We start from the raw sequence: 56,797 nt of genomic DNA on the forward strand, positions 1-56,797 counted from the left end.
CGAGGTCCGCGAGGCCACCGCCGCCCCGGCGCCGGCCGAGACCGGCCGCCCGGTCGCGAACTTCCCGGTGGCCATCCAGACCGGCATCTCCGCCGAGATGATCAAGCGGATCGCCGCCTCGCAGGTCAACCTGCCGGACTGGCTGACCGTCCACCCGCGTCTGCTGCCGCAGCTGCAGCGCCGCGCCGCCTCGGTCGAGGACAACACCATCGACTGGGCGACCGGCGAGGCGCTCGCCATCGGCTCGCTGCTGATGGAGGGCCACCCGGTCCGCCTGGCCGGCCAGGACTCCCGCCGCGGCACCTTCGGTCAGCGCCACGCGGTGCTGATCGACCGGAACACCGGCGAGGACTACACCCCGCTGATGTACCTGACCGAGGACCAGGCCCGCTTCACCGTCTACGACTCGCTGCTCAGCGAGTACGCGGCGATGGGCTTCGAGTACGGCTACTCGCTGACCCGCCCGAACGCGCTGGTCATGTGGGAGGCGCAGTTCGGCGACTTCGTCAACGGCGCGCAGACCATGGTCGACGAGTACATCGCGTCCGCCGAGCAGAAGTGGGGCCAGCACTCCGGCGTCACCCTGCTGCTGCCGCACGGCATGGAGGGCCAGGGCCCGGACCACTCGTCCGCCCGCCCGGAGCGCTTCCTGGCGCTGTGCGCGCAGGACAACATGACGGTCGCCATGCCGACCCTGCCGTCGAACTACTTCCACCTGCTGCGCTGGCAGGCGCACAACCCGCACCACAAGCCGCTGGTCGTCTTCACCCCGAAGTCGATGCTGCGTCTGAAGGCCGCGGCGTCCTCGGCGTCCGAGTTCATGAGCGGCTCGTTCCGCCCGGTGATCGGCGACAGCACGGTGGACCCGGCGCAGGTGCGCAAGGTGGTCATCACCTCCGGCAAGTTCTACTACGACCTGGAGGCGGCCCGGACCGACCGCGGCATCACCGACACCGCGATCGTCCGCGTCGAGCGCCTGTACCCGCTGCCGATCGCGGAGCTCCAGGAGGAGCTGGCCCGCTACGGCGAGGGTGTCCAGTTCGTCTGGGCGCAGGAGGAGCCGGCCAACCAGGGTGCCTGGCCGTTCATCGCGATGAACCTGGTCGATCACCTGCAGGTCGTCATCGGCCGCTCGGCCAACGGTGGCGCCCGTCTGCGCCGCGTCGCCCGCACGGCCTCCTCGGCCCCCGCGGTCGGCTCGGCCAAGCGGCACGCCGCCGAGCAGGCGGCCCTGATCGACGAGGTGTTCGCGCTCTGACGCGCTGACGCCCGCCAAGGCCCTGTCGGCCCCCGTCCCCGGTCTCCGGGGGCGGGGGTCGCGGCGTTTCCGGACTTCGTCAACGCCCTTGCCCCGCAAGGGGGCTGACGGATCGGTAGGTTGTCCCTGGTCGTTTTTCCACCACCGGGCCGCAGGGTCTCCAGTCGGGGCGCGGCCGGGCCGGGTTCACTCGCACCGAGGGGGATTCGCCGCATGACATCCGACCGTCCGCCGCACTCCGTCCCGCCTCCGCCGGTCTTCCAGCCACTGCATCCGGACGATCCGCGCGAGGTCGGCGGCTACCGGCTGTTCGCCCGGCTGGGCTCGGGCGGCATGGGCCGGGTCTATCTGTCGTACACGCCGGGCGGGCGGCCGGTGGCGCTGAAGGTGGTCCGCCCGGAGTTCGCCGAGGACGGCGAGTTCCGGCGCCGGTTCGCGCAGGAGGTGCGCAGCGCGCAGCGGATCCACGGGCTGTACACCGCGCAGGTGATCGACTCGGGCGGCCTGGACACCGGCGCGCCGTGGCTGGTCACCTCGTACGTGCCGGGGCCGTCGCTGCAGCAGGTGGTGCGCGAGCACGGGGCGCTGCCGGTGCGCACGGTGCTGCTCCTGGTGGGCGGCATCGCGGAGGCGCTGCAGGCGATCCACAGCGTCCAGGTGGTGGCCCGGCGCGACGACGCCCACCACCGCCTCCTCCAACGGCGCGCTCCCACCCGCGCCGTCGAGCCCCGCGCCGTCGAGCCCCCCGCCGTCGGGCCCCGCGCCGAGCGTCTCCGACTCGCCCAGGGCGCCCGCGTCGGCGGGCGGCAGCTACCTCGCGGTGTACGAGAACCGGGAGCTGGCCTCGCCCGGCGCGGCGTACGGCTTCGACCTGCCGAACGGCCGGGTGGCACCGAGCGGGACGCCGGCCACGTTCGTGGACCCGACGTCGGACGGACTGTCGCTGGACACCGACTACGACCTGTACATCGGCAGGTCGGACCCGCTCACCCCGCAGCAGTGCTCGGACGCCATCGACCGGAGCCCCGGCGCCCACCTGAGGTGGGAGGACCTGCCGGTCGGGCGGCTGTTCTGCGTCCGCAGCCGTAAGGACCGCAGCGTCGCGGTGGTCCGGATCGTCAGCCACGAAGCGGGCTCCGACGCCGTCCGGATCTCGCTCGGCTACTACCGGTACGACGGCTGATCGGGGCGCACTATCCTGGGCGGCGGCGTACCAGAACCACCCACCGGAGCGAGTAACCGTGTACTTCACCGACCGCGGCATCGAGGAGCTGGAGAGCCGGCGTGGCGAGGAGGAGGTCACTTTCGAGTGGCTGGCCGAGCGCCTGCGCGAGTTCGTGGACCTGAACCCGGACTTCGAGGTGCCGGTGGAGCGGCTGGCCACCTGGCTGGCCCGGCTGGACGACGAGGACGAGGACTGACGCACCGTCACCAGTGCGGCCCGGTAGGCGTTTCCGCCTCCCGGGCCGCCGCCGTTCCAGGGGTCGCCCTCGGGGTGGGGTCGGGGTCGGCCGGGGGTGCGGTCCGGGTCCGGTTCGGGGTCGGATCTCCTTGACTTCCGCCCGACGCGATATATCGTAAATATCAACGACAACGCGATACATCGCGTATGGGAGGACGGGGAGCCGGACATGTTCCAGCGGACGGTAGACAGCAGCGAGACCATCACCTTCGACGAGACCGTGCACATCCTGCACGTCCGGGCCGTCGACGGCACCGTGAACGTGGTCCCCACCGAGGGACCGGCCCGCCTCGAAGTGGCCGCCCTGGAAGGTGAGCCGCTCCAGGTGACCCTGCTCGACGGAGTGCTCACCGTCAGCTACAAGGACCTCAGCTGGGCCGAGTTCGGCGAGGCCGCGAAGTCCGTGCAGACCGTCAAGTCCTACTTCTCCGGCCTGCGCCGCAAGCGCCGGGTCGAGGTCACGGTGGCCGTCCCGGCCGCCGCCGCGGTCAAGGTCGGCACGGTCTCCGCGCACGCCACCGTCTCCGGCATCGCCGGCGAGGTCGGCGTGCACGGCGCCAGCGGCGACACCACGCTGGCCGGGCTGACCGGCCTGGTCTCCGCCAACACCGTCTCCGGCGACGTGGACGCCGAGGGCCTGTCCGGCGAGCTGAAGGTCAACACGGTCTCCGGCGCGGTCACCCTGGTGGCCGGCAGCGCCACCCGGATCCGCGCCCACTCGGTGTCCGGCGCGGTCACCCTCGACCTGGACGCCGCCACCCCCACCGACATCAGCGTGACCACCGTCTCCGGCCCGGTCGGCGTCCGGCTGCCCTCCTTCGCCGACGCCAAGGTCGAGGCCGGCACCACCAGCGGCACCCTCTCCAGCGCCTTCGACGAGCTCAGCGTCGGCGGCGGCTGGGGCTCCAAGAAGCTCTCCGGTCAGCTCGGCTCCGGCGCCGGCCGCCTCCAGGTGACCACCGTCACCGGCGCGGTCACCGTCCAGCGCCGCCCCGACGCGGAGGAGGACCGGCCGGTCAAGGAACTGCCCGCCGGCCCGCTCGACCTGACCAAGGAGGCCTGAAATGACCCCGGTGTTCGGCCACGGCCGGCTCCGCCTGTACCTGCTGAAGCTGCTCGACGAGAGCCCCCGGCACGGGTACGAGGTGATCCGCCTGCTGGAGGAGCGCTTCCACGGCCTGTACGCGCCCTCCGCGGGCACCGTCTACCCCCGGCTCGCCAAGCTGGAGGCCGAGGGCCTGGTCAGCCACACCACCGAGGGCGGCCGCAAGGTCTACCGGCTGACGGACACCGGGCGCACCGAACTCGCCTCCCGCCAGGACGAGTTGGCGGCCCTGGAGGCGGAGATCCACGACTCGGTCGGCCAGCTGGCCGGTGCCATCCGGCAGGACGTCCGGGACAGCGCCAAGGACCTGCGCGCCGAACTGTGGCAGCAGGCCAAGGACACCCCGGCCGCCGCCGGCGACCCGTTCGCCGGGCCCTGGCAGAACAAGGAGTCCTGGCAGCGGGCCAAGGAGCAGTTCGCCCAGCTCAAGGCCGAGGCCAAGGAACAGGCCCGGCGCGCCAAGGAGCAGGAGAAGGCGGCCCGGCAGCAGGCCAAGGCCGCCGAGGCGGAGGCCAAGCGGCTGCGCGAGCAGTCCAAGGCCGCCCGCACCGCCGCCCAGCAGGAGGCACTGCGGCTCAAGCGCCGGATCGAGGAGCAGGTCCGCGAGCACACCTCGCACGGCGACTGGTCCACCGGCCTCGCCGAGGGCCTCGCCGAACTCACCCGCGGCCTCGGCTCCCTGGCCGACGCCGCCCGCTGGGGCTCCCACGACACCCCGGCCGCCGAAGAGCCCGTCCGGATCGACCTCGACAAGGACCACGCCCCCGCCGATCTGCCGGACTGGGCCCGCACCGACCCGTCCGGCGACCCGGCCCGCGAACTGGAGCGCCTGCTCGACCGGTTCCGCGACCACGTCCGCGACACCGCCCGCGACCGCGGCGCGGACGCCGCCGGCCTGGCCCGCGCCCAGCAGGCACTGGCCGCCGCCGCCCGCGCCCTGCACGACCGCTGAGGCCCGAAGAGCCCCCCGACATGGGAACACCTCCCAGCCCCCCTCGGGGCTGGGGGAGGGTCGGGGGGCTCTTCGTCTTTCACCGGCTCAGGGCGTCAGCACCAGCTTGCCGAACACCTGACCGCGCTCCAGCTGCTCGAACGCCTCCCGGGCCTGTGCCAGCGGCCGCACCGAGTCGATCACCGGCCGCACCCCGGAGTTCGCGCACAGCGCCAGCAGGCCGGCCAGCTCCTCCTTGGAACCCATGGTCGAACCGACCACCTTCAGCTCCAGGAAGAAGATCCGGTTCAGCTCGGCGGCCTTCGGGCTCGGCCCACTGGTCGCCCCCGAGATCACGATGGTGCCGCCCGGACGCAGCGACTTCACCGAGTGCGACCAGGTCGCCGCCCCCACCGTCTCCATCACCGCGTCCACCCGCTCCGGCAGCCGGGCGCCGCTCTCGAACGCGGCATCCGCGCCCAACCCGACCGCCCGGGCCCGCTTGGCCTCGTCCCGGCCGGTCACCCAGACCCGCAGCCCCGCCGCCTTCGCCAGCACCACCAGCGCCGTCGACACCCCGCCACCGGCCCCCTGCACCAGCACCGTGTCACCCGGCTTCACACCCGCGTTGGTGAACAGCATCCGGTACGCCGTCAGCCACGCGGTCGGCAGGCACGCCGCCTCCTCGAAGCTCAGCTCCTTCGGCTTCGGCAACAGGTTCCACGTCGGCACCGCGACGCGCTGCGCGAACGTCCCCTGGTACCGCTCGGTGAGGATCGACCGCGGCTCGTCCGGCCCCACCCCGTGGCCGCTCTGCCCGATCACCGAGTGGATCACCACCTCGTTGCCGTGCTCGTCCACGCCCGCCGCGTCGCACCCGAGAATCATCGGCAACCGCCCCGCCGGCAGCCCCACCCCCCGCAACGACCACAAATCATGGTGGTTCAACGTGGCGGCCTTCACCGTCACCACGCTCCACCCCGGCCGCACCTCGGGCTCGGGCAACTCCCCCAGCTCCAGCGCGCTCAACGGATCGTCAGGACTGATACGGGCGGCATAGGCAGCAAACATGCCCGGACCATAGCCGGGCTCCGCACGGATGTTAACCACGGCTCACTGTGAGACGACGCATATTGCGAACGCAGGCGGACGCGAAACCGGGGGCGCGGGGAACTGCGCGAGGCGGAAGGCGCCCACCGCAAGATCGCGACGCAGGACAGTGACCTGCACCTGATCGCGACCTTGCGGACGGGTGCGTGGGGTCTCCCCGCGCCCCTGTTTTCAGACTCGCGCGAGACCCTCCGCCTTCGCCGCCTCCGCGACCGCGCGGGTGACCGCCGGGGCGACGCGCTCGTCGAAGGGGGACGGGATGACCTTCTGCGGGGTCAGCTCGTCCGCGACGACGCCCGCCAGGGCCTTCGCGGCGGCGAGCTTCATGCCCTCGGAGATCCGGCTGGCCCGGACCGACAGTGCGCCGGCGAAGATGCCGGGGAAGGCCAGCACGTTGTTGATCTGGTTCGGGAAGTCGGAGCGCCCGGTGGCGACGACGGCCGCGTAGCGGTGCGCGACCTCGGGGTGGATCTCCGGGGTGGGGTTGGCCATCGCGAAGATGAAGCAGCCGGGCGCCATGGTGGCGACGGCCTCCTCGGGCACGGTGCCGCCGGAGACGCCGATGAAGACGTCCGCGCCGTTCAGGGCGTCCGCGAGGCTGCCCTTCAGGCCGGTCCGGTTGGTGAGCGCGGCGATCTCCGCCTTGGCGTCGGTCAGGTCGCCGCGGCCGTCGTACACCACGCCGCGGCGGTCGCAGACGGCGACGTCGCCGATGCCGGCGGCGACCAGCATCTTGGCGATCGCGATGCCGGCCGCGCCGGCGCCGGAGATGACGGCCCGCAGGTCGCCGATCTTGCGGTCGGTGACCTTGGCGGCGTTCCACAGGGCGGCGGTGCTGACGATCGCGGTGCCGTGCTGGTCGTCGTGGAAGACCGGGATGTCGAGCCGCTCCTGGAGCTGCTTCTCGATCTCGAAGCAGCGGGGGGCGGAGATGTCTTCGAGGTTGACGCCGCCGAAGGACGGGGCCATCCGGACCACGGTCTCGACGATCTCGTCGACCTCGGTGCAGGCCAGCGCGATCGGCACCGCGTCCACGCCGCCGAACTGCTTGAACAGGATGGCCTTGCCCTCCATGACGGGCAGCGAGGCCTCGGGGCCGATGTCGCCGAGGCCCAGCACCGCGGTGCCGTCGGTGACGACGGCGACGGTGTTGGCCTTCCAGGTGTAGTCGTTGACCAGCTCGGGCTTCTCCGCGATCGCGGTGCAGACCCGGGCGACGCCGGGGGTGTAGGCGAGGGACAGGTCGTCCGCGTCGCGCACCGGAACGGTGGCCCGGATCTCCATCTTGCCGCCGCGGTGCAGCGCGAAGACGGCGTCGACCGGGTCGTCCGTGCTCTGGGTGTCGGTGATGATCTCCGCTGCCACAATGACCTCTTCGTCATAGGCGAAGGCGCTTCCGACGGACTTCGACCCGTTCGCGCGCCGATGCGCGAAGACGGGCACGCCGTCGATGGCGTACCCGTGGCCGGGTCGGGGCGCTGCCGTCGGGCGGGCGCCCTCGGGTGAGGGTTTCGGTGTTCTGCGCTTTTTCGTCGGGACGCCGGCTTCGCACCATGCACCGGGTCCGTCTTGTTCCGCGTGGCCCCCGAAGCGAGGGGTCCGCAGGCACTCGCAGGAGTGAACGCAGACACGTAAGGGAGCTGGTGCCTCGGATACGGAGCCGGTGACGGCTTCCGTTCCTGCGCACCCCGGCCCTGTGGCGAACCGTCGGTCTGAGTTCTGCGTCGGGGGTCACCCGATAGCAGATTCTGACACACCCGCCACCGGGATCGTCGGGGTGGGATGGCAGTATCCGGTGTTCGACCACCGTTGTCCGGACGTTCCCACGCCTTTTCGCTCCGCGCCCGGACACCCGCCCACGCCCGGTCGCGCACACCCGCGCACCGGCACCGGCCCGCACCACCTCTCCACAGGAGGACCCCTCATGTCTCTCGCCACCAACCCCTCCGCTCCCGCCGCGAGACAGAACGCCAGACGGGACACAAGACAGCGCCTCGGTCTCGTCGCAGTGGCCGGTTCCCTGCTGCTGGCGGCCTGCAGCAGCACGTCCTCCTCCGGGGGTTCGGCGGCCCCGGATCTGCACGGGCAGCTGCCCGACCCGGTACGCAGTGCGGGGGTGCTGCGGGTCGGCACCGACCTGGGCTACGCGCCGATCGGGTTCAAGAACGCCGAGGGCCAGCCGGACGGTCTGGACGTGGACCTGGCGAACGCGCTGGGCCGGGTCCTGGGCGTGCGGGTGGAGTTCGACCAGGTGCCGTTCGAGCGCCTGTTCCTGGGCCTGCAGGGCCGCGAGTTCGACGTGGTGATGTCGGGCGTGACGGACAACCTGCAGCGCCGGGACGGCACCGACGCCAAGGGCATGAAGATGAACTCCGGCGTGGACTTCGTGGACTACTTCGTCACCGGCACCTCGATCGTGGTGGCCAAGGGCAACCCGCAGAAGATCGCCACGCTGGACGACCTGTGCGGGCGGACGGTGGCGCTCCAGCGCGGCACCGTGCAGGCGGTGCTGGCCGAGCGTCAGGTCACGGTGTGCGAGAAGTCGCGCAAGAAGCTGACGGTGCAGCAGACCGACACCGACGACCAGGCGCTGGCGCTGGTGGCGCAGGGCAAGGCGGCCGCCGACCTGAGCGACACCCCGGCGGCGGCGTACGCGGCGCAGAAGGGGCGCGGGGGCGCGCAGTTCCAGGTCGCGGGCGAGCAGATGCAACCGGGGCCGTACGGGATCGTGCTGTCCAAGGAGGACACCGTGCTGCGGGACACCCTGGCGAAGGCACTCGATCGGGTGATCCGCAGTGGTGAGTACGAGAAGATCCTGGCGAAGTGGGGTCTGGCCGCGGGAGCGGCGCAGAACGCGGTGGTGAACGGCGGCTTCTAGGGCCGCGGGTGGGACGGGGCCCGGGCCGGTGGCGGTCCTGGGCCCCGCTGGCTCCCAGGTGCATACTTATGCACAATGTGACATGGCCAGGCGAATAGTCCGAATAGCGGACACATGGTGGTCCTGTTATCCGATTTTGATCTGATCCGGGGCCTGATCAGGCCTTCACGGTGGCAGGATTCCCCACACATCGGATCCACGTGTCACCTCGGCGGAGGGTGGCGAGCACTGACCCCGCTGTACCCGCACCGCATCCCCCCAGGCGGCGCAGACCCCGTCCGACTCCCCAGGAGGATCCCCCTCATGACCCGTACCCCGCGCACCCGGCTGATCGCCGCGGCCGCCGTCCTCGCGACCGGTTCCCTTCTCCTGACCGCCTGCGGCAGCGCCACCAGCGACTCCGGCTCCGGCGGCGCCGCCGGCCCCGCGGCCATACCGGCCCAGGTCATCCCGGCAGCCTCCGCCGACCCGGCGCTGGCCGCCCTCCTCCCGGCCGAGGTCAAGGCCTCCGGCAAGCTCGTGGTCGCCGCGGACGCCTCCTACGCGCCCAACGAGTTCAAGGACGACAAGGGCAACATCGTCGGCATGGACATCGACCTCGCGGTCGCCATCGCCCAGAAGCTCGGCCTGACCGCGGACGTCCAGAACGCCGAGTTCACCGCGATCATCCCGGGCATCTCCTCGAACAAGTACCAGCTCGGCATGAGCTCCTTCACCGACACGAAGGAGCGCGAGAAGACCGTCGACATGGTCACCTACTTCACCGCCGGCTCGGCCGCCGCCGTGAAGAAGGGCAACCCGAACAAGATCGACCCGAAGGACCTGTGCGGCAAGAAGGTCGCGGTGCAGACCGGCACCACCCAGGCCGACGAGGTCAAGGACACCCTGAACCCTGACTGTGCCAAGGCCGGCAAGCCCGCCATCCCGAACGACGGCGACAAGTTCGTCCTCCAGACGGACGTCACCCAGGCCCTGATGGCCGGCCGCGACCAGGTCATGCTGGCCGACTCCCCGGTCGTCGACTACGCGCTGAAGCAGACCGGCGGCCAGCTGGAGAAGGTCGGCGACACCTACGACTCCGCCCCGTACGGCGTGATCGTCAACAAGGGCAGCGAGCTGACCAAGGCTGTCCAGGGCGCGATCACCGCGCTGATCGCCGACGGTACCTACAAGGCCGTCCTCGACAAGTGGGGCGTCGCCGCCGGCGCCGTCACCACCTCCGAGATCAACGCCGCCAAGAGCTGACCCTCCGCCCGCCCGAACCCCTGACGAGGTATCACGTGAACAAGACCGACCAGGGGTCGGTGACATCGGGACAGCACCAGGCCATCAAGGCCGTCCCGGTCCGCCACCCCGGACGCTGGGTCGGAGTAGCCGTCATCGCCGTTCTCGCGGCCATGCTGCTCCACGCCCTGCTCACCAACGAGGCGATCAAGTGGGACATCGTCCGCGCCACCCTCACTGATCCCACCGTCGTCCACGGCATCTGGGTGACCCTGGAGCTGACCGTCCTGTCCATGCTGATGGGCGTGGTCGGCGGCGTGCTGCTGGCCGTCATGCGGCTCTCCTCGAACCCGGTGCTCTCCGGAACCGCCTGGGTGTACATCTGGATCTTCCGCGGCACCCCGGTGCTCGTGCAGCTGGTGTTCTGGAACAGCATCGGCGCGCTCTGGCCGACCCTGTCGATCGGCATCCCGTTCGGCCCGTCGTTCTGGTCCGAGAGCTCGAACACCCTGATCCCGGTGTTCACCGCCGCCCTGCTCGGCCTCGGCCTGAACGAGGCCGCGTACATGGCGGAGATCGTCCGGGCCGGCATCCAGTCGGTGGACGAGGGGCAGACCGAGGCGGCGCACGCGCTCGGCATGTCCAAGGTCGCCACCATGCGCCGGATCGTGCTGCCGCAGGCGATGCGGGTGATCATCCCGCCGACCGGCAACGAGACCATCTCGATGCTGAAGACCACCTCGCTGGTCCAGGTGATCGCGCTGGTCGAGCTGTTCACCGCCGGCCACGACATCTACGCCCGCACCTTCCAGACCATCCCGGTGCTGATCGCCGTCTCCATGTACTACTTGCTGATGACCTCGATCCTGACGGTCATCCAGTACTACATCGAGCGGCACTACGCCCGGGGCGCCAACCGGACACTGCCGCCCACCCCGATCCAGCGCCTGCAGGCCCTGTTCGCGGGCAAGTCCGCGCCGAAGGCCGCCCCCGCGGACGCCGAGGTGCCGGGCGGAGGGAGCCACGCATGACCGACCTGACCAAGCCGCAGACCATCGACCAGCCGATGGTCAAGGCCGAAGGCGTGCACAAGTCGTACGGCCAGATCGAGGTGCTCAAGGGCATCGACCTGGAGGTCAAGCAGAACGAGGTGTTCTGCCTGGTCGGCCCGTCCGGCTCCGGCAAGTCCACCTTCCTGCGCTGCATCAACCACCTGGAGCAGATCAACGCCGGCCGGCTGTACGTCGACGGCGAACTGGTCGGCTACCGGCAGCGCGGCGACCGGCTGTACGAACTGAAGGACCGCGAGGTCGCGCTGAAGCGCCAGGACATCGGCATGGTGTTCCAGCGGTTCAACCTGTTCCCGCACATGACCGCGCTGGAGAACGTCATAGAGGCGCCGGTGCAGGTCAAGAAGGAGAACCGGGCGGCCGCCAAGGAACGGGCGATGGTCCTGCTGGAGCGGGTCGGGCTGGCCAACAAGGCCGGCAACTACCCCACCCAGCTCTCCGGCGGCCAGCAGCAGCGGGTCGCGATCGCCCGGGCACTGGCCATGCAGCCCAAGCTGATGCTGTTCGACGAGCCCACCTCGGCGCTCGACCCCGAACTGGTCGGCGAGGTGCTGGACGTCATGCGCGGCCTGGCCGAGGAAGGCATGACGATGATCGTGGTCACCCACGAGATGGGCTTCGCCCGCGAGGTCGGCGACGCCCTGGTGTTCATGGACGGCGGCGTGGTGGTCGAGTCCGGCCACCCGCGCGAGGTACTCACCAACCCGCAGCACGAGCGCACCCGGGCGTTCCTGTCCAAGGTGCTCTGACCCGCGAGAAACCAGGGGCGCGGGGAGACGCGCGAGCGGTGGGCTGCACCACCAGGGAGTGCACAACCAGGGGCGCGGGGAGACTTGCGCGAGCGGTGGGCTGCACCACCAGGGGCGCGGGGAACTGCGCGAGCAAGGAGCGCACGTCCGCAAGGTCGCGATGCAGGAGCAGGTCATCGTCCTGCGTCGCGATCTTGCGGTTGGGTGCCTTCCGCTGCGCGCAGTTCCCCGCGCCCCTGTTTCGCACCCACCGTTCGCGCAAGTCTCCCCGCGCCCCTGTTTTCGCGCCCGCCAGCTCTCGCGCCCACTCGCTCGTGCCAGTCTCTGTAATACCCTGGAGTCCTTGAGCCCGTTACACCCCGCCCGGAAGGACCCCCGTGGATCTCGCCTCGTACGCCGACTTCGCCGTTCGGCTGGTCAACAGCGAGGAGCCGGACCGCGGCACCGACGCCCTCACTTCGGTGGACGCCGTGCGGGCCCTGTTCGGCACCACCTCCGCCCGGGCCTCCGCGCTCGCCGACGAGTCCGACCTGCCCCGGCTGCGCGCCGTCCGCACCCGGCTGCGCGGCGTCTTCGAGGCCGCCGCCGAGGGCGAGGACGTCCGCGCCGTCGACCTGCTGAACAGTCTGATGGTGGAGTACCCCGTCAGCCCGCTGGTCTCCGGCCACGACGACCTGGACGACACCGGCCGCCCCAACTGGCATCTGCACCTGGCCGACAACGCGCCCACCGCGGCCGCCAACTACGCCGCCGTCGCCTGCATGGGGCTGGCCATCCAGCTCACCGAACTCGGGGTCGACCGGCTCGGCATCTGTCAGGCCTCGCCCTGCCGCAACGCCTACCTGGACACCTCCACCAACCGCTCCCGCCGCTACTGCTCGGACCGCTGCGCCACCCGCGCCAACGTGGCCGCCTACCGGGCCCGCAAGCGGCAGGAGGCGCAGCGCGCGCTGGCGGCCACCTCCGACTGATCCGCCGTCAGAGCTCCGTCTCCAGGGGCGCGCTGACGCCCAGCCGCTCGGCCAGCCACGCCGGGCGGCCGCGCAGCGCGCGCTCCAGGCCGCGTCCAGGTGCCAGCCAGGCCGGCCGGGGCGCCAGTCGCAGCAGCACCCGGCCGAGCACCAACTCGTCCGGCACCGCGCCGTATTCGCGACTGTCGGTGCGCACCAGCGGGTTGTCGGAGAGCATCCACCAGCCGCCCGGCCGGCGGCCCACCGCCCGCTTCACCACCAGCAGGTTCTGTTGCAGCGGATGCCGGAACAGCGCGATCGCGCCCGGCCGCAGTGGCGCGCCGTAGCGCACCAGCACCCGGTCGCCGTCGGACAGCAGCCGCCGCATCGACGGTCCGGCGATGTCGGCCACGCCGAACGGTGTCCCATATCGCACGATTTCTTACTCCTTCTTTTGCCCTAGGCCCCCGGGGCGACGGCGAATTCGGCTCGCCGTGAGGGTAATGTCGGGCCCGGGAAGACGATCTAAGGAAGGACCCCCATGTTCTCTCGTCTGTTTGCTCCGCGGGTCACCGCCCACGCGCACTGCGACCTGCCCTGCGGCGTGTACGACCCCGCCCAGGCCCGCATCGAGGCCGAGTCCGTGAAGGCCACTCAGGAGAAGTACCAGGCCAACGAGGACCCGCACTTCCGTGCGCGTGCGATCGTCATCAAGGAGGAGCGCGCCGAGCTGGTCAAGCACCACCTCTCGGTGCTGCACACCGACTACTTCAAGGCCCCGCACTTCGAGGCCTACCCGGGCCTGCACGACCTGTTCAACCGTGCCGGCAAGGCCGCTTCGGCCGCCAAGGCGTCCACCGACCCGGCCACCGGCCAGGCCCTGCTGGACCTGATCGCCGAGATCGACGCGATCTTCTGGGAGACCAAGAAGGCCTGACGCCACGTCAGTTGCTTCTGCCGGAACCCGGCCGCCACCGCCCCTCCCCGGGGCCCCGGCGGCCGGGTTCCGGCGTTCCGGGGTTTCCGCACCCCTGCCGGAGGCCGTCCGGCCCGGGTTTTCCCGGGTTTCTCCCGGGCATACAGCAATTTCCCGGCGGATGGGGCTTTCCGGAAGGAGGGGGGAGGTGAGTACGCTCGATCGTATGATCCGCACCGCGACTCCCGCCGACGTCCCCGTCATCCACGCCATGATCCGCGAGCTCGCCGACTACGAGAAGGCCCTGCACGAGGCCCGGGCCACCGAGGAGCAGCTGCACGACGCGCTGTTCGGCGAGCACCCGGCGCTGTTCGGCCTGATCGCCGAGGACGAGTCGGGCGTGCCGGCCGGTTTCGCGCTGTGGTTCCGCAACTTCTCGACCTGGCGCGGCACTCATGGCATTTATCTGGAAGATCTGTACGTCTCCCCCGACAAGCGCGGTGGGGGCCACGGCAAGGCGCTGCTCACCGAGTTGGCCCGGATCTGCGTGGAGCGCGGCTACCACCGGATGGAGTGGTCGGTGCTGGACTGGAACGAGCCGTCGATCGGCTTCTACAAGTCGCTGGGCGCGGTCCCGATGGACGAGTGGACGGTCTTCCGGCTCACCGACGACGCGCTCACCGAGCTCGGCTCCACGCCCCGCTGAGCGCAGACCGTTTCGAACACCGGTCCCTCGTTCCCGTGACGGTGGACGGAGATCACGACAGACCGGCCCCGGGCGCGGTAACGTCTCGGGGCACAAGGCAGTTGAACCGATGCCAGTGGTGGTGCCGGGGCCTCCGGACCCCCAAGCACCGAGCGTCACCCAGGAGGTGAGGGTGTCCCAGATCGACGGCGAGCCCGGAGTGAAGGACTTCGTTGAGGTCCGCCTGCCCGCGGCGGGCGCCTACCTCTCGGTGCTGCGGACGGCCACGGCCGGCCTCGCGGCGCGGCTGGACTTCACCTTGGACGAGATCGAGGATCTCCGCATCGCGGTGGACGAGGCGTGCGCGATCCTGCTCCAACAGGCCGTTCCGGGCTCGATCCTGAGCTGCGAGTTCCGTCTGGTCGGCGATGCGCTGCGGGTCACCGTGTCCGCACCGACCACCGACGGCCGTGCCCCGGAGCGGGACACCTTCGCCTGGACGGTGCTCTCGGCGCTGGCCGGCGAGGTGGACTCCGCGGTGGCCGCGGACAACACCGTCTCCATCAGCCTGCACAAGAAGCGCGGCGGGTCGCCGGGCCAGCCGTAGGTAGTGACGTGTTCTCGGAACGGAACGGGTGATCGCCGTGAGTGATCTGAACCGCACAGTTGCCGTCGTACCTCCGCAGGCAAGCGTTGCCCGCACCGCCTCCCCTGACGAAGCCCTCCCGAAGGACCCCAGCCGGATGAGCCAGCCGACCGACCCGAAGCCCGAGCGGCCCGCGGCCGAGCCCGAGGAGGAGGGCGGCCCGGCGGCCGCCGCCGAGGCCGTCCGCTCGACCGTCCCGGCGCAGGGGCACCGCAGCGGCGCGCCCGACCGCGAGGCGGCCCGGGCCCTGTTCGTGCGGCTGTCCGAGCTGCCGGAGGGATCGCCGGAGCGGGTGGAGATCCGCAACCAGCTGGTCCGGATGCACATCCCGCTGGTCGAGCACCTGGCCCGCCGGTTCCGCAATCGCGGTGAGCCGCTGGACGACCTGACCCAGGTCGCCACCATCGGCCTGATCAAGTCGGTGGACCGGTTCGACCACGAGCGCGGGGTGGAGTTCTCCACCTACGCGACGCCCACCATCGTCGGCGAGATCAAGCGCCACTTCCGCGACAAGGGCTGGGCGGTGCGGGTGCCGCGCCGGCTCCAGGAGCTGCGGCTGTCGCTGACCACGGCGACCAGCGAGCTGTCCCAGCGGCACGGCCGCTCCCCCACAGTGCACGAGCTGGCCGAGCACCTGGGCATCTCCGAGGAGGACGTGCTGGAGGGCCTGGAGTCCGCCAACGCGTACTCCACGCTGTCCCTGGACGTGCCGGACAGCGACGACGAGTCGCCGGCCGTGGCGGACACCCTGGGCGCCACCGACGAGGCGCTGGAGGGCGTCGAGTACCGCGAGTCGCTGAAGCCGCTGCTGGCCCAACTCCCGCCCCGGGAGCAGAAGATCCTGGTGCTGCGGTTCTTCCGGAACATGACCCAGTCGCAGATCGCGGCCGAGGTCGGCATCTCCCAGATGCACGTCTCCCGGCTGCTGGCCCGCACCCTGGCGCAGTTGCGCGAGAAGCTGCTGGTCGAGGAGTGATCACCTCCCGCACGCGCCGCAGGGCCCGTCCCCGAACCCGGGGGCGGGCCCTGCGACCGTACGTACCGGGCGGCTACTGCTCGCCGTAGAGCACCGCGGTGACCCGCGGGTTGAGCAGCGAGACGATGCCGGCCAGGCCGAGCACGGCGATCGCGGCGCCGACGGCGATCATGCCGCCGCCGGACTGCCACATGTAGTAAGCGACCGGCAGGCAGATCGAGTTGGTGAGCACAGCGGGACTGCGGCCCCACTTCTGCCCGCGCAGCAGCGCGCGGCCGGCCAGCAGCGGCAGCAGGCCCATCAGCAGCAGCACGGCGCCGCCCATCTCGGTGCGGCCGAAGGCGGCGTCGCTGCCGGAGAAGCCGGAGATCAGGTCGTAGATTCCCCAACCCGCCATCGCCGCGCCCTCCAGCGCGGTGATGCCCGCGCCGACGAGCAGCAGGACGGGCCGGTCGGGTGCGGTGGTGGTGGCGGGAGCGGTTTCAGCGGTCACCTGGCCAGGGTAACGGTCGTCTTACCTCGGGCGGGTCGTAGGCTGATCGTCATGCGCGCTCTCCTGGTCGTGAACCCGAAGGCGACCACCACCAGTGGCCGGACCCGGGACGTCCTGATCCATGCTCTGCGCAGCGATCTGAAGCTGGATGTCGCGGAGACCCAGTACCGGGGGCACGCGGGCGATCTGGCCCGGCGGGCGGCCGAGGACGGCACGGTGGACCTGGTGGTGGCGCTGGGCGGCGACGGCACCGTGAACGAGGTCGTGAACGGCCTGCTGGCGCACGGTCCGGGCGAGCGGGTGCCGCGGCTGGCGGTGGTGCCGGGCGGGTCGACCAATGTGTTCGCCCGCGCGCTGGGGCTCCCGAACGATCCGGTGGAGGCCACCGGCGCACTCCTGGACGCGTTGGAGCACCGGCGGGAGCGCGCGATCGGTCTGGGCAAGGCGCTGAGCGCCGGCGAGCCGGACCGCTGGTTCACCTTCACCGCCGGGCTGGGGTTCGACGCGGGCGTGGTCGGCCGGGTGGAGCGCCAGCGCCGGGCGGGGCGCAAATCCACCCACGCGCTCTATGTCATGGAGGCGCTGCGGCACTACGTGACCGAGCGTGAACACCGTCGTTCGGGCCCGATCTCCCTGGAGATCAACGGCCGGGAACCGGTGTCGGGCATGGTGCTGGCCATAGTCTCCAACACCTCTCCGTGGACCTTCCTGGGCTCCCGTCCGGTCTTTCCGTCCCCCTCGGCATCGTTCGAAACCGATCTGGACATCTTCGGCATCACTCGAATGACGGCGTTCGGCACCGCCCGGACGGTCCGTCAGATCCTGCGCCCGCAGCCCTCGGCAAAGGACGGCGCACGCCCTGCCGAGCCGTCCGGAAAGCATCTCGTCTCCTATCACGACGTCAGACACTTCACCTTGGTTTCACAGGAACCGGCCCCGTTTCAGGTCGACGGGGACCACCTTGGGGACAGGAGTCGCGTCAGTTTCACAGGCGTACGACGGGCACTGCGTGTGATTGTGTGACCAGAAGGGGGTCTTCACCTTGCACTCGAACGTGCGAGCCCCTTCACCCCATAGAAGTACTGCCTGTGAGGTAGGCGACACCGAAGAATCAAAAATTTCTTGCCGAAGGGGGTTGTATCCGGCTTCGAGGTTTGCGAACCTCTACATGGCGATCGGGACACACCGCAGACGACATCGCGGCAGAGTCCCTCGAATCGCCGAACCCCTCTCAGCAAAGACCTCCCGGGCCCGGTGGGCCTTTGGTCCCTTTTGCTGTTACGGGATTCGTGAAAGCGTTCACATTCACAAGCCATACGAGTGAGTCGCGGGCCACCGCCCGTGACCGGAGGAGTTGGACGACCATGGACTGGCGCCACCGCGCTGTCTGCCGCGAAGAGGACCCGGAGCTGTTCTTCCCGATCGGGAACACCGGTCCTGCTCTGCTGCAGATCGAGGAAGCCAAGGCCGTGTGCCGCCGTTGCCCCGTCATGGAGCAGTGCCTGCAGTGGGCGCTCGAGACCGGTCAGGACGCCGGCGTCTGGGGCGGCATGAGCGAGGACGAGCGTCGTGCGATGAAGCGCCGCGCCGCCCGCAACCGCGCCCGCACCGCCTGACGCGGCATCAGAAGCAGTACGGATCAACCCACGATCAAGGGTTCGGTCGCATTCGGCCGGCCGAGCCTTCCCGCACGGGCCCCGCTCCAACTGCGGGGCCGACGACGCGAGCCGCCCAGGCACTTGATACTGTTCACTTAGAGCAATATCGTGGACCTGCGGCGCTCACCGTGTGCAATACACGAGGCGAACGTCGCGCCACTCCAGAGCCCCCGTTCCGGCCGACTCCCCCCGACGGCCGGACCGGGTTGAGAGGCCCTGCCGACCCACCCCCCCCCGGTCGGCAGGGCCTCGTTTCTGTTGCCCTGCGCTTTCGTCGCCCCGGCTTCCCCGATCAGCGGACCGGGATCTCCAGCACCACCTTGGTGCCGCCGCCCGGCGCGGCCACCATGTCGAAGGTGCCGCCGAGTTCACCGGTGGCCAGGGTGCGGACGATCTGCAGGCCGAGGTTGCCGGCCTGCTGCGGGTCGAAGCCCTCGGGCATGCCGCGGCCGTCGTCCTGCACCGTGATCAGCAGGTACTCCTCCGGCCGCGCCCCGCTGTTCCAGCTGTCCGACCAGCCCTTGCCGCCGACCGGCGCGCGACCGCGCAGCGCACTCACCTCCACCTTCCCGGAGGCGGACGGGCCGAACGCGTGCTCCAGCGCGTTCTGCGTCAGCTCGGTGAGGATCATCGCGAGTGGAGTGGCCACCTCGGCCGACAGGATGCCGAACGAGCCGCTGCGGCGGGTCGCCACCCGGCCGTCCTGGGACAGCTCCATCACCATCGCCAGCACCCGGTCGGCGATCTCGTCGAACGCCACCTGCTCGTCCAGCGCCTGCGAGAGCGTCTCGTGCACGATGGCGATCGAGCCGACCCGGCGCACCGCCTCGTCCAGCGCGGCCCGGCCGGCGTCGGAGTCCATCCGGCGGGACTGCAGCCGCAGCAGCGCCGCGACCGTCTGCAGATTGTTCTTCACCCGGTGGTGGATCTCCCGGATGGTGGCGTCCTTGGTCATCAACTCGCGATCACGGCGACGGAGTTCGGTGACGTCGCGGCAGAGCACCAGCGAACCGGTGGGCGTCCCCTTGGGTTTCAGCGGAATGGTCCGCAGGGTCACCACCCCGCCCTGCGCCTCCACCTCGGTCTGCCGGGGCGCCCAGCCGCTGGCCATCTTCACCATCGCCTCGTGCACCGCACCGCGGCTCGGCGGCACCAACTCGGCGGTGGCCTGGCCGAGATGGCTGCCCACCAGGTCGGTGGTCAGACCCAGCCGGTGGTACGCCGACAGCGCGTTCGGGCTGGCGTACGTCACCACGCCCTCCGCGTCCAGCCGGATCAGGCCGTCGCCGACCCGCGGCGCGGCGTCCATGTCGGCCTGCTCGGCGCCCGGGAACGGGAAGGTGCCGGCGGCGATCATCTGCGCGAGGTCGCTGGCGCTCTGCAGATAGGTCAGCTCCAGCCGGCTCGGGGTCCGCACCGTCAGCAGGTTGGTGTTCCGGGCGATCACGCCCAGCACCTTGCCGTCCCGTCGCACCGGGATGGACTCCACCCGCACCGGCACCTCCTCCCGCCACTCCGGGTCGCCCTCCCGGACGATCCGCCCCTCGTCGTACGCCGCGTCCAGCAACGGCCGGCGGCCCCGGGGCACCAGGTGGCCGACCATGTCGTCCTGGTACGAGGTCGGACCGGTGTTGGGCCGCATCTGGGCCACCGAGACGTAGCGGATGCCGTCCCAGGTGGGGATCCACAGCACCAGGTCGGCGAAGGACAGGTCGGAGAGCAGCTGCCACTCCGAGACCAGCAGATGCAGCCACTCCACGTCGGCACCGGTGAGGGTGGTGTGGCGGCGGACGAGTTCGTTCAGCGAGGGCACACCGTGAGGGTATCTCCGACCACTCCGGGGCACGTTGTCCAGACCAATCGGACCGGGGCTCTGGACAACGCAGATTGGTCTAGTCCACAATGAGGGTGCACCAAGGAGAGGCCCCCCGCGCAACTGCCCTGACCGCGCGAGGCCCCTCCTCGGTCGGAGGCGTCGTTCGAGGGTCCCGCACAACTCTCGGACGGTCCCCGCCTCCGACATACAGCTCCGGGCTGCGGTGCCGCACAGGTTGAGGGTCCTGTGTCGGCGCCGTGGCCCGTAGTGTTTTTTCCGGGCGGGAAGTTTGCTGCGAAGGCAGGCGGGGCGCGAAAACAGGGGCGCGTGGGGGTACCTCCCGGCCCGCTAGGGCTGGGGGAGAACTGCGCGAAGCGGAAGGCACCCACCAGCCAGGTCGCGACGCGGGACAATGACCTGCACTTGATCGCGACCTTGCGGACGTGGCGTGCGCTTGTCGCGCAGTTCCCCGCGCCCCTGATTTCGCGCCCGACCGCTCGCGCGAGTCTCCCCGCGCCCCTGTTTCGCGCCCGCCTGCCTTCGCGCCCGGCCGCCCCCACCAGTCCGGTGGAGGCGGCCTTCGCGCAGCAGGTCTCAGCGCGTCTCGGTGACCTTCGCGAGAGCGCGGGGCGCGTCCGGGTCCTGGCCGCGGGCGATGGTGACCTCGTATGCGAGGAGCTGGAGCGGGAGGATCTCCAGGATCGGCTGGACCTCCTCCGGCACGCCGCGGGGCAGGGCGAAGCCGGCGCTCGCGGCGTCGACCTGGTCCTGCTGGCCGATGACGACGAGGTCGGCGCCCCGGCCGCGCAGGCGGTCCAGGACGGGCTGCAGAGCCTCGCCGCCGCGGCCGTCGGGGACGATCGCGATGACCGGGGAGACGTTGTCGACCATGGCCAGCGGGCCGTGCAGCAGGTCGGCGCCGGAGAACGGGGAGGCCGGGATGTAGGTGGTCTCCATCAGCTTCAGCGCCGCCTCGCGGGCGGTCGGGTAGCCGTAGCCGCGCGAGGTGATGACCAGGCGCTGGGCGAACCGGTACCGCTCGGCGAGCGCCTTGACCTCGCCCTGGCGGGCCAGGATCCCGGCGGCCAGCTCCGGCAGTACCTTGGCAGCCGAGCCGTCGTTGCCGCGCAGGCCCTCGATGAAGAGGTACAGCGCGAGCAGTTCGGCGGTGTAGGTCTTGGTGGCGGGCAGCGCCTTCTCCGGCCCGGCCAGCACGTCGATGTGGAACTCGGAGACCTCAGCCAGCGGCGAGCCGGCGTTGTTGGTGACCGCCAGGGTGATCGCGCCGGCCTCGCGGGCCGCCTTGGTGGAGGCGACCAGGTCGGGCGAGCCGCCGGACTGGCTGACGGTGATGACCAGGCAGTCGGTGAGGTCCGGCTTGGCGCCGTACGCGGTGGTGGTGGACATCGAGGTGAGGCCGGCGGGCTTGCCGAGCAGCACCTCGATCAGGTACTTGGCGTACAGCGCGGCATTGTCGGAGGTGCCGCGGGCGGTGAGCAGGACGAACCGCGGGTTGCGGGCGGCGATCTGCTTGGCGATCTCGCGGATCGCGGGCGCGCCCTCGTCGAGGATGCGCTGCAGGACGGCCGGCTGCTCGGCCATCTCCGCCGACATGATCCTGCCGGGTACGGAAACAGTCTGCGGGTCGGACATCGGGGTGTGCCTCCGTGGAGAGATGGTTCTACCCCGTGGGGCGGGATGCCCGACGGGGACCTCTGGAACGGCGGCGAGTCCGCACCCTCGCTGCGTGGAACTGTGCTGGGCCGATCCTACGTGGACCGGACGCCGCAGCACACGTCGTGACGGTACGTCGGCGTCCGGCCCAGGAGAATCAGGACGGGTTGTTGATCAGCTGGTCGATCTGCGCGTCGGCTTCCTTGGTGGCGTCCTCGACGCTCTTGCCCTTGAAGATCGCGTCCAGCATGTTCACCAGGACGTTCTGCTTCTCGACCGCGCCCCAGCCGGGGGCGGCCGGGGTGAACCAGGCGTCCTGGACGGCGTTGGCGGCCGCGGCGGTGGCGGGCTTGTTCTTCAGCGGCGCCAGCTGGGTCAGGTTGTTCGGCAGGGTGTCCTTGTCGGCGAGCACCTGCTCGGACTTGGTGCTGGTGAACATCCGCACCCAGTCGGTGGCGATCGCGGTGTTCTGCGACTTCGCGGTGACGGCGAGATCGGAGCCGCCGATGAAGGAGGGCAGCGGCTTGCCGTTCGGGCCGGGCATGGTGACGATCTTCAGCGAGTTCTTGAGCGCCGGGGTGCCGGTGATCGGGGCGATCGCGTCGCTCAGCTCCCAGCCGTTGGCGTAGATCAGCGCGGCCTTCTCGTGGCCGAGCACGCCGGCCTGCTTGGCCTCGTTGACCTTCAGATCGCCCTTGTTGTACGTCTTCACCAGGTTGACGAAGTGCTGGAGGCCCGCCTGCGCCTTGGGGTCGTGCAGGGTGCCGTGCCAGACGCCGCTGGAGTCGAACTTGGCGATCGAGCCGCCGTACGCGGTGACGTAGGACATCGCGGCGTACCAGTACGGACCGGGCAGGTAGAGCGCGGAGAACCCGGGATTGTTCTTGTTGCGCTGGGCCACCTTGTCGAGGGCGGCGGTGAGTTCCTCCTCGGTCTGCGGAAGGTCCGCGGAACCGGTGGCGTCCTGGAACATCTTCGCGTTGTAGACGCCGACCCGGGCGCCCGCGTAATAGGGAACGCAGTAGAGCTTCTGGTTGTACGTACAGGTGTCGGCGAGACCCTTGATCCAGTTGTCGGAGTTGTCGAATCCGGTCCGGTCGAGCCCGGCCAGTGCGCCGTTGACCATGTACTTGGTGGTCTCGGTGTTGCCGAGTTCGACCACGTCGGGCGCCTGGTTGGTGGCGATCGCGGCGTCCAGCTCGGCGATCTTGTCCTTCCAGGTGTGGTAGCTGAGCTTCAGCTCCACCTTGGGGTACTTCGCGGCGAACTGGTCGTTGACCTGCTGCACCAGTTCCGGCCAGCTCTTCTGCGCGTCGTCCATCAGCCAGACCGTGACACTGCCGGTCGCGTCCTTCGGGTCGACGGCGCCCGGCGACCCGGCCGGGCTGCCGCCGGACGAGCAGCCGACGGCGGTGGGCAGCAGAACGGCAGTGCCGAGCGCGGCCAGAACCTGACGCTTCACGCAAATCCTCCGAATCGGGTGCGGGGAGGTCTGCGCAAGTGGTACAGACCAGTTTTCCGGATCCTGGCCCAGACCATTTGCAGCGTCAACGCGCGTGATGATGACAAGTCCCGCTTGTTGTCGATCCGTTGCCGGTTCTGCCCCGCTCACGTCAATACCGGGGTGGGTATGCGCTTAAGGCTCACTTAAGGCTCGCTTCAGGCCACACCGAGTAACCGGAGGCGCGCACTCCGGCGCGGTCGATTCGTCCCGCCATATCCGGATCCGCCCCCGACTTGGTCCAGTCCAACACGGCCGAGTCAAGCGTTGATAACGGCTTGTGCAGACGCTTCTCGATCCCTTGACGCTCGTCATTGGTCCATGCCAATCTCCAGGCGTTGGTCTAAACCAATGGTCTACTCCACCTCGCGGATCGGCCCGCCTGCCCCGGCAGTTCGTGTCCGTGTCACCCGGTGACGTTCCCCCTTACGGCACGACGCAGCTTCAGGGCCAGTGGCCCGGCGGCCCGGTGCCCCACCTTGCTCATCCCTGGAGGATGGTTTGAACCGCAAGATCGCAGCCGTGGCCGCTGTCGCCACCGTGCTCGTCGCCTCGGCTTGCTCCTCGTCTTCGTCCGGTTCCGGCGGTGACAAGGCCACTCTGAGCAAGGACGGCAAGGGCAAGAAGATCACCGTCTGGCTGATGCAGGACGCCCAGAAGGGCTGGCCCGAGGTCGTCGACGCGGCGAAGAAGCAGTTCACCGAGGAGACCGGCGCCGAGGTCGACGTCCAGTGGCAGACCTGGACCAACTACACCACCAAGCTCGACACCGCCCTGCTCTCCGGCAACGCCCCGGACGCGCTGGAGGTCGGCAACACCCAGGCCGCCAAGTACATCGAGGCCGGTTCCTTCGTCGACCTGACCTCGGAGAAGAGCAAGTTCGACAACTCGGACAAGTGGCTGGACTCGGTCGCCGCCTCCGGCCAGTCGGCCGACGGCTCCAAGACCTACGCCGTCCCGTACTACGCCGGTGCGCGCGTCCTGATCTACCGCAAGGACCTGTTCGAGGCCGCCGGTGTCGCCCAGGCCCCGACCACGATCGAGGAGCTGAAGGCCGCCCTGGCCAAGGTCAAGGCCGCCAACGCCGGCGTCCCGGGCTTCTCCGCGCTCTACATGCCGGGCCAGAACTGGTACTCCGCCGTCTCCTTCGGCGCCGGCCAGTTCGGCGTCAAGGGTGTCATCGCCAAGAAGGACGGCGACAAGTGGGCCGGCAACCTGACCGACCCGAAGTTCATCGAGGGCGTCAAGACCTGGAACGACCTGCAGAAGGAATACTCCACCGGCGGCACCACCAACGACGAGGCCACCCAGGACGCGCTGATGGCCAAGGGCAACATCGCCGCCATCATCGGCAACGGCTGGGAGGTCGCCTCGGTCGCCGACCCGAAGATCGGTGACCCGACCCTGAAGGACAAGCTCGCCACCATCGCCCTCCCGGGCACCGCGGCCGGCTCCCCGACCCCGGCGTTCCTCGGCGGCTCCGACCTGGCCGTCCCGTCCAAGGCCCCCAACCCCGGCCTGGGCGCGACCTTCCTGCAGATCTACACCAACACCGCGCAGCAGACCCTGCTCGCCAAGCACGCCATCCCGAACGCCAAGAACCTGGTCGCCGCGTACAAGCAGGCCGACCCGGCGAACAAGGCCACCGGTGAGGCGGCCGAGGGCCAGACCTGGTTCATCCCGAACTCGCCGCTGTGGTCCGGTGCCGACGAGACCGCTCTGAAGACCGCCTTCAGCGCGATCGCCTCCGGCGGCGACGCGGCCACCGAGCTCAAGAAGGCCCAGGACGTCATCGTCAAGGACCTGAACGGCTGACCCAGCTGATCCGCGGTCGGCCCGGGAGTCCGCTCCCGGGCGGACCACCGCACTGAGCGCCGGTTGGGGGGTGGGCAGTCCGCGTGATTGCGGACTGCCCACCCGTGCGCCAGGACCGACCAGAACCCGCGGGCCCGGGAAGGACCCTGATGAGTGTGACCACCAACGAGACCGTGACCCGGTCCGACAAGTCGGGGCCTGCCCCGGCGGGGAAGCCGCAGCGCCGCGGATTCTTCGCGGCCGGCCAGTACATCCCCTACACCCTTCTGCTGCCCGCCGTCGTCGTACTGGTGGGCGTTCTGGCGTATCCGCTGTTCAGACTGTTCGACCTGTCGTTCCAGAACATCAACCGCTACGCGCTGCTGGTGAACCCGGCGCTGGGGAAGTACATCGGCTTCGAGGGCTACAGCAAGATCCTCGGCGACGACCAGTTCTGGGAGGTCGTGCTCCGCTCGATCTATTTCACCGCCGAGCTGGTCATCCTCTCGATGGCGCTGAGCATGGCGATCGCGCTGCTGCTGAACCGGGTGTCCAACTGGGCCCGGGTCACCGTCATCACCGTGATGATGTTCGTCTGGGCGATCCCCGCGCTGGTCAACGGCCAGGTGTTCCGCTGGCTGTTCTCCGCCAACGGCGGTGTGATCGACTACCTGGCCTTCCTGGTCACCGGTGACGAGTCCTGGAAGCACTACGACTGGTTCGCCGACCCGACCGTCGGCCTGTACGTGGTCGGCGCCTCCGTCATCATCTGGGGCGCGCTGCCGTTCCTGGTCCTCGGCCTGTACGCCGCGCTCACCCAGGTGCCCCCGGAGCTGACCGAGGCCGCCCGCCTGGACGGCGCCAACAACCTCCAGGTCTTCCGGCACGTGACCCTGCCGATCATCAAGCCGTTCCTGATGATCTCCGCCGCGCTCAGCTTCATCTGGGACTTCCAGGTCTTCGCGCAGATCTTCTCGCTGCGCAACACCTCGCCCGAACCCGGCTACTGGACCATCGGCCTCTACCTGTACATGAACGGCATCGTCCGCTCCCGCTACAGCGAGAGCTCGGTGATCTCGATCGTCATGATCATCATGATGCTGGCGGTGCTCGTGTTCTACATCCGCCAGATGCTCAAGATCGGAGCCAACGAGCGATGACCGCGACGACCACGCACCCGTCCGGGCCGCCGGCGGCGCCCGGGACCGCCAGGCCCAAGACCAGGAAGGCCAAGGCCCGCACCGTCGGCCGGCGCCCGGTGACGACCTGGTTCTGGAACACCCTCGCCATCGGCGTCGCCGTGGTGATGGCCTTCCCGATCTACTGGATGATCCTCACCACGTTCAAGACGAACAAGGACCTGATCTCCCAGGACCCGACCTTCTGGCCCTCGTCCTTCTCGTTCGAGAGCTACACCACGATCTTCGACGACCCCGAGTTCCTGCCCTCGCTGCAGAACACCCTGACCCTCACCCTCGGCGCGGTGGTGCTCGGTCTGGTGGTCGGCTTCCTCGCCGCCGTCGCGGTGGCCCGGTTCAACTTCCGCGGCCGCAACTTCTTCATCGTCACCATGCTGGTGGTCCAGATGGTGCCGCTGCTGGCGATCATCATCCCGCTGTTCGTGGTGATGAACGGCGCCAACCTGACCGGCACCCTGTTCGGCGTGGTCCTCGCGTACCTGGTCTTCACCGTGCCGTACGTGATCTGGACGCTGCGCTCCTTCATCGTGAACATCCCGGCGGAGCTGGACGAGGCCGCCATGGTCGACGGCTGCACCCAGTGGGGCGCGTTCTTCCGCGTCATCCTGCCGCTCACCCTGCCCGGCCTGATCACCACCGGTGTCTACAGCTGGATCCAGGCGTGGAACGAGTTCATCGTCGTCAACACGCTGATGGGCAGCAGCAAGACCCACACCTCGATGATGTGGCTGACCTTCTACTCCACCACCCCCACCCGGGGTGCGGACTACGGCGCGCAGATGGCCGGCGGTCTGCTGGTCTCGCTGCCCGTGATCATCCTGTTCGTGTTCTTCCAGAAGAAGGTGTCGGCGGGTCTCACCGCCGGTGCGGTCAAGGGCTAAGGTCCCTTCCTCACCCCAATCGCACCTGAAGCACCTCCACCCCCAGGGAAGGAACCATGGCGATGCCCGGTACGGAAAGCGCCGAACTCCTGCGCGACGCCGGAGCGGTCCTGCAGCCCGGCTTCGCCGGTCTGACCGCGCCCGAGTGGCTGCGCCGCAGACTGGGCGACGGCGAACTCGGCGGCGTCGCCCTGTTCGGCCGCAACATCCGCACCCCGCAGCAGGTCGCCGCGCTGACCGCGGAGATGTACGCGCTCAACGGCGACCTGCTGATCGCCATCGACGAGGAGGGCGGCGACGTCACCCGCCTCGAAGTGACCAGCGGGTCCTCCTACCCGGGGAACCTGGCGCTCGGTGAGGTCGACGACACCGACCTCACCGAACGGGTCGCCCGCTCCATCGGGTTCGACCTGGCCGCCGTCGGCGTGAACCTCAACTACGCGCCCGACGCGGACGTCAACTCCAACCCCGACAACCCGGTGATCGGCGTCCGCTCCTTCGGCGGCGACGGCGACCTGGCGGCCCGTCACACCGCCGCGTACGTTCGCGGCCTGCAGTCCGCCGGCGTCGCGGCCTGCGCCAAGCACTTCCCCGGCCACGGCGACACGGCCGGCGACTCGCACCTCGGCCTGCCCCGGATCGACCTGGCCGCCGAGCAGTTCGGCCAGCACCTGCTGCCCTTCAAGGCCGCCATCGCGGCCGGCGTGAAGAGCATCATGACCGCGCACATCCTGTTCGACGCCTACGACGCCCAGCTGCCCGCCACCATGTCGCAGCGCATCCTGACCGGGCTGCTCCGCGAGGAGATGGGCTTCGACGGACTGATCGTCACCGACGGCATCGAGATGGGCGCCATCTCCGGCACCCACGGCGTCGCGGCCGGCTCGGTGCGGGCCGTCGCGGCCGGCGCCGACACCATCTGCGTCGGCGGCGGCCTGCACGACGAGGACGCCTTCGTCTACCTGCGCGACGCACTGGTGTGGGCGGTCCGCGAGGGCCGGCTGCCGGCCGGGCGGCTGCACGAGGCGGCCGAGCGCAACCGTGCGGTGGCCCGCTGGTCCGCCGGGCCGCGGGCCTCGTTGGCCGGCCGGCAGGGCGAGGCCGGCGTCGGCCTGACCGCCGCCCGCCGGGCGCTGCGGATCACCGGGGAACTGCGCCCGCTGGGCGGGATCCCGCACGTGGTGGAGTTCTCCCCCGGCGCGAACATCGCGGCCGGCGAGGACACCCCGTGGGGCGTGGCCGGCCCGCTGGCCGAGCTGGTCCCCGGCACCACCTCCAGCCGGGTCTCCCCGCCGACCACCGTCACCGAGGGCTCCGGCCTGCTGCACGTGGCGGTCGCCGCCGAGGACGCCGAGATCGACACCGCCCCGCTGCTCGGCGCGGCGGTGGGCCGTCCGCTGGTGCTGGTGGTGCGCGACGTGCACCGCCACTCCTGGATGCGCCGGGCCGCGCTCGCCCTGGTGGAGCACCGCCCCGACGCCGTGGTGGTGGAGATCGGCACCGCCCACGGGCTGGCCGGACTGTTCGCCCCGCTCGGCGTCACCACCCTGGCCACGTACGGCGGTTCGCGGGTCTGCGCGACAGCCGCGGCGGAGGCGCTGGCCGGGCTCGCGGTGACCGCGGCCACCGCCGGCTGAGACACTCGGGGACGGGCCCGGGGCGGACGCCAGGCGCTCCGTTCCGGGCCCCTCGCATGCCGGTTTGCCCGCAGGTGCTCCCACTTGCTCACCCGTGCGTGCAAACATGTGCTGTTACATAGGACTTAGGGGTCTCTTAAGGCCCCGTCTCCAACGAGGAGTGAGAGCTGCCATGAGTGGCGACAGGGATGCGGCGCTCGCCGAGGGCTCCACGGTGCCGACCCAGACCGGCCCTGCCACCACCACGGCCCGGGTACCGAAGTACTACGGCCTGAAGCGGCACCTGCTCCAGCTGACCGAGACCCAGCCGACCGGCACCCCGGTGCCCCCGGAGCGGGCGCTGGCCGCCCAGTTCGACACCTCCCGCACCACCGTCCGGCAGGCGCTGCAGGAACTGGTGGTCGAGGGCCGGCTGGAGCGCATCCAGGGCAAGGGCACCTTCGTCGCCAAGCCGAAGGTCGCGCAGGCCCTGCAACTGACCTCCTACACCGAGGACATGCGCGCCCAGGGCCTGGAGCCGACCTCCCGGCTGGTCGAGGTCGCGTACATCTCCGCGGACGAGCGGCTCGCCCCGCTGCTGGACATCAAGCCCGGCGGGCGCGTCCTGCGCATCGAGCGCCTGCGGCTCGCGAACGGCGACCCGATGGCGATCGAGGTGGCGCACCTGTCGGCCAAGCGCTTCCCCGCGCTCCGGCGCAACCTCGCCAAGCACAACTCGCTCTACACCGCGCTGCGCGAGGTCTACGGGGTGACGGTCGCCGAGGCCGAGGAGACCATCGAGACCACCCTGGCCAACCCGCGCGAGGCCGGTCTGCTCGGCTCCGACCTGGGCCTGCCGATGCTCCAGCTGTCCCGGCACTCCTTCGACGCGGACGGCGCGCCGGTGGAGTGGGTGCGGTCCATCTACCGGGGGGACCGGTACAAGTTCACCACGCGGCTGAAGCGGCCCGCGTAGCTCCCACCTCCGGTTTCGGGACGACCCGCACGACGCGGGTGCAGCGGCCCGCGTAACGCGTAGTTGACAGGGTAGTGACACAAGTCACTGCCCTGTCCTACTCTCGCGGGGACCTTTCGATCACCGAAGGTGCTGCCCGGCGGACGCACAGCGATGTGCGGTGCGGTGCCAGTGAGGTGACTCCTCGTCATCCGGGAGCCGCTCGTGTCGTCTCAATCCCCATCCGCGGGCGCACTGCCCGTGCTCTCCCCCGCCCGGGTGCTGGCCGGCCTGTGCCTGCTGGTGCCGATCGTGGTGGTGCTGTGGGTGCCGTCGTACAGCAAGACCGACCCGGTGCTCGGCGGTATGCCGTTCTTCTACTGGTATCAGCTGATGTGGGTGCCGCTGTCGGCGGTGTTCACCACCTCCGCGTACCTGCTGCTGCGCCGTGACGAGGCGGCCCGCAAGGCCGCCTCGGCCGAGCCGCTCCCGCTGCCGTCCCAGCCGGACGGGGGTGCGCAGTCGTGAAGCACGTGGACTGGACCGCGATGACGGTCTTCCTGCTGTTCTTCGTCGCGGTCACCGTGATGGGCTTCCTGGCCTCGCGCTGGCGCCGGGCGGACGACGCGCAGCACCTGCACGAGTGGGGTCTGGGCGGCCGCAGCTTCGGCACCTGGATCACCTGGTTCCTGCTGGGCGGCGACCTGTACACGGCGTACACGTTCATCGCGGTGCCGGCCCTGGTCTACGGGGCGGGCGCGGCGGGCTTCTTCGCGGTGCCGTACACGATCATCGCGTACCCGCTGGTGTTCCTGATCCTGCCCCGGCTGTGGTCGGTGTCGCGGGTGCACGGCTACGTGACGACGGCGGACTTCGTGCGCGGGCGGTACGGGTCGCGCGGGCTGTCGGTGGCGGTGGCGCTGACCGGCATCCTGGCGACCATGCCGTACGTGGCGCTGCAACTGGTGGGCATCCAGGCGGTGTTGGACGTGCTGGGCGTGGGCGGCACCGGGAACTGGTTCCTGCAGGACCTGCCGCTGTTCCTGGCGTTCGGCGTGCTGGCGGCGTACACGTACTCGTCGGGGCTGCGGGCGCCGGCGCTGATCGCCTTCGTCAAGGACACCCTGGTGTACGTGGTGATCCTGGTCGCGGTGATCTACATCCCGATGCGGATGGGCGGCTACGGGCACATCTTCGACGCGGCGGCGCACAAGTTCACTCCGGACCCGGTGACCCACAAGGCGCCGGGTTCGCTGATCACCGGGCCGGCGGGGCAATGGTCGTACGCGACGCTGGCGTTCGGGTCGGCGCTGGCGCTGTTCATGTACCCGCACTCGGTGACGGGCGTGCTGGCGGCGAAGTCCCGCAACACGGTGCGCCGGAACATGGCGATCCTGCCGACGTACTCGCTGATGCTGGGCCTGCTGGCGCTGCTGGGCTTCATGGCGATCGCCGCCGGGGTGAGCAGGGGCGACAAGAAGTTCAACGCCCAGCTGGCCGTTCCGCAGCTGTTCGCGGACATGTTCCCGAGCTGGTTCACCGGGGTGGCGTTCGCGGCGATCGGGGTGGGCGCGCTGGTGCCGGCCGCGATCATGTCGATCGCCGCGGCGAACCTGTTCACCCGCAACGTCTACAAGGAGTTCCTGAAGCCGGCCGCGACACCGGCCGAGGAGACCCGGGTGGCGAAGATCGCCTCGCTGCTGGTGAAGGTCGGTGCGCTGGCGTTCGTGCTGCTGATGGACAAGCAGGCGGCGATCAACATGCAGCTGCTGGGCGGCGTGTGGATCCTGCAGACCGCGGTGGCGCTGGTGGCCGGCCTGTTCACCCGGTGGTTCCACCGCTGGGCGCTGCTGGCCGGTTGGGCGACCGGCATGATCTACGGCACCTGGAAGGCGTACGGGGTGTCCTCCCCGGCCACCGCGCACTTCGGCGGGTCGGCCGCGAAGATCCCGGTGATCGGCGAGATCGGCTACATCGGCCTGACCGGGTTCGTGCTGAACCTGCTCGTCGCGGTGGTGCTGACGCTGGTGCTGCGGGCCCTGAAGGCCCCGGAGGGCCTCGACGAGACCTCGAAGGCCGACTACTCCGCGGAGGCCGGCGACGAGGCCGTGGAGCGGGCCCCGCAGCCCACGCTGGCGCACTGACGCGTGCGGGGGCGCAACCGGCCCCCCTGTGCGCCCTTGGGTCGCGCCGTTGCCTCAGTGGACACTGGGGTGACGGCGCGATCATCTGTTATGACAGGCGTTTTCGGGAGAGACCGGGAGAGACGAGCACCACCGAAGCAGCACCGACAACGGGGAGCCACCGCCAATGACCGACCTCACCACGGTACGCAACGGACACCGCGCCCAGACCGACGGCGGACGGCGGCTGCCGTCGGTCCTGATCGCCACCCGGCACGGCGAATCCACCGCCAACGTGGAGTTCCGGCACGCGGACTCCACCGGCGCCCTGACCGTCCCGATCACCTGCCGGGACGCCGACATCCCGCTCTCCCTGCGCGGCCAGGCCCAGGCCCACGACCTGGGCCGCTGGTGGGCCGCCCTGCCGCCCGCCGACCGGCCCCGCTCGGTGTGGTGCTCCCCGTACGTGCGCACCGTGGAGACCGCGAGAATCGCCCTGGCCCAGGCGTCGGGGCTGGGCGCCGTCCCGGTGGGCCTGCCGGTCCGCTACGACGAGCGGCTGCGCGACCGCGAGTTGGGCGTGCTGGAGATGCTCACCAAGGCCGCCATCGAACGCGACCACCCCGCCGAGGCGGAACGCCGGCGGCGGATGGGCGAGCTGTACTACCGGCCGCCCGGCGGCGAGTCCTGGCTGGACGTGGCGCTGCGGGTGCGCGGTCTGCTGCGCGACCTGAACGAGGAGGAGGCCGGCCGGCCGGTGCTGCTGGTCGCCCACGACTGCACGGTGCTGATGCTGCGTCATGTGCTGGACCGGCTGGGCGAGGAGGAGCTGCTGGCGCTGCCGCCGGTGGGCAACTGCTCGACCAGCGTGTGGCGGGCCCGCGAGGGCCGGCTGCGGCCGTCCGGCTGGAACCAGACCTCGCACCTGTCCTGAACGGCCGTCAGGCGGGCTGCCGCTCGGCGGCCCGCCCCGGCCCCCCGGGTCCGCCCGGGCCGCCGAAGGCCCGCCGGTAGGCCTGCGGGGTGGTGCCGAGGCGGCGGCCGAAGTGGTGCCGCAGGGTGGCGGCGTTGCCGAAGCCGCAGCGGGCGGCGACGGCGTCCACGCTCTCGTCGGTGGACTCCAGCAGGCGCTGCGCGAGCAGCACCCGCTGGCCGGTCAGCCACCGGTGCGGGGTGGTGCCGGTCTCCTGCTGGAAGCGCCGGGCGAAGGTGCGCGGGGACATGTGGGCGTGCCGGGCGAGGTCGTCCACGCTGACCTCCCGGTCGAGGCGGCGGCGCATCCACTCCAGCGTCCCGGCCAGCGAGTCGCCGTCGCTCTCGGGCAGCGGGCGGTTGATGAACTGCGCCTGCCCGCCGTCGCGGTGCGGGGCGACCACCATCCGGCGGGCGATCTCCCGGGCCACCTCGGCGCCCTGCACCTTGCGCACCAGGTGCAGGCAGGCGTCGATGCCGGCGGCGGTGCCGGCCGAGGTGATCACCGGGTCGTCGTCCACGTACAGCACGTCGGGTTCGACGGTGGTCAGTGGGAAGCGCTCGGCCATCAGGTGGGCGTACTGCCAGTGCGTGGTGCTGCGGCGGCCGTCCAGCAGGCCGGCGGCGCCGAACAGGAAGCTGCCGGAGCAGATCGACAGCAGGTGCGCGCCGCGCGCGTGGGCGGCCCGCAGCGCCTCGCACAGCGCCTCGGGGTAGTGCTCGCGGATGCCGGTGGCGGCGGCGATCACCAGGTCCGCCTCGGCGAGCCGCTCCGGGCCGTGGGGCACCTGCACCGCGAAGCCGGCGTGGGTGCGCATCGGGCCGGGCCGGTCGCCGACCAGGCCGAACTCGTACCCGGGCAGGCCGGCGGCGCTGCGGTCCATGCCGAACACCTCGCAGGCCACGCCCAGTTCGAAGGGGTGGATGTCCTCCAGCACGATCACCGCGACGTTCTTCAGCATCGGCCCAGCATGGCAGTGGCGGGATTTCGCGGCAACGGCGCGTTCCTGCCAGCACTGCCCCACCCCTGACCGGGACCTGGCCGAACCGCGCCGCGAGCCGTCCGGCACACTGTCCGGGTGCACTCCCCGACCGTCCGCCGCGCCCCGGACCACGATCTCGCCGGAGCCGGGGAGGTCGGCGTCGAAGCCTTCGCCGGCGACGGCCGCACCCGCCCCGGGTCCGGCCACGCCGAGCTCCTCCGGGACACCGCGCGGCGATCGACCGCAGCCGGGAACCCGAGCTGGCCGGGATGGCGTCCTCCACCCGGCCGCAGATGACCGCGGCGCACCGGATCTACGATGCTCTGGGCTTCCTCCGCGCCCCCGAGCGGGACTGGGAGGCGGCCCCGGGCGTGGACCTGATGGTCTGCACGATGCGGTTCTGAGGCGGTTCTGCGACGGTTCTGCGGCGGTTCCCTGGTGGCTCCGGCGTGGTTTCCGTTGTCTACGCGCGGCACCTCTGACGCGACACGCGCTACTACATCTGGTGCCGCCAGCTCCAGCCGCCACAACATGTATGCTCGACCTCGCTGTCGAAGCAGGGGAACCCGGTGCGAATCCGGGACTGCCCCGCAACGGTGAGCGGGCTGTAGCGACGCCCGCGCAGTCCGAGGACCTGCTGACGGTGTGCGACACGGCATCCCCGCAGACGCCATGCAGCACAGCTTTGCCGTCCGGCCTCGCGGGCGGGCCGGGGGTGGGTCTTTCGCGCGCCGATCGAGCGTTTTCGGCGTGCCGTCCTCCCCTGCCGCACGCGCGCCACCGGACACCTTGAGCCACGTCCGCCGCCGCCACAGGAGAGAGTGCGCCTTGACCGTCGCCGCCTCAGTCACCCTGCCGTCCCAGGGTTCCGCCGACGCCTTCACCGACCCCGGTGCGGCGCTGCTTCGGCTGCTCACCGACCGCAGCACCGACCTCCCCCAGGTGGACCCCGGCCACGTCGCCGCCGCCGCGCTGCGCGGCCGCCACGCGGGCTCGGACTTCGCCGAGCTGCGCGGGCTGGCCGTGGAGGCCGCCGCGTCGATGATCGCCGAGGACCCGCAGTACTCGAAGCTGGCCGCCCGCCTGCTCGCGATGGAGATCGCCGACGAGGCCGCCTCCCAGGGCGTCACCTCGTTCTCCGCCTCGATCGCCGTCGGCCACGCCGAGGGCCTGATCGGCGACGCGACCGCCGAGTTCGTCGCCGCCCACACCGAGCTGTTCGACTCGCTGATCGACGCCGCCGGCGACGACCGCTTCGAGTACTTCGGCCTGCGCACCGTGCAGTCCCGCTACCTGCTGCGCCACCCGATCACCCGCAAGGTGGTGGAGACCCCGCAGCACTTCCTGCTGCGCGTCGCGGCGGGCCTGGCGGTCGGCACCTCCGAGCAGTCGGTGCTGGAGGTGGCCGAGCTGTACAAGCTGATGAGCCGCCTGGAGTACCTGACCAGCTCCCCGACGCTGTTCAACTCCGGCACCCGGCACCCGCAGATGTCCTCCTGCTACCTGCTGGACTCGCCGCTGGACAACCTGGACTCGATCTACAACCGCTACGCGCAGATCGCCCGGCTGTCCAAGCACGCCGGCGGCATCGGCCTGTCCTACTCGCGGATCCGCTCCCGCGGCTCGCTGATCCGCGGCACCAACGGCAAGTCGAACGGCATCGTCCCGTTCCTGCGCACCCTGGACTCCTCCGTGGCGGCGGTCAACCAGGGCGGACGGCGCAAGGGCGCGGCCTGCGTGTACCTGGAGACCTGGCACGCCGACATCGAGGAGTTCCTGGAGCTCCGCGACAACACCGGCGAGGAGGCCCGGCGCACCCACAACCTGAACCTGGCGCACTGGATCCCGGACGAGTTCATGCGCCGCGTGAACGCCAACGAGGACTGGTCGCTGTTCTCCCCGGCGGACGTCCCCGAGCTGGTCGACCTGTGGGGCGCCGACTTCGACGAGGCCTACCGCAAGGCCGAGCTGGCCGGCAAAGCCGTGCGCACCATCCCCGCGCAGACCCTGTACGCCCGGATGATGCGCACCCTGGCGCAGACCGGCAACGGCTGGATGACCTTCAAGGACGCCTCCAACCGGGCCGCCAACCAGACCGCGCTGCCGGGCCGCACGGTGCACTCCTCGAACCTGTGCACCGAGATCCTGGAGGTCACCGACGACTCCGAGACCGCGGTCTGCAACCTGGGCTCGGTCAACCTGGGCGCGCACGTCGCCCCGGGCGCCTCCGCCGACGACCTGATCAACGCGATGGACTGGGACCGCCTGGACGCCACCGTGCGCACCGCGGTCACCTTCCTCGACCGCGTGATCGACATCAACTTCTACCCGACCACCGAGGCCGGGGCGTCCAACTCCCGCTGGCGCCCGGTGGGCCTGGGCGTGATGGGCCTGCAGGACGTCTTCTTCAAGCTCCGGCTGGACTTCGACTCCGCCGAGGCCAAGGCCCTCTCCACGCTGATCGCCGAGCGCATCATGCTCACCGCGTACGAGCGCTCCGCGGACCTCGCCGAGCAGTTCGGCCGCCACGAGGCGTACGGCGAGACCCGCGCGGCCCGCGGCGAGCTGCACATCGACCACTTCGGTGCGGCCACCCCGCAGTGGACCGGGCGCTGGGACGCGCTGCGCGTCCGGATCGCCGAGACCGGCCTGCGCAACTCGCTGCTGCTGGCGATCGCCCCGACCGCGACCATCGCGTCCATCGCCGGCGTCTACGAGTGCATCGAGCCGCAGGTGTCCAACCTGTTCAAGCGCGAGACGCTGTCCGGCGAGTTCCTCCAGGTCAACCCGTACCTGGTGCGCGAGCTGAAGGAGCTCGGCGTCTGGGACCAGCAGACCCGGGACGCGCTGCGCGAGGCCAACGGCTCCGTGCAGGACTTCAAGTGGCTGCCGGAGAACGTCCGTTCGCTGTACCGCACCGCGTGGGAGCTGCCGCAGCGCGCCCTGATCGACCTGGCCGCCGCCCGGCAGCCGTACATCGACCAGAGCCAGTCGCTGAACCTGTTCATGGCGGCGCCGACCATCGGCAAGCTGTCCTCGATGTACGCCTACGCCTGGAAGGTCGGTCTGAAGACCACCTACTACCTGCGCTCCCGCCCCGCGACCCGGATCGCCCAGGCCGCGTCGGGTGCCGCCCGCACCGCCGCGCCCGTGCCGGTGCAGACCCCGACCCTCAGCCAGGCCGAGCAGGACGCCATCGCCTGCTCCCTGGAGAACCCCGAGTCCTGCGAGGCGTGCCAGTAATGAGCTCCGAAGACCAGAAGAAGATGCTGCTCGACCCGGGCTTCGAGCTGACGCTGCGTCCGATGCGCTACCCGTCGTTCTACGACCGGTACCGGGACGCGATCAAGAACACCTGGACCGTCGAGGAGGTGGACCTGCACTCCGACGTCGCCGACCTGGCCAAGCTCAGCGACGGCGAGCGGCACATGATCGGCCGACTGGTCGCGTTCTTCGCCACCGGTGACTCGATCGTCTCGAACAACGTGGTGCTGAGCCTCTACAAGCACATCAACTCGCCGGAGGCGCGGCTCTACCTGTCGCGGCAGCTGTTCGAGGAGGCCGTGCACGTCCAGTTCTATCTGACGCTGCTGGACACCTACCTGCCCGACCCGGACGACCGGGCGGCGGCGTTCGCCGCGGTGGAGAACATCCCCTCCATCGCGCAGAAGGCCCAGTTCTGCTTCAAGTACATGAACGCGGTCGATCACATCGACTCGCTGCAGAGCAAGGAGGACCGGCGGGCCTTCCTGCTGAACCTGATCTGCTTCGCGGCGTGCGTCGAGGGCCTGTTCTTCTACGGCGCGTTCGCCTACGTGTACTGGTTCCGCAGCCGCGGCCTGCTGCACGGCCTGGCGACCGGCACCAACTGGGTGTTCCGCGACGAGTCGATGCACATGGACTTCGCGTTCTCGGTGGTCGACACCGTCCGCGAGGAGGAGCCCGACCTCTTCGACGACAAGATGGCCCAGCAGGTCACCGAGATGCTGGAGGAGGCCGTCGAGGCCGAGCTCCAGTTCGCCCAGGACCTGTGCGGTGACGGCCTGCCCGGCATGAACACCGCCTCGATGCGCCAGTACCTGGAGGCCGTCGCCGACCAGCGCCTGGCCCGTCTCGGCCTGCCGATCCGCTACGGCTCCACCAACCCGTTCGGGTTCATGGAGCTGCAGAACGTCCAGGAGCTGACCAACTTCTTCGAGCGCCGGGTCTCCGCGTACCAGGTCGCCGTGGAGGGCTCGGTCTCCTTCGACGACGACTTCTAGGCCGACGCCGAAACGACCCGAGGGCCGCACCCCCGCCGCTGAGCGGGGGTGCGGCCCTCGGCCGTGTTCCGGGGCCGGCCTCCGGGTCAGCCCTGGCCGTAGGTGCTGGTGGACCAGAGCGGGCCACCGGTGGTCGGGCCGCCGCCCTGGCGGTAGACCACGAAGTTGCCGTCGTCCTGCAGCAGCCCGTACGCGCCCGGGTTGCTGTAGGTGCTGCTCTGCCACAGGGCGCCGGTGGTGGTGCCGGCCTTGTAGATCACCAGGTTGCCGTCGGGCTGCATGAAGAGGTACGCGCCCGGGTTGTTGTACGTGTAGCTGGTCCACAGCACGCTGTTGTCGCTGCGGCGGTAGAGCACCAGGTTGCCGTCGTCCTGCATGACCATCCGGACGGTCGCCGACTGGGTCCACTGGTTGTTGGACAGCTGCCGCCCGGAGAAGACGAGCGGCGAGAGGGCCTGGGAGCCGCTGGCCCACAGCGCGCCGTTGCCCTGGCCGCCGCCCTTGCGGTAGACCACGAAGTTGCCGTCGTCCTGCAGCATCGCGTACGCGCCGCCGCTCGCGGTGGTGGTGGCCCACAGCGCGCCGCCGTTGCCCGGGCCGCCGTCGGCGCGGTAGATCACCAGGTTGCCGTCGTCCTGCATGACCGCGTACGCACCGGAGTTGCCGTAGGTGTTGGTGCTCCACACCGGGCGGCTGCCGGTGCCGGCCTTCAGGTAGGCGACCAGGTTGCCGTCGGGCTGCATGGTCAGCGTCATCGAGTCGCTGGTGAGGCTCTGACCCGAGGCGAGCCGCTGGCCGGGCTGCAGGGTGTTGCCCGAGGCATTCGAGGTGACGTCCAGGTAGTTGGCGTCGATGCCCAGGCTGACACCGCCGTAGCTCTCGGTGACGTCGCCGGAGTACTGGTGGGCGCGGCGGCCGCCGGTCCACTGGCCGGGGGTGGTCAGGCCCATGCCCGCGTCGGTCACGTCGTGGTGGGAGTTCCAGGCGGCGGCCCACAGCACGTCGGGCTCAGGGTAGGAGCTGTCGGTGTAGCGGGCGGCGAGGTCCTTGACGCCGCTGGAGGCGCTGGCGTAGACGCCGGAGCGGTAGCCCTTGGTGTGCAGCTGCGCGGTCCAGCCGGCCAGGTAGGAGACCACCCGGTCGCGGTAGACGGAGGAGTCGTAGTTCTCCATGTCGTTGTAGAGCACCGCGCCGGCCTGGAAGCCGAGGCCGTTGGCCTTGGCGATCGCGTCGTTGGCGGCGTCGGAGCCCTGCTGACGGGCGGTGGCCACATCGGCGGAGATCAGCACGTTGCCGCGGGCGGCCTGGGCGCCGACGTAGATCGGCATGAAGCCCCAGCCCTCGGCGTTCCGGGAGTCCACCCAGCTCTTCGCCGGCGAGGCGCAGGCCTGCGAGGGCCCGCCGATGTACACGCCGACGGCCCGGTACGGGGAGTTCGCGGCCCAGGCCGACATGGTGGCGTCCGACGGCGCGGCGCAGCGGTCGAAGGCGAACCCGGCGACGTCGGTGCGCGGGGCGGAGCCGGCCAGGGCGGGCTTCGCGGTGGACGGCGCGGCGGACGGGCGGGCGCCGGCGTCGACGCTCGCGGTCTCCAGGATCTGCCGGACCCGGTCGGCCGAGGTGGCGTAACTGGCCGTCACCTGAAGCCCGGAGTTGCCGAGCTTGGCCTGGATCTGGTGGCCGGCCGCGGCGTCCTTCAGGACGCTCTGCGCGACGGGCTGCCCGGGCACCACGGTGCCCTGGACGCGCCCGCTCTCCGCCGGCTGGATCAGCAGTCCGTCGGCGCGGCCGGGCGCGAGGTGCGCCGGGCAGTTCTGGTCCCCGCTCGGGGTGCCCAGGTAGACGGCGCTGACGTCGAGCCGGACGCAGGTGCCCGGCGCGGCGGCGAGGTCGACGACCGGCCAGTCTGCGGGCACCTGGGCGTGGAAGCCCTGGTAGTCGATCCGCTTGGTGGCCTGCCCGGCGGTGCCCGTCGCCGCCCCCGACGTGTCGGCACCCCACGCGTTCGGAACGGCCGTGGCCAGTCCCGACACGGCCAGCACGACGGCCGCAGCCCGTGCTGCTGTACGACGCTTCATTTGTTCCCGCCCCTTGATTGAGTCGCATCCGACCTGATGTGACGTCAGGGACTGTAGTGGATACCACTGACCGCCTCCAGGCCCTTTTGGCCCTGCGGCCCGTCCGGTCGGCGCGTGCTCACTCGTCCCTGCTCAGTGGACGGAAAGACCCCAGGTGGCGGTTCCCCACAGCGCGCCGCCGATCTGCGGGCCGCCGCCGCGCCGGTACACCACGAAGTTGCCGTCGTCCTGCAGCATCGCGAACGCGCCCGGGCTGTTCCAGGTGCCGGTGGCCCACAGCGCGCCGCCGACCCCGGGTCCGCCGTCGGGGGCGTAGAGCACCAGGTTGCCGTCGTCCTGCTGCACCGCGTACGCGCCCGGGTGGCCGCCGGTGCCGGCCGACCACAGCAGCCGGCCGTCGCCGCGCACCCGGACGGTGAGGTCGCCGTCGTCCTGCATGGTCAGCGTCACCGTTCTGGTGCTGACACTGCGTCCGGTGGCGAGCCGCTCGCCGGGGCGCAGCCGGCCGTCGCCGCCGGCGGGCGAGGTGACGTCGAGGTAGCTGGCGTCGATGGTCATGCTGACGCCGCCGTACTCCTCGGTGGTGTCGCCCAGGTACTGGTGGGCGCGCCGGCCGCCGGTGAAGTAGCCGGCGCCGTCGGGCAGGCCCATGCCGTCGTCGGTGACGTCGTGGTGGGAGTTCCAGGAGGCGGACCACAGGACGTCGGGCTGCGGGTAGGAGTCGTCGTCCAGGCGTCCGGTGAGGTCCTGTACTCCGCTGGCGGCGCCGGTGTAGACACCGGAGCGGTAGCCGTGGGCGTGCACCTGGTCGGTCCAGCCGGCCAGGTAGGCGAGGACGCGGTCGCGGTAGACGGAGGACTCGTAGTTCTCCATGTCGTTGTAGAGCACCGCGCCGGGTTGGAAGCCCAGCCCTTCGGCCTTCTGCACGGCGTCGTCGGCGGCGTCGGAGCCCTGCTGCAGGGCGGTTCCCTGGTCGGCGTCCACCAGCAGTTTGCCGCGGGCGGCCTGGTGGCCGACGTAGATCGGCAGGAACCCCCAGCCCTCGGCGGCCCGGGCGTCCACCCAGTCGCGGTCGGGCGAGGCGCAGGCCTGCTCGGGCCCGCCGATGTACACGCCGACGGCCCGGTAGGGGGAGGACTCGGCCCAGGTCTGCATCGCGCTGTCGGGCGGTGCGGAGCAGCGGTCGAAGGCGTAGCCGACGACGTCGGTGCGGGGGCCGTCGCCTTCGCCGCTGTCGCGAATGGGCTCCGGGGCGCCGCCGTTCTGGGCGTCGGTGGCCGCAGGGGATTTCTGGGGGGCGGCGGCGTCCTGTGATCCTTGCGGCGGGAGCGGCGCGGGCCGGGCGGGTTCGATCAGCAGTCCGTGCGCGAGGACCGGCCCCGGTGAGGTCCGGCAGTCCCGGTCCTCGGCCGGTGCCCCGGGATCGACCGCGCTGACGTCCTGCCGCAGGCAGGTGCGGGGTGCGGGTGCCAGGTCCGCCACCGGCGGGGGCCGGTTACCGGGTGGCCGGACCGGCGTACCCCCGTCGGCCAAACGTTTCTCCATCCTCTGAGCGGCCCCCGCCGACCAGCCCCCGCCGGTCCCCGCCACCACCAGTAAGACCAGTCCGGCGTGTGCCGCCGTCCGCCGCAGCCTGCCCATCGGCCAGCCTCCCGCCCGAGTTCCGTCGCGTCTGCTCGCGGACACTAGCCGCCGCTTTCGCGCCGCTGGGGCCCGACACACCCGCCCGAACTCGGACATACCGGAAGGGGGGTCGCGCCGGTGGGCGCGACCCCCCTTCCGGAGGTGGGGCTACGTCAGGAGTTGGGCACGGTGGCGTACTTGGGGGTGCCGTCGGCCATCTGCCGCAGGGCGTCCTTGCGGTCGCGCTTGGAGAGCCGGTCGATGTACAGGTAGCCGTACAGGTGGTCGGTCTCGTGCTGGAGGCAGCGGGCGAAGAAGCCGGTGCCCTCGACCCGGATCGGGTTGCCGTGCTTGTCCTGGCCGGTGACGGCGGCGTAGCCGGGGCGGGCGAGCTCCTGGTACGCGGTGGGCACCGACAGGCAGCCCTCCTGGCCGTCGTCGAGGCTGCGGCGCCCGGCGGGGAGCTCCTCCAGGACCGGGTTGACGACGTGTCCGATGTGGCGGACGCCCTCGTCGTCGGGGCAGTCGTAGACGAAGACCTTCAGGTCGACGCCGATCTGGTTGGCGGCCAGGCCGACACCCTCGGCGGCGTACATCGACTGGAACATGTCGTCGACGAGCGCGGCGAGGTCCTCGTCGAAGGCGGTGACGGTCTGCGTCTCGCGGTGCAGCACCGGGTTGCCGACCACGGTGATCGGGCGGGCGGTGCCCTTGTTCGGGTCGGGCAGCTCGCCGACCACCTGCTGGACCTCGCTGTCCTGGTGCTCGTGGTCGTGCTCGTGGTCGTGGTGCTCGGCCATCGCTTGGTTCCGCTCCGTCCGCGTCCGGCTGGTGTACCGGTCCAGGGTACGGGGCGTGGCGGCGCACGGGGGCACCCCTCCCGGCCCCCTTGGGGCAGGGGGACGGTCAGCACACCTCTTCGAGGTCCCGGTAGGCGCGGGTGGCCGGGGAGGCGGCGGCCCAGCGCTCCAGCAGGGTGCGGACCAGTCCGGCGGGCGCGGCGATGCCGCATTCGCGTTCGATCTGCCAGGGGCCGCCGGCCGAGCCCTGGCTGAGATGGCTGAGGTGGCCGGGGTGCAGCGGGTCGCCGTCGTCGTGCGGGTCGTGGTGCGCGGTGTGGCCGTCGTCGATGGCCATCCGGGACTCCGAGCAGGTGCGGCACAGCAGCCGCACCGAGGACGTCCAGTCCTCGGCGGCGTACCCGGCGTCGGCGACGGTCTTCTCCAGCGCGTCCCGGTCGGCGGCGGTGGCGGCCTGCAGCAGCACCACCCAGGTCGGCACCGGGGAGGGCGCCCACAGCTCGATCTCGTCGAACACCGGGTAGGCGACGCCGTCCGCGACCCGCTCGCCGTGCGGCGCGCCGTCGTGCAGCACCACCTCGCCCCAGCGGCGGCCGGAGGACGGCAGCGGGATGGACAGCACCTCGATCCGCGCCGGGTCGAGCCGGCGGCCCCACACCACCTCGGACTCGCCGTCCGGGGACAGCCGCACCGGGGTGGTGCCGAGGTCGAGCTCGATCGGCCCGTCCGTGCCCGGCCCGCCGGGCAGCCGCAGCCCGTACGCCTGCCAGGCGCGGCGGGCCAGCGGCCAGTCCTGCAGGGCGGTGGCGGTGATGCCGAGGTTCCACCAGTCCGGGGCGCCGTGCTGGCGGTCCAGCAGCGCGACCGCGCGCAGGCCGGCGCTGCGGGCCTGCTCCCAGTCGCGGCGGAACTTGTGCAGCAGGGCCAGGTTGAACCAGGAGTCGGACAGCGACGGCTCCAGGTCGGCCGCCATCACCAGCAGCGCCCCGGCGTCCTCGTACCGGCCGTCGCCGATCAGCGTGAACGCACGGTCGGTGGTCTGCCGCCAGGTCGCCGACGGACGGTGCCGTGCGCGGTGGAAGATCCTCACGTTGGTCCCTTGCCGTCGGTCGTCACCGGGTCGCCCCGCCTCCGGGTCTTCCCGCCACGACCGCATCCAACCACGCCCGCCATGGGCGGCGCGCCCCGCGCGGCCATTCAGGCCGCGAACCGGCAGCGGGCGGCGCGGTGGCCGCGGCGGCCGAGCCGGGCGAGCGCGTCCAGCACCACCGGGTCGTAGCCGCGGCCGGCGTCCAGCCTCAGGTGGTCGAGCGGGTCGGGGGCGCCGGCCCGGGGGCGGTCGGCGGCGGCGGTGCGCAGGTCGTCGTGCGCGTTGGCGACCCGGATGATCCGGGAGGCCAGCGGCAGGGTGGGGTCGTGCCGGCCGTCGTCGAGACGGCACGGGTCGGCGAGCCGGGCGACCTGCTGCCACACCTGCTTGGGCACGCCGGTGCGCCGGATCACTTCGCTGCCGAGCCGGGCGATCCGCTGCTGCTCCTCGTCGGGCAGCAGCGCGGTCGCCCCGCCGGGGACGGGTTCGACCAGCGACAGCTGGCCGATGTCGTGCATCAGCGCGGCGTACTCCAGCAGGGTCAACTCCCGGCTTCCGAGCCCGAGTTCGCGCCCCAGCGCGCACGCGGTGTCGGCCACCCGGCGGGCGTGCCCGGGGGTGGTGTAGCCGGCGATCTCGGTGGCCCGGGCGAGCGTCTCGATGGTCTGCCCCGTGGTGGCCCGCACCTCGACTGCCCGCCGGAACGAGGCCTGCGCGAGCAGCAGCGGCACGCAGAACACCGGCAGCGCCCACAGCCCGGCCTCGCCCGCGAGCAGGCTGAGCAGCAGCCCGGTGGCGACCTGCGCGGAGCCGATGCCGAGCAGCGCGTGCAGCTGGTCGTCGAGCGCGGCGCTGTACCGCAGCCCGGTGCGGGCCCGCTGCTGCCAGGCGGCCAGCACGGCGTCGCCGAGCGCGGCCAGCGCGGCGACGACGGCCAGCAGCGCCCCGTACGCGGGGCCGGGCAGCCGGTCGGTGGCGCCGGAGTCGTACAGCGGCTGGAACAGCAGCGCCGCGAAGGAGACGCTGACCACCCGGCGGGCCGCGGCGTCCAGTCCGCCCAGCGGGCCGCGCGGCCGGCCGCGGACGGCGGCCAGCGCGGCCCGCCCGGCCAGCTGCGCGGCGAGCCCGGCGGCGGTGCCGACGGCGGTGACGGCGGCGGTCTGCGACACCCCGTGCCCGGTGGGCAGCCCGTGCAGCGGCCCGAGCAGCGCGTACGCCAGGGCGACGGCGGTGGCCACCGGCGCGGGTTCGCGGTCGCCGGGCAGCGCGGGACCGGCGCACTGGCCGAGCGCGATCAGGGCGGTGAACGCCAGCGCCACCCCGGGCTGACTGGTGCCGACGGCGAGCGCGTGCACCAGCGCGCAACCGCCGAGCACGGCGGCCGCGCCGTGCAGCAGGTCGGCCGGCCCCGGCCGCCGGACGGTCACGTCGCTCCGCCGGCGGGCAGGCCCTGCTCGGACGGCTGCGGCGTCCGGGCCGGTTCGGGCACGCCGAGCGGAATGTCCGGCACCTCGCCGTCCCAGCCGCCGGGCGGCGGCGGTTCGGGCTGCCAGCCGTGTTCGGCGACGGCGTCCACCAGGGCCCGCACCATCACCGGGTCGAACTGGCTGCCCGCGCACCGTTCCAGCTCGGTGACGGCCTCCGGGACGGGCCGGCCGCGCCGGTAGGAACGGGTGGAGGTCATTGAGTCGAAGGCGTCGGCGACCGAGATGATCCGGGCGAACTCGGGGATCCGGTCCCCCGCCAGGCCGTACGGGTAGCCCCGGCCGTCGATCCGCTCGTGGTGGTGCAGGATGCCGTCCCGGCCCTCGCCGAGGAAGTCCAGCTGCCGCACCAGCTCGTGCCCGAACACCGGGTGCACCTCGACGGCGCGCCGCTCCTCGACCGTCAACGGCCCGTTGCGCCGCAGCAGTTCGGTGGCCACCGCGAGCTTGCCGACGTCGTGCAGGGTGCCGGCGAAGTGCAGGGTGCGGATCCGGTCCTCGGCGAGGCCCAGCTGGCGGGCGATCAGCACCGAGGCCCGGCCGACCCGTTCACTGTGGCCACGGGTGTAGGCGTCCTTGATCTCCACCGCCTGTACCAGCGCCTGCACGGTGGCCCGGTGCGCGGCGCGCTCGCGGTGGCCCTGCGCGGACAGCCAGGCGGTGATGGTCAGCGGCAGCAGCCCGAGCACCGCCGCGAACGCCCCGTACGGGCCCTGCCACAGCACCGCCACCATCAGCCCGCCCGCGCCGTGCAGCAGCGCCGCGGGCGCCGCCCGGCGCAGTTTGCGGAGCACGCCGCGGCCGGCCGGGCCGCAGGTCAGCCGCACCATGCCGGCCACCAGCGCGCCGTTGACCAGGCAGAACGTCAGGATCGCGGCGAGCGCGCCGAACGCCGCGCCGGGGAAGCGGGTGCCCAGCAGCAGCCGGGAGCCGCCGAGCAGCCGGAACACCTCGGCGGAGATCGCCGAGGCCAGCGCCAGCTGGGCGGCGTTCCACACCCGGCGCAGGTGGCGCGGCTGCTGGGCGGGGCCGAGCAGCGCCCCGGGCAGCGCGACCAGGGCGGCGGCGGCCGGCGGCAGCATCAGCACGCCGGCGAACAGCACCGGGAAGAAGCCGCTGCCGCGCGGGTCCGCCGAGGGCTCCGGCCCGGACCGGCCGCGCAGCCACCGCCACACCCGGGCGCACGGGGTGCGCGCGCCCTGGGCGAGCGACTCCAGGCACAGGTGCAGCAGGGCCAGCAGTCCGATCCGGGGCCAGTCGAGCACCGGCCAGGCCGACCACAGCGGCAGCAGCGCGACCGTCGCCGCCGTCAGCACGGCGGCCAGATAGGCCACGGCCCGCCCCGGCAGGGCGATGCGCTCGCGTTCGCTGGCGATCTCGGCCTCCCCAGCCCGTACCGGGCCCTCCGACGTGAGGACTCGTCAGAGAATAGGGCCCGGCCACCCGGACGGGACGCACGATCGCGGATCGCCGCAGCCGGAGCAGCGACAGCTCACCCGATCGAGTGAGCAATCACTCCGCAGTGGCGATGGCGGAGCCGTGACCGGCCGTACCCTCGACCGTCATCTCCACGCCGACCGAACCCACCTCGGCCACCGGACCGCCGCCCGGGCCCTGGCCCTGCCGGATCGAATCGATCCGGGCCAGCACCTTCGCCCGGAGGTCGGCGGGCGTGTCGTCGCAGCCGCACGAGCGCTTGATCAGCGCCTTGATCGCCTGTTCGAGGCCGTACTTCTCCAGGCACGGCGAGCACTCGTCGAAGTGCACCCGCAGCTTGGCGCAGTCGCCCTCGGGCATCTCGTTGTCGAGAAATTCGTAGAGGTGGTCGAGCACCTCTCCGCACTCGGTCTCGTGCGGATCGCCGCAGCTCATGAGCCAGCGCCCTTCGCTTCGTGCCCTGCACCGGTACCGGCCGGGACCAGCCCTCGCTCGCGGGCGTAATCCTCCAGCATGCCGCGCAGTTGGCGGCGACCACGGTGCAGTCGGGACATCACCGTACCGATGGGTGTACCCATGATGTCCGCGATCTCCTTGTACGCAAAGCCCTCGACGTCCGCGAGGTACACCGCGATCCGGAATTCCTCCGGAATGGCCTGCAGCGCGTCCTTCACATCGCTGTCCGGCAGGTGGTCGAGCGCCTGCGCCTCGGCGGAGCGCAGCCCCGTCGACATGTGCGACTCGGCGCGCGCCAGCTGCCAGTCCTCGATCTCCTCGGCCGCGGTGCGCTGGGGTTCGCGCTGCTTCTTGCGGTACGAGTTGATGAACGTATTGGTGAGGATGCGGTACAGCCAGGCCTTGAGGTTGGTGCCCTCACGGAACTGGTGGAACGACGCGTACGCCTTGGCGAACGCCTCCTGGAGCAGGTCCTCCGCGTCGGCCGGGTTGCGGGTCATCCGCAGCGCCGCCGAGTACATCGGCTCCAGGAAACCCAGCGCGTCACGCTCGAAGCGCTCGCGCCTGGCCTCCTCGCTCTCGTTCTCGGACACCCGGAAGGTGTCCTCGCCGATCACCTCGGCCAGTTCGTCGCCGGTGAGCTGCTCGCCCTCCGGACGGCCCTGGTCGGTGCCCGAAGCACCCGACGCGGCCGCGTCATCGGTCCCGACGACCGGACCCACCTCCTCGATCAGCTTCACACGGCCCACCACGGGCCGATCCGCAAGCGAGGATATCGGGCTGACCGGTTTCTCGCCCGCGGCAACCCACTGCGACCAGTCCGGCACGAGCGGCGCCTCGGCCGCCCGCTCGTCGGGCCGTTCGGGGCACGCGATCGAAACCATGGACGCTGCCTTTCCACCGGGACTCGTTCTGACGACTCGTGCAACCGCGAACATCGCCCGGGCATTCCCCATGGCGGTCCCTGGGATTCCACATGCTGACCGTGCCGCGGCCTTGCCGACGCGTGCCTCCCGCTTCGCGCGGCTCTCCCCCGCCCCCAGCGGGCCGGGGGGTGCCCCGACCCGCCCCGGTCGGGGCACGACGGAACTCGCGTCTCAGAGCCAGTCGGCCACGGCACCGGTGATCAGCGTCAGCGCTTCCTCCTGACCCAGCGGGGCCTTCTTCGGGACTTTGAACCCGTGCGAGGCGTAGGGCACTTCGACCAGGCGGTGGGTGCCGGGCAGGGCCGGGAAGTCCGCCGGGGTGCCGAAGGTGTCGGCGCCGCCCTGCACCACCAGGGTCGGCAGGCCGGTCCCCACCAGTTCCTCCGCCCGGCTCTTCTCCGGCTTGCCCGGCGGGTGCAGCGGGAAGGCGAGGGCCAGCACGCCCGCCGCGCCGAGGCCGGCGGCGGTGCGGCAGGCCACCCGGGCGCCGGCGCTGCGGCCGCCCGCGTACACCGGCAGCCCCGTCTCGGCGGCGGCGGCGAACTGCGCGGGCCAGCCGGCGTCGAGGGTCTTCGGGGCGGGGGCGAGCTTGCGGCCGGCCACCCGCCAGGGCTGCTCGGCGAGCACCACGGTGACGCCCGCCGCCGGGAGGGCCGCGGCGAGCGCCTGCAGGTCGGGCGCCTCGATGCCGCCGCCCGCGCCGTGGCCGAGCAGCAGGACGGCGCGCGGGGCGTCGGCCCGGAACCAGTGGAGCCGGGCGTCGCCGGTGGGGGTCTCGATGATCTGCGGCATGGCGCCGAGCGTATAGAGGGGAGCGTCTCAGAACAGCGTGGTGAGGTCGTCCTCGGTGAGTCGCCTGGTCAGGCCGGGGTGGTTGTTGCGGATCGAGCCGACCTCGTCGGGCACCGGGTGGATGCGCAGCTCGCCGGGCGGTGGCGGGGTGAGGTCGGCGCTCTCGGCATGGGGGTCGAGCCAGGCGTCCCAGCGGTCGGGGCCGAGGTACAGCGGCATCCGCTCGTGGACGGGGGCGAGCAGCGGTTCTGCGGCGGTGGTGACGACGGTGCAGGTGACCAGCCAGGCGTCCGGGTGGTCGGCGGGGACGTCCCGGTTGCGCCAGAACTCGTACAGGCCGGCCAGCGCCGGCGGGGCGCCGTCGGCGCGGGAGACGAAGTAGGGGCGGCGGGGCGGGCGGGAGACGTCGTCGGTGGGCGCGGTCTGCCACTCTCCCCCAGCCTGGCGGCTGGGAGGTGCCCCCATTTCGCCGTCCACCGGTATCAGGCAGCGCCGCGAGGCGAAGGCCTGCCGGTAGGCGGGCTTCTCGTGGACGGTCTCCGCCCGCGCGTTGATCATCTTCACCGCGGTGTCCGGACTGCTCGCCCAGGCCGGCACCAACCCCCAGCGCAGCACCCGCAGTTGACGCACCGGCCGGCGCTCGCCGCGCGGCGCCCGGTCCAGCACGGCGAACGCGGACGCGGTGGGTGCGACGTTCCAGCTGGGGGCCAGCGTCTCGGTGGGATCCCACTGCCGGACCCCGAAGTGCCGGACCAGGTCGGCGGGGTCGGTGGAGGAGGCGAAGCGGCCGCACATGCCGTTCAGCTTGCCAGAGCCTGCCTGCCCGCAGAACCGGCGGCTACCGGCCGCCCGTCCTTCCGTGAAACGCTGCCCGCCCGAACGACGGTGATCGGAGGCCCACCGGAATGGACTTCGCACAACTGTGGGACCGGATGACGGCCGTACAGCCCGACCCGCCGACCTGGCTGGCGTGGGGCGCCGCGGCGGCGGCGCTGCTGGCGGTGGCGCTGCGCCCGCTGTGGCGGCTGAGCCGCACCGTGGTGACCATCGCGCACGAGGGCGGGCACGGCGTGATGGCGCTGCTGACCCGCCGCCGGCTCTCCGGCATCCGCCTGCACTCGGACACCTCCGGGCTGACGGTCACCTCCGGGCGGCGGACCGGGCCGGGCGTGGTGCTGACCTTCGCGGCCGGCTACCCGGCGCCCTCGCTGCTCGGCCTGGGCGGGGCGGGACTGCTGGCGGCGGGCCGGATCACCGCGCTGCTGTGGATCGGCATCGCACTGCTGGCGGCGATGCTGCTGACCCTGCGCAACCTGTTCGGCGTGCTGGCGGTGCTGGCGACCGGGGGCGCGTTCCTCGGGGTGTCCTGGTACGGGGACGCCGAGTGGCAGGGCGCGTTCGCCCACCTGGGCGTGTGGTTCCTCCTGCTGGCCGGGGTGCGTCCGCTCGTCGAGCTGTTCTCCACCCGGCGGCGCGGCGACGCGCCCGGCTCGGACGCCGACCAGTTGGCCGGGCTCACCGGCGTACCCGCGACGGCCTGGCTGGCGCTGTTCCTGGTGGTGGCGCTGGTCTGCCTGGGGCTCGGGGCGGCCTGGCTGCTGCCCCGGTAGCGGGGCGCGGCCTCATAGACTGGGCGACATGACCGACTCCCTGTGGCCCGCTCCCGTCGCCACCGCCGCCGTGGACGCGACTGTGACGATCCCCGGCTCGAAGTCCGCGACCAACCGCGCGCTGGTGCTGGCCGCCCTCGCCGACGGCCCGGGCTGGGTGCGCCGCCCGCTGCGCAGCCGCGACTCGCAGCTGATGGCGGACGGCCTGCGGGCCCTGGGCGTGACGGTCGAGGAGACGGTGAACGAGGCGTCCGGCGGCACCGGCGGCGGCGAGGCCTGGCGGGTCATCCCGGCCGAGCGCCTGCGCGGCCCGGCCCAGGTGGACGTCGGCAACGCCGGCACGGTGATGCGCTTCCTGCCGCCGCTGGCCACCCTCGCGGACGGCCCGGTGCACTTCGACGGCGACCCGCGCAGCCACGAGCGCCCGCAGCACGGCGTGATCGACGCGCTGCGCACCCTCGGCGCCCGGATCGACGACGGCGGGCGTGGCGGCTTCCCGCTGACCGTGCACGGCACCGGCGCGCTGGACGGCGGCCCGGTGGAGGTGGACGCCTCGTCCTCCTCGCAGTTCATCTCGGCGCTGCTGCTGTCCGGCGCCCGCTTCAACAACGGCGTGGAGATCCGCAACGTGGGCGCCACGGTGCCCTCGCTGCCGCACATCCGGATGACCGTCGACATGATCCGCAAGGCCGGCGGCCAGGTCGACGCCCCCGAGGACGGCGGCGAGAAAGACGTCTGGCGGGTCACCCCGGGTGCGCTGCTCGGCCGCGACCTGGTGGTCGAGCCGGACCTGTCCAACGCCGCCCCGTTCTTCGCCGCGGCCCTCGCCACCGGCGGCCGGGTCGTCGTCCGGGACTGGCCCAAGCACACCTACCAGCCCGGCGACCAGCTCCGCGAGATCTACACCGCGATGGGCGGCTCCTGCCAATTCGTGGACGAGGGGTTGGAGTTCACCGGCACCGGCAAGATCCACGGCATCGAGGTGGACCTGCACGATGTCGGCGAGCTGACCCCGGTGATCGCCGCCGTCGCAGCCCTCGCCGACTCCGAGTCCCACCTGTACGGCATCTCCCACCTGCGGCTGCACGAGACCGACCGGCTCGCCGCGCTCGCCAAGGAGATCAACGACCTGGGCGGCGACGTCTCGGAGACCGAGGACGGTCTGCGGATCCGCCCCCGCCCGCTGCACGGCGGTGTCTTCCACACCTACGAGGACCACCGGCTGGCCACCGCCGCCGCCGTCCTCGGCCTGGTGGTGGACGGCGTCCTGGTGGAGAACGTGGCGACCACCGCGAAGACCCTGCCGGACTTCCCGCAGATGTGGGCCGACCTCCTCGGCCAGGGCTGACGGGGGATCACGAGCATGCGCCGCTACGGCAAGGACGCCGACGAGGACGACATCCGCAGCCGCCCGGGCCGCCGGGGCTCCCGCCCCCGCACCCGCATCCGGCCCAAGCACGAGGACGCCGCCGAGGCGATGATCCTCACCGTGGACCGGGGCCGGATGACCTGCCTGGTCGACAGCGGAACCAAGGACGAACGCCTGGTCACCGCCATGAAGGCCCGCGAACTCGGCCGCAAGGGCGTGGTCGTCGGCGACATCGTCAACCTGGTCGGCGACCTCTCCGGGGCCCCCGACACGCTGGCCCGGATCGTCCGGGTCGAGGAACGCACCTCGGTGCTGCGCCGCACCGCGGACGACGACGACCCGTACGAGCGGATCGTGGTCGCCAACGCCGAACAGCTGGCCATCGTCACCGCGCTCGCCAACCCGGAGCCCCGCCCCCGGCTGATCGACCGCTGCCTGGTCGCCGCGTACGACGCCGGCATGGAGCCGCTGCTGGTGCTCACCAAGTCCGACCTGGCGCCCGCCGACGAGCTGCTGGAGTCGTACGCGGCGCTCGGCATCGACTACGTGGTGACCCGGCACGACGAGCTGGCCACCACCGGCGCGGAGGCCGTCCGGGAGTACCTGCGCGGGAGGACCACCGTGTTCATCGGGCACTCCGGCGTCGGCAAGACCACCCTGGTCAACGCGCTCGTCCCGGACCAGCAGCGGACCACCGGCCACGTGAACGCCGTCACCGGCCGCGGCCGGCACACCACCGTCTCCGCGCTCGCCCTGCGGCTGCCCCCGCCGCCCGGCGTGAAGCCCGGCTCCCGCAAGGCCCTCGACCCGGGCTGGGTGATCGACACCCCCGGCTTCCGGTCCTTCGGCCTGTCCCACATCGACCCGTCCCGGGTCATCCACGCCTTCCCGGACCTGGAACCCGGCACCGAGGACTGCCCGCGGGCCTGCTCGCACGACGAACCGGACTGCGCCCTGGACGCCTGGGTCGCCGACGGCCACGCCGAACCGGCCCGGCTCTACTCGCTGCGCCGCCTGCTCGCCACCAAGGAAGCCCACGAGGGGGACTGAGAGTTCACTGGACCGACGAGTCGCCCGGCCCTGCCCACTGGGTAACGATAGGAAGGTCACACCGTCCTATCTGACAGGGAGTCAACCCGATGGCATGGGCCATGGTGATCCTCGCCGGTCTGCTGGAAACGGGATTCGCGGTCAACCTCAAGCTCAGTCACGGCTTCACCAAGCTCTGGCCCACCATCAGCTTCTGCCTCTTCGCGCTCGGCTCCTTCGGCCTGCTCACCCTCTCCCTGAAAACCCTCCCGGTGGGCAGCGCCTACGCGGTGTGGACCGGCATCGGCGCGGCCGGCACCGCCTTGTACGGAATCATCTTCCTCGGGGAGTCCTCCTCCACCCTCAAACTGGTCTCGGTGAGCCTGGTCATCGCAGGTGTGATCGGACTTCAGCTCAGCGGCTCGGGACACTGAGTCCGCTAGGGTTCGGGGCATGGCCGACTACCACGACGATCTCCGACTCGCCCACGTCCTCGCCGACTCGGCCGACTCGGTCACCATGGAGCGCTTCAAGGCGCTCGACCTCAAGGTCGAGACCAAGCCCGACCTGACCCCGGTCAGCGACGCCGACAAGGCCGCCGAGGAACTCGTCCGCTCCGTCCTGCAACGAGCCCGGCCCCGCGACGCGGTGATGGGCGAGGAGTACGGCCTGCAGGGCTCCGGCCCGCGCCGCTGGGTGATCGACCCGATCGACGGCACCAAGAACTACGTCCGCGGCGTCCCGGTCTGGGCCACCCTGGTCGCCCTCCTCGAGGAACAGCCCGACGGCGAACACGCCCCCGTCGTCGGCATCGTCTCCGCCCCCGCCCTCGGCCGCCGCTGGTGGGCCGCCAAGGGACTCGGCGCGTTCGCCGGCCGCAGCCTCGCCAAGGCCCAGCGCATCCACGTCTCCAAGGTCTCCCGCCTCGCCGACGCCTCGCTCTCCTTCTCCTCCCTCAGCGGCTGGGAGGAACGCGCCCGCCTCGACGCCTTCCTCGACCTCACCCGCAAGTGCTGGCGCACCCGGGCCTACGGTGACTTCTGGTCCTACATGATGGTCGCCGAGGGCGCCGTCGACATCGCCGCCGAACCCGAACTCTCCCTCTGGGACATGGCCGCCCCCTGCATCGTCGTCCAGGAAGCCGGCGGCCGCTTCACCGGCCTCGACGGCATCGACGGCCCCTCGGGCGCGGACGCGGTCGCCACCAACGGCATCCTCCACGAGGCGGCGCTGCGCTCACTGAGCCTGTAGGCAGGGGGGCGCGAGCGGGGAGAGCGCAACCAGGGGCGCGGGGAACTGCGCGAAGGGGAACGCACCCACCAGCAAGATCGCGACGCAGGACAATGACTTGCACGTGATCGCGACCTTGCGGACGTGATGTGCGCTTGTCGCACAGTTCCCCGCGCCCCCGGTTTCGCGCCCGCCTGCTCTCGCGCCCGATTACGCGCTGAGCTCCGCTGTCATCGCCTCCAGCAACCGCCCCGCCCGCTCCGCGACCTCCGCCGGCCCGTACTCCGTCGCCCGCTTGCACCAGTTCTCGGCCTGCACCGTCTCCCCCCGGCGAAGGGCCAGCAGCGCCAGCCTGAGCGCGGCCCGCCCGTGCCCCGCGTCCGCCGCCCGCGTGTACCAGAGCATCGCCTCGGCCTCGGAGTCCTGACGGGCCAGCAGCAGCCCGAGGTTGAAGGCGGCGCTGCGGCTCCCGCCCTCCGCCGCCCGCCGGTACCAGCTCTCGGCGATCTGCAGCGCGCCCCGTTCCGCGGCGCGGACGCCCATCCGGACCTGCGCCCGCAGGTGCCCCGCGTCCGCCGCGACCGCGTACCAGTGTTCGGCGTCCGCGTCGGCGTCCCCGCGCCGGTCCAGGAGTGAGGCGAGCCGGAACGCGCCCTCCGCGGAGCCGCCTTCCGCGGCCTGCCGGTAGCGGTCGAGCGCCCCGGCGAGGTTGCCTCGCTGTTCCTGGACGACGGCGAGTTGGAGCGCGGCCTCGCCGTGCCCCTCGGCGGCGGCGCGGGCGTACCACTCCTGGGCCTGCCGGGTCTCGCCGCGGCCGGCGTGCAGCACGCCGAGGTTGAACGCGCCATCGACGGAGCCGGCTTCGGCGGCCTTGGAGAACCAGGGTTCGGCTCCGGATTCGTCGCCGCGCTGGAGCAGCATGACGGCGAGCGCGTTGCAGGCTTCGCGGTGGCCGGCGTACGCGGCGCGGCGGTACCACTGTTCGGCCTGGGTGTCGCGGCCGACGCCGGCGCACAGCAGGCCGAGGTTGAAGGCGCCGTTGTGGTCGCCGGCGTCGAGCGCGGCGCGGTACCAGCGTTCGGCGACGGCGTCCTCGCCGCGGCCGGCGTGCAGCGCGCCGAGCGCATTGGCGGCGGCGGCGTCGCCGGCTTCGGCGGCCTCCTGCCACCATTCGGCGGCGGCGGTGGGGTCGCCGGCGTCGCGGAGCAGGAAGCCGAGCGCGCAGGCGGCGCGGGCTTCGCCGTTCTGCGCGGACTGCCGGTACCAGCGGGCGGCTTCGTCGAGGTCGCCGCGGGCTTCGAGCAGCACGCCGAGGCGCAGCGCGGCGCGGGCGTGGCTGCGGGCGGCGGCGGTGCGGTACCAGGTTTCGGCGGTGTCCTTGTCGCCGGCGGCTTCGCGCATCCGGGCGAGGCGGTAGGCGGCTTCGCGGTGGCCGGTGTCGGCGGCGGCCTTGAACCAGCGTTCGGCGCGGACGTCGCGGCGGTGTTCCATCAGGTCGCCGAGGGCGTACGCGCCGAGCGGGTGGCCCTGTTCGGCGGCGAAGTGCAGCCAGTACTCGGCGGCTTCCTCCTCGCCCTGGTCGCGCAGTTGCAGGCCGAGGGCGTGCGCGGCGGGTGCCGAGCCGGCGACGGCGGCCTGCCGCCACCACTGGCCGGCTTCGGCCCGGTGGCCCTGCTGGTGGAGCAGCACGCCGAGGTTGTTGGCGGCGGCGCGCAGGCCCGCGGCGGCGGCGGTGCGCAGGTAGGGTTCGGCGTCCTGGAGGTCGCCGCGGCGCAGCAGCAGGGCGCCGAGCTGGCTGGCGGCGCCGGGGTCGCCGGCGTCGGCGGAGCCGCGGTGGCGGGCTTCGAGGGCGGCCTGTTCGCGGGCGGCGAGGGCGGTTTCGAAGCTGTCGGTGCCGTCGTCGCTCTCCAGCAGGTCGCGGGCGGAGGCGGTGGCGACGACCTGGTCGGCGGTCAGGTGAACGAGGCTGTCGGGGCCGTAGCCGGACGCGGCGAGGCGGCCGCCGGCGGTGATGCGCTGTGCGGGCAGGCTGCCGCCCGGCCGGCGGGCGCGTCGGGCACCGGTGTCACTGTCCGTGGTGCTGCTGGCCGCCGGTCGTTCTCCCGTTCCGTTCCTTCCGATGAGTTTCATGCCGACTCCAGCTCCCCCCGAGTGTCGCGGCATTCGCCCCCGGCCGTCGGCCCGGGACGGGTCCCCCAGGGGTCACGCCGGATCGGACGGCCTGTCAATGGCCGTGCCGCGTCCCCCTCGTGGTCCATCGTCGCATCACCCGCAACCCTCGTACACCTGCTCCGTCCGTTTTGGCGGAGCGGGGCCGAAGCCCGGCGAGATTGCTTCAGCGCTTTGTCGATTTCCCGACACTGAGCCCCACAAACCCCGGCCACGCATCGTACCGGAGTCGATCAACACTCGATGCACACAAGGGCGAAGGCCCGAAGGGCGAATCCCTCCGGGCCTCCGTGGCGGAGCTGATGACGTTCGGTCAGCTGACGCCGAAGTCGTCTGCCTGGTAGGCACCCTGGCCGTACCAGCCGTGCACCCAGATGGTCACCGAGGTGACCGAGGCGCCGGTGGTGAACTTGGTGGACAGCTGCGTCCACGCGCTCCCGCCGGGGGTCCAGGTCGAGCTGTCCGCGCCGGAGCCGGTGACGCCCAGGTAGGTGTAGTTGCCCTTCACCCACGCGGACAGCGTGTACGTGGTGTTCGGCTTGACCGTGACGGTCTGCTGGCACTGCGCGGTGTCATTGGCACTGGCGTTGCCCTGCAGCGCGTACGAACCGGTGTGACCGCCGCCGACCACGCTGCCGCCGCCGCCCGCGCAGCTCCAGGGGCTGAGCGCGCCGGACTCCAGACCGGGGTTGGCGACGATCCCGCCGCCACCGGGGCCACTCGGCGAGGAGGACGGACTGCCGGACGGGGAGCCGCTCGGCGAGGAGGACGGGGAGCCGCTCGGTGAGGTGGACGGCGAGGGGCCGCTGCTGGTGCT

General features: G+C 71.7%; 52 protein-coding genes, 1 pseudogene and 1 riboswitch (2 of these 54 running past the window's edge). Of the genes and pseudogenes, 33 read left to right on the forward strand and 20 right to left on the reverse strand.

Annotation, left to right across the window (positions count from 1 at the left end; genetic code table 11):
• From ACZ6R9_RS07510 to ACZ6R9_RS07535, 6 genes and pseudogenes are all read left to right on the forward strand, one after another.
• On the forward strand, positions 1–1,258 hold the final stretch of the coding sequence (locus tag ACZ6R9_RS07510; protein ID WP_380482283.1) for a multifunctional oxoglutarate decarboxylase/oxoglutarate dehydrogenase thiamine pyrophosphate-binding subunit/dihydrolipoyllysine-residue succinyltransferase subunit. It extends 2,486 nt beyond the left edge of the window; only the last 1,258 of its 3,744 coding nucleotides appear in the window; its start codon lies beyond the left edge, outside the window; its stop codon occupies positions 1,256–1,258.
• 213 nt (positions 1,259–1,471) lie between these two features.
• Positions 1,472–1,927, forward strand: a pseudogene (locus ACZ6R9_RS07515) (protein kinase domain-containing protein); the annotation flags it as partial.
• A 151-nt stretch (positions 1,928–2,078) separates the two neighbouring features.
• On the forward strand, positions 2,079–2,441 hold the full coding sequence (locus ACZ6R9_RS07520) for a hypothetical protein (RefSeq protein ID WP_380482355.1): 363 nt from the start codon (positions 2,079–2,081) through the stop codon (positions 2,439–2,441).
• Positions 2,442–2,499: 58 nt separating this feature from the next.
• Positions 2,500–2,679 (forward strand): DUF6104 family protein, encoded by a 180-nt coding sequence (locus tag ACZ6R9_RS07525; RefSeq protein WP_035866044.1) that lies wholly within the window; start codon positions 2,500–2,502, stop codon positions 2,677–2,679.
• Positions 2,680–2,889: 210 nt separating this feature from the next.
• Positions 2,890–3,783, forward strand: coding sequence for a DUF4097 family beta strand repeat-containing protein (locus ACZ6R9_RS07530; RefSeq protein WP_465537074.1), 894 nt, complete (start codon positions 2,890–2,892; stop codon positions 3,781–3,783).
• Between the two features lies 1 nt (position 3,784).
• Positions 3,785–4,777 carry a PadR family transcriptional regulator gene (locus ACZ6R9_RS07535; protein ID WP_380482287.1) on the forward strand — a complete coding sequence of 331 codons (993 nt, stop codon included), beginning with the start codon at positions 3,785–3,787 and terminating at the stop codon, positions 4,775–4,777.
• Positions 4,778–4,864: 87 nt separating this feature from the next.
• Here ACZ6R9_RS07535 and ACZ6R9_RS07540 read toward each other — a convergent pair whose 3' ends face one another.
• Positions 4,865–5,827, reverse strand: a complete 963-nt coding sequence (locus ACZ6R9_RS07540; protein ID WP_380482289.1) for a zinc-binding dehydrogenase — start codon at positions 5,825–5,827, stop codon at positions 4,865–4,867.
• 210 nt (positions 5,828–6,037) lie between these two features.
• Entirely contained in the window at positions 6,038–7,231 is a 1,194-nt protein-coding gene (locus ACZ6R9_RS07545; protein WP_380482290.1) for an NAD(P)-dependent malic enzyme, read from the reverse strand.
• Between the two features lie 643 nt (positions 7,232–7,874).
• Between ACZ6R9_RS07545 and ACZ6R9_RS07550 the strand changes: the two genes are divergently transcribed.
• The 5 genes from ACZ6R9_RS07550 to ACZ6R9_RS07570 all read left to right on the forward strand — a co-directional run bounded on the left by ACZ6R9_RS07550 (position 7,875) and on the right by ACZ6R9_RS07570 (position 12,758).
• Complete coding sequence (locus ACZ6R9_RS07550; protein ID WP_380482292.1) at positions 7,875–8,744, forward strand: ABC transporter substrate-binding protein; 870 nt, start codon at positions 7,875–7,877, stop codon at positions 8,742–8,744.
• Positions 8,745–9,047: 303 nt separating this feature from the next.
• Positions 9,048–9,989, forward strand: a complete 942-nt coding sequence (locus ACZ6R9_RS07555; protein ID WP_380482294.1) for an ABC transporter substrate-binding protein — start codon at positions 9,048–9,050, stop codon at positions 9,987–9,989.
• Positions 9,990–10,024: 35 nt separating this feature from the next.
• Positions 10,025–10,999, forward strand: coding sequence for an amino acid ABC transporter permease (locus ACZ6R9_RS07560; RefSeq protein ID WP_380482296.1), 975 nt, complete (start codon positions 10,025–10,027; stop codon positions 10,997–10,999).
• Between the two features lie 35 nt (positions 11,000–11,034).
• Positions 11,035–11,787, forward strand: coding sequence for an amino acid ABC transporter ATP-binding protein (locus ACZ6R9_RS07565; protein ID WP_380482350.1), 753 nt, complete (start codon positions 11,035–11,037; stop codon positions 11,785–11,787).
• Positions 11,788–12,164: 377 nt separating this feature from the next.
• A complete protein-coding gene (locus tag ACZ6R9_RS07570) occupies positions 12,165–12,758 on the forward strand; it encodes a CGNR zinc finger domain-containing protein (RefSeq protein ID WP_380482298.1) in 594 nt (197 codons plus the stop codon).
• Positions 12,759–12,765: 7 nt separating this feature from the next.
• Here ACZ6R9_RS07570 and sodX read toward each other — a convergent pair whose 3' ends face one another.
• Entirely contained in the window at positions 12,766–13,173 is a 408-nt protein-coding gene (gene sodX / locus ACZ6R9_RS07575; RefSeq protein ID WP_380482300.1) for a nickel-type superoxide dismutase maturation protease, read from the reverse strand.
• 105 nt (positions 13,174–13,278) lie between these two features.
• Between sodX and sodN the strand changes: the two genes are divergently transcribed.
• The 4 genes from sodN to ACZ6R9_RS07595 all read left to right on the forward strand — a co-directional run bounded on the left by sodN (position 13,279) and on the right by ACZ6R9_RS07595 (position 15,960).
• The gene (gene sodN, locus ACZ6R9_RS07580) at positions 13,279–13,674 is read left to right on the forward strand and encodes a superoxide dismutase, Ni (RefSeq protein WP_043915979.1); all 396 of its coding nucleotides are present in this window, start codon (positions 13,279–13,281) and stop codon (positions 13,672–13,674) included.
• Positions 13,675–13,879: 205 nt separating this feature from the next.
• Positions 13,880–14,359 (forward strand): GNAT family N-acetyltransferase, encoded by a 480-nt coding sequence (locus tag ACZ6R9_RS07585; protein WP_380482302.1) that lies wholly within the window; start codon positions 13,880–13,882, stop codon positions 14,357–14,359.
• A 172-nt stretch (positions 14,360–14,531) separates the two neighbouring features.
• Entirely contained in the window at positions 14,532–14,945 is a 414-nt protein-coding gene (locus tag ACZ6R9_RS07590) for an ATP-binding protein (RefSeq protein WP_380370585.1), read from the forward strand.
• 37 nt (positions 14,946–14,982) lie between these two features.
• Positions 14,983–15,960 carry an RNA polymerase sigma factor SigF gene (locus tag ACZ6R9_RS07595; protein WP_380482304.1) on the forward strand — a complete coding sequence of 326 codons (978 nt, stop codon included), beginning with the start codon at positions 14,983–14,985 and terminating at the stop codon, positions 15,958–15,960.
• Positions 15,961–16,033: 73 nt separating this feature from the next.
• Here the strand turns inward: ACZ6R9_RS07595 and ACZ6R9_RS07600 are convergent, their stop codons facing one another.
• Positions 16,034–16,453: a hypothetical protein gene (locus ACZ6R9_RS07600; protein ID WP_465537078.1), complete on the reverse strand. Its 420-nt coding sequence runs from the start codon at positions 16,451–16,453 to the stop codon at positions 16,034–16,036.
• A 51-nt stretch (positions 16,454–16,504) separates the two neighbouring features.
• Here ACZ6R9_RS07600 and ACZ6R9_RS07605 point away from each other — a divergent pair, with 51 nt between their 5' ends.
• Both ACZ6R9_RS07605 and ACZ6R9_RS07610 read left to right on the forward strand, forming a co-directional pair.
• Complete coding sequence (locus ACZ6R9_RS07605) at positions 16,505–17,476, forward strand: diacylglycerol/lipid kinase family protein (protein WP_465537079.1); 972 nt, start codon at positions 16,505–16,507, stop codon at positions 17,474–17,476.
• Positions 17,477–17,817: 341 nt separating this feature from the next.
• Positions 17,818–18,069: a WhiB family transcriptional regulator gene (locus tag ACZ6R9_RS07610; RefSeq protein ID WP_014138019.1), complete on the forward strand. Its 252-nt coding sequence runs from the start codon at positions 17,818–17,820 to the stop codon at positions 18,067–18,069.
• Positions 18,070–18,403: 334 nt separating this feature from the next.
• Here the strand turns inward: ACZ6R9_RS07610 and ACZ6R9_RS07615 are convergent, their stop codons facing one another.
• The 3 genes from ACZ6R9_RS07615 to ACZ6R9_RS07625 all read right to left on the reverse strand — a co-directional run bounded on the left by ACZ6R9_RS07615 (position 18,404) and on the right by ACZ6R9_RS07625 (position 23,063).
• Complete coding sequence (locus ACZ6R9_RS07615) at positions 18,404–19,924, reverse strand: sensor histidine kinase (protein ID WP_380482309.1); 1,521 nt, start codon at positions 19,922–19,924, stop codon at positions 18,404–18,406.
• A gap of 597 nt (positions 19,925–20,521) precedes the next feature.
• Positions 20,522–21,580, reverse strand: a complete 1,059-nt coding sequence (locus ACZ6R9_RS07620) for an SIS domain-containing protein (RefSeq protein ID WP_380482311.1) — start codon at positions 21,578–21,580, stop codon at positions 20,522–20,524.
• A 178-nt stretch (positions 21,581–21,758) separates the two neighbouring features.
• Positions 21,759–23,063, reverse strand: coding sequence for a type 2 periplasmic-binding domain-containing protein (locus ACZ6R9_RS07625; RefSeq protein ID WP_465537082.1), 1,305 nt, complete (start codon positions 23,061–23,063; stop codon positions 21,759–21,761).
• Between the two features lie 540 nt (positions 23,064–23,603).
• On the opposite strand from ACZ6R9_RS07625, the gene ACZ6R9_RS07630 reads away from it, so the two are divergent.
• The 8 genes from ACZ6R9_RS07630 (at position 23,604) to ACZ6R9_RS07665 (ending at position 32,604) form a co-directional block, all read left to right on the forward strand.
• Entirely contained in the window at positions 23,604–24,917 is a 1,314-nt protein-coding gene (locus tag ACZ6R9_RS07630) for an extracellular solute-binding protein (RefSeq protein WP_465537084.1), read from the forward strand.
• A gap of 149 nt (positions 24,918–25,066) precedes the next feature.
• Positions 25,067–26,056, forward strand: coding sequence for a carbohydrate ABC transporter permease (locus ACZ6R9_RS07635; RefSeq protein WP_465537086.1), 990 nt, complete (start codon positions 25,067–25,069; stop codon positions 26,054–26,056).
• Positions 26,053–26,976 carry a carbohydrate ABC transporter permease gene (locus tag ACZ6R9_RS07640; RefSeq protein ID WP_465537088.1) on the forward strand — a complete coding sequence of 308 codons (924 nt, stop codon included), beginning with the start codon at positions 26,053–26,055 and terminating at the stop codon, positions 26,974–26,976. Before ACZ6R9_RS07635 ends, ACZ6R9_RS07640 begins: the two co-directional genes overlap by 4 nt.
• Positions 26,977–27,032: 56 nt before the next feature.
• Positions 27,033–28,613, forward strand: a complete 1,581-nt coding sequence (locus tag ACZ6R9_RS07645; protein WP_465537090.1) for a glycoside hydrolase family 3 protein — start codon at positions 27,033–27,035, stop codon at positions 28,611–28,613.
• 172 nt (positions 28,614–28,785) lie between these two features.
• Positions 28,786–29,568: a GntR family transcriptional regulator gene (locus tag ACZ6R9_RS07650; protein WP_465537091.1), complete on the forward strand. Its 783-nt coding sequence runs from the start codon at positions 28,786–28,788 to the stop codon at positions 29,566–29,568.
• Positions 29,569–29,772: 204 nt separating this feature from the next.
• On the forward strand, positions 29,773–30,075 hold the full coding sequence (locus ACZ6R9_RS07655; protein WP_465537093.1) for a DUF3311 domain-containing protein: 303 nt from the start codon (positions 29,773–29,775) through the stop codon (positions 30,073–30,075).
• A 20-nt stretch (positions 30,076–30,095) separates the two neighbouring features.
• Complete coding sequence (gene mctP, locus ACZ6R9_RS07660) at positions 30,096–31,691, forward strand: monocarboxylate uptake permease MctP (RefSeq protein WP_465537685.1); 1,596 nt, start codon at positions 30,096–30,098, stop codon at positions 31,689–31,691.
• A gap of 166 nt (positions 31,692–31,857) precedes the next feature.
• Complete coding sequence (locus ACZ6R9_RS07665; protein WP_465537094.1) at positions 31,858–32,604, forward strand: histidine phosphatase family protein; 747 nt, start codon at positions 31,858–31,860, stop codon at positions 32,602–32,604.
• Between the two features lie 7 nt (positions 32,605–32,611).
• Here the strand turns inward: ACZ6R9_RS07665 and ACZ6R9_RS07670 are convergent, their stop codons facing one another.
• Positions 32,612–33,604 carry a GlxA family transcriptional regulator gene (locus ACZ6R9_RS07670; protein WP_380482353.1) on the reverse strand — a complete coding sequence of 331 codons (993 nt, stop codon included), beginning with the start codon at positions 33,602–33,604 and terminating at the stop codon, positions 32,612–32,614.
• 290 nt (positions 33,605–33,894) lie between these two features.
• Here ACZ6R9_RS07670 and ACZ6R9_RS07675 point away from each other — a divergent pair, with 290 nt between their 5' ends.
• The 3 genes from ACZ6R9_RS07675 to ACZ6R9_RS07685 all read left to right on the forward strand — a co-directional run bounded on the left by ACZ6R9_RS07675 (position 33,895) and on the right by ACZ6R9_RS07685 (position 37,887).
• Complete coding sequence (locus tag ACZ6R9_RS07675; RefSeq protein ID WP_380482326.1) at positions 33,895–34,029, forward strand: hypothetical protein; 135 nt, start codon at positions 33,895–33,897, stop codon at positions 34,027–34,029.
• A 91-nt stretch (positions 34,030–34,120) separates the two neighbouring features.
• Positions 34,121–34,281, forward strand: a riboswitch (cobalamin riboswitch).
• A gap of 172 nt (positions 34,282–34,453) precedes the next feature.
• Positions 34,454–36,868, forward strand: a complete 2,415-nt coding sequence (locus ACZ6R9_RS07680) for a ribonucleoside-diphosphate reductase subunit alpha (protein WP_465537097.1) — start codon at positions 34,454–34,456, stop codon at positions 36,866–36,868.
• Entirely contained in the window at positions 36,868–37,887 is a 1,020-nt protein-coding gene (locus tag ACZ6R9_RS07685; RefSeq protein WP_380482330.1) for a ribonucleotide-diphosphate reductase subunit beta, read from the forward strand. The genes ACZ6R9_RS07680 and ACZ6R9_RS07685 overlap by 1 nt, the downstream gene beginning before the upstream one ends.
• Before the next feature lie 86 nt (positions 37,888–37,973).
• Here the strand turns inward: ACZ6R9_RS07685 and ACZ6R9_RS07690 are convergent, their stop codons facing one another.
• From ACZ6R9_RS07690 to ACZ6R9_RS07735, 10 genes are all read right to left on the reverse strand, one after another.
• On the reverse strand, positions 37,974–39,965 hold the full coding sequence (locus ACZ6R9_RS07690) for a glycoside hydrolase domain-containing protein (RefSeq protein WP_465537099.1): 1,992 nt from the start codon (positions 39,963–39,965) through the stop codon (positions 37,974–37,976).
• A gap of 132 nt (positions 39,966–40,097) precedes the next feature.
• A complete protein-coding gene (locus ACZ6R9_RS07695) occupies positions 40,098–41,447 on the reverse strand; it encodes a glycoside hydrolase domain-containing protein (protein WP_465537100.1) in 1,350 nt (449 codons plus the stop codon).
• A gap of 314 nt (positions 41,448–41,761) precedes the next feature.
• Positions 41,762–42,388 carry a peptide deformylase gene (gene def, locus ACZ6R9_RS07700; protein ID WP_380487308.1) on the reverse strand — a complete coding sequence of 209 codons (627 nt, stop codon included), beginning with the start codon at positions 42,386–42,388 and terminating at the stop codon, positions 41,762–41,764.
• Positions 42,389–42,494: 106 nt separating this feature from the next.
• A complete protein-coding gene (locus ACZ6R9_RS07705; protein WP_380487310.1) occupies positions 42,495–43,478 on the reverse strand; it encodes a tetratricopeptide repeat protein in 984 nt (327 codons plus the stop codon).
• Positions 43,479–43,585: 107 nt separating this feature from the next.
• Complete coding sequence (locus tag ACZ6R9_RS07710) at positions 43,586–44,905, reverse strand: HD-GYP domain-containing protein (RefSeq protein WP_380487312.1); 1,320 nt, start codon at positions 44,903–44,905, stop codon at positions 43,586–43,588.
• Entirely contained in the window at positions 44,902–46,296 is a 1,395-nt protein-coding gene (locus tag ACZ6R9_RS07715; RefSeq protein ID WP_465537104.1) for an HD-GYP domain-containing protein, read from the reverse strand. The genes ACZ6R9_RS07710 and ACZ6R9_RS07715 overlap by 4 nt, the downstream gene beginning before the upstream one ends.
• A 178-nt stretch (positions 46,297–46,474) precedes the next feature.
• Positions 46,475–46,834: a mycothiol system anti-sigma-R factor gene (gene rsrA, locus ACZ6R9_RS07720; protein WP_380487315.1), complete on the reverse strand. Its 360-nt coding sequence runs from the start codon at positions 46,832–46,834 to the stop codon at positions 46,475–46,477.
• Positions 46,831–47,577 (reverse strand): sigma-70 family RNA polymerase sigma factor, encoded by a 747-nt coding sequence (locus ACZ6R9_RS07725; RefSeq protein ID WP_380487471.1) that lies wholly within the window; start codon positions 47,575–47,577, stop codon positions 46,831–46,833. The genes rsrA and ACZ6R9_RS07725 overlap by 4 nt, the downstream gene beginning before the upstream one ends.
• A gap of 375 nt (positions 47,578–47,952) precedes the next feature.
• Positions 47,953–48,573 (reverse strand): alpha/beta hydrolase family protein, encoded by a 621-nt coding sequence (locus ACZ6R9_RS07730; RefSeq protein WP_465537106.1) that lies wholly within the window; start codon positions 48,571–48,573, stop codon positions 47,953–47,955.
• A 27-nt stretch (positions 48,574–48,600) separates the two neighbouring features.
• Positions 48,601–49,368: an SOS response-associated peptidase gene (locus ACZ6R9_RS07735; protein ID WP_465537108.1), complete on the reverse strand. Its 768-nt coding sequence runs from the start codon at positions 49,366–49,368 to the stop codon at positions 48,601–48,603.
• Positions 49,369–49,478: 110 nt separating this feature from the next.
• On the opposite strand from ACZ6R9_RS07735, the gene ACZ6R9_RS07740 reads away from it, so the two are divergent.
• From ACZ6R9_RS07740 to hisN, 5 genes are all read left to right on the forward strand, one after another.
• A complete protein-coding gene (locus tag ACZ6R9_RS07740) occupies positions 49,479–50,183 on the forward strand; it encodes a M50 family metallopeptidase (RefSeq protein ID WP_380487319.1) in 705 nt (234 codons plus the stop codon).
• A 28-nt stretch (positions 50,184–50,211) separates the two neighbouring features.
• Positions 50,212–51,531, forward strand: a complete 1,320-nt coding sequence (aroA, locus tag ACZ6R9_RS07745) for a 3-phosphoshikimate 1-carboxyvinyltransferase (RefSeq protein ID WP_465537110.1) — start codon at positions 50,212–50,214, stop codon at positions 51,529–51,531.
• Between the two features lie 15 nt (positions 51,532–51,546).
• Positions 51,547–52,602, forward strand: a complete 1,056-nt coding sequence (gene rsgA / locus ACZ6R9_RS07750) for a ribosome small subunit-dependent GTPase A (protein ID WP_380487323.1) — start codon at positions 51,547–51,549, stop codon at positions 52,600–52,602.
• Positions 52,603–52,691: 89 nt separating this feature from the next.
• Positions 52,692–53,015 carry a DMT family transporter gene (locus ACZ6R9_RS07755; RefSeq protein WP_380487325.1) on the forward strand — a complete coding sequence of 108 codons (324 nt, stop codon included), beginning with the start codon at positions 52,692–52,694 and terminating at the stop codon, positions 53,013–53,015.
• A 19-nt stretch (positions 53,016–53,034) separates the two neighbouring features.
• Positions 53,035–53,832 (forward strand): histidinol-phosphatase, encoded by a 798-nt coding sequence (hisN, locus tag ACZ6R9_RS07760; protein WP_380487327.1) that lies wholly within the window; start codon positions 53,035–53,037, stop codon positions 53,830–53,832.
• A 189-nt stretch (positions 53,833–54,021) separates the two neighbouring features.
• Here the strand turns inward: hisN and ACZ6R9_RS07765 are convergent, their stop codons facing one another.
• Positions 54,022–55,941 carry a tetratricopeptide repeat protein gene (locus ACZ6R9_RS07765; RefSeq protein WP_465537112.1) on the reverse strand — a complete coding sequence of 640 codons (1,920 nt, stop codon included), beginning with the start codon at positions 55,939–55,941 and terminating at the stop codon, positions 54,022–54,024.
• Between the two features lie 352 nt (positions 55,942–56,293).
• Positions 56,294–56,797 carry the 3' end of a glycosyl hydrolase family 18 protein gene (locus ACZ6R9_RS07770; protein ID WP_465537114.1) on the reverse strand. 1,506 nt of this gene lie beyond the right edge of the window, so only the last 504 of its 2,010 coding nucleotides appear in the window; its start codon lies beyond the right edge, outside the window — the gene reads right to left on this strand; its stop codon occupies positions 56,294–56,296.

This window comes from Kitasatospora sp. NPDC048662 (assembly GCF_055587065.1).

Excerpts from the sequence above, each read along its gene's own strand:
- ACZ6R9_RS07530 (WP_465537074.1), top strand. The coding sequence starts at position 2,890 with ATGTTCCAGCGGACGGTAGACAGCAGCGAGACCATCACCTTCGACGAG.
- ACZ6R9_RS07535 (WP_380482287.1), top strand. The coding sequence starts at position 3,785 with ATGACCCCGGTGTTCGGCCACGGCCGGCTCCGCCTGTACCTGCTGAAG.
- ACZ6R9_RS07540 (WP_380482289.1), bottom strand. The coding sequence starts at position 5,827 with ATGTTTGCTGCCTATGCCGCCCGTATCAGTCCTGACGATCCGTTGAGC.
- ACZ6R9_RS07555 (WP_380482294.1), top strand. The coding sequence starts at position 9,048 with ATGACCCGTACCCCGCGCACCCGGCTGATCGCCGCGGCCGCCGTCCTC.
- ACZ6R9_RS07565 (WP_380482350.1), top strand. The coding sequence starts at position 11,035 with ATGGTCAAGGCCGAAGGCGTGCACAAGTCGTACGGCCAGATCGAGGTG.
- sodN (WP_043915979.1), top strand. The coding sequence starts at position 13,279 with ATGTTCTCTCGTCTGTTTGCTCCGCGGGTCACCGCCCACGCGCACTGC.
- ACZ6R9_RS07585 (WP_380482302.1), top strand. The coding sequence starts at position 13,880 with ATGATCCGCACCGCGACTCCCGCCGACGTCCCCGTCATCCACGCCATG.
- ACZ6R9_RS07605 (WP_465537079.1), top strand. The coding sequence starts at position 16,505 with ATGCGCGCTCTCCTGGTCGTGAACCCGAAGGCGACCACCACCAGTGGC.
- ACZ6R9_RS07610 (WP_014138019.1), top strand. The coding sequence starts at position 17,818 with ATGGACTGGCGCCACCGCGCTGTCTGCCGCGAAGAGGACCCGGAGCTG.
- ACZ6R9_RS07620 (WP_380482311.1), bottom strand. The coding sequence starts at position 21,580 with ATGTCCGACCCGCAGACTGTTTCCGTACCCGGCAGGATCATGTCGGCG.
- ACZ6R9_RS07635 (WP_465537086.1), top strand. The coding sequence starts at position 25,067 with ATGAGTGTGACCACCAACGAGACCGTGACCCGGTCCGACAAGTCGGGG.
- ACZ6R9_RS07640 (WP_465537088.1), top strand. The coding sequence starts at position 26,053 with ATGACCGCGACGACCACGCACCCGTCCGGGCCGCCGGCGGCGCCCGGG.
- ACZ6R9_RS07645 (WP_465537090.1), top strand. The coding sequence starts at position 27,033 with ATGGCGATGCCCGGTACGGAAAGCGCCGAACTCCTGCGCGACGCCGGA.
- ACZ6R9_RS07650 (WP_465537091.1), top strand. The coding sequence starts at position 28,786 with ATGAGTGGCGACAGGGATGCGGCGCTCGCCGAGGGCTCCACGGTGCCG.
- mctP (WP_465537685.1), top strand. The coding sequence starts at position 30,096 with ATGACGGTCTTCCTGCTGTTCTTCGTCGCGGTCACCGTGATGGGCTTC.
- ACZ6R9_RS07665 (WP_465537094.1), top strand. The coding sequence starts at position 31,858 with ATGACCGACCTCACCACGGTACGCAACGGACACCGCGCCCAGACCGAC.
- ACZ6R9_RS07670 (WP_380482353.1), bottom strand. The coding sequence starts at position 33,604 with ATGCTGAAGAACGTCGCGGTGATCGTGCTGGAGGACATCCACCCCTTC.
- ACZ6R9_RS07675 (WP_380482326.1), top strand. The coding sequence starts at position 33,895 with ATGGCGTCCTCCACCCGGCCGCAGATGACCGCGGCGCACCGGATCTAC.
- ACZ6R9_RS07685 (WP_380482330.1), top strand. The coding sequence starts at position 36,868 with ATGAGCTCCGAAGACCAGAAGAAGATGCTGCTCGACCCGGGCTTCGAG.
- ACZ6R9_RS07690 (WP_465537099.1), bottom strand. The coding sequence starts at position 39,965 with ATGAAGCGTCGTACAGCAGCACGGGCTGCGGCCGTCGTGCTGGCCGTG.
- def (WP_380487308.1), bottom strand. The coding sequence starts at position 42,388 with ATGGCCGAGCACCACGACCACGAGCACGACCACGAGCACCAGGACAGC.
- rsrA (WP_380487315.1), bottom strand. The coding sequence starts at position 46,834 with ATGAGCTGCGGCGATCCGCACGAGACCGAGTGCGGAGAGGTGCTCGAC.
- ACZ6R9_RS07730 (WP_465537106.1), bottom strand. The coding sequence starts at position 48,573 with ATGCCGCAGATCATCGAGACCCCCACCGGCGACGCCCGGCTCCACTGG.
- ACZ6R9_RS07735 (WP_465537108.1), bottom strand. The coding sequence starts at position 49,368 with ATGTGCGGCCGCTTCGCCTCCTCCACCGACCCCGCCGACCTGGTCCGG.
- ACZ6R9_RS07740 (WP_380487319.1), top strand. The coding sequence starts at position 49,479 with ATGGACTTCGCACAACTGTGGGACCGGATGACGGCCGTACAGCCCGAC.
- aroA (WP_465537110.1), top strand. The coding sequence starts at position 50,212 with ATGACCGACTCCCTGTGGCCCGCTCCCGTCGCCACCGCCGCCGTGGAC.
- rsgA (WP_380487323.1), top strand. The coding sequence starts at position 51,547 with ATGCGCCGCTACGGCAAGGACGCCGACGAGGACGACATCCGCAGCCGC.
- ACZ6R9_RS07755 (WP_380487325.1), top strand. The coding sequence starts at position 52,692 with ATGGCATGGGCCATGGTGATCCTCGCCGGTCTGCTGGAAACGGGATTC.
- hisN (WP_380487327.1), top strand. The coding sequence starts at position 53,035 with ATGGCCGACTACCACGACGATCTCCGACTCGCCCACGTCCTCGCCGAC.
- ACZ6R9_RS07765 (WP_465537112.1), bottom strand. The coding sequence starts at position 55,941 with ATGAAACTCATCGGAAGGAACGGAACGGGAGAACGACCGGCGGCCAGC.